Here is a 57382-nt window from a genome sequence, read left to right as displayed (position 1 = left end):
CGAGCGTCTGGATTTCACTGCCGGCGTGCGCGGCACCTATGAAGAAAAATCCGCGTGGGTAACGCGTGATGCGCCGGTCGGTGGCGCGGCAGTCACCGGTGCTGCCGCCACCGCGCGGCGCGGTCGTACCGGCGCTTACGATTCCGGCGATCTCAATCAGTACAGTTCCAGCCCTAGCGGATTGCTCAACCTCAGCTATCGCATCACTGACGATGTGCTCGGCTACGCGACGTTATCCCACGGCGAGAAATCCGGCGGCGTTAACCTCGCTGTCGGCTCTGCACCGACGGCGGGCGCCGATTCACTTTTGATTGGCACTGAGCGCGCCAACAACGCCGAACTCGGTTTCAAAAGCACCCTGTGGGATCACCGCCTGCAACTCAATGCCAACGTGTTCTGGACCCAGGTCAACGCCTACCAGACCAACGCCTACGACGACGTCAACCGCGTGCAATACCTGACCAACGCCGGTTCCGTGCGCTCGCGCGGCGTCGAGTTTGAAAGCACGATCGTCCCGCTGCGTGGCCTGACCCTGAACTTCAACGGTTCGTACAACGACGTCAGCTACCTCTCGTACAAAGATGCGCCGTGCCCGCCGGAAATCAGCCAGGCGCCAGGGGCTCCAGCCTCTTGCGACCTTAGCGGCCATCAAGTGGTCGGTGCTTCGAAATGGATCGGTAACGCCAACGGCGAATACAAATGGAATCTCGATAACGGCTTTGAACCGTACGTCACCGGCAGCTACGCCTTCCGCTCGAAAGCGGTGGGCACGGTCGAGGATTCCGATTACGGACAGATCCCGAGCTACGCAGTGGTCAACCTCTCCACCGGCCTGCGCGGCGACTTCAATCAGGGTCAGTGGGACATCTCGCTGTGGCTGAAAAACGCCTTCGACAAAACCTATTACACGACCCTGTGGACGGGCGGCAACGGCGGCTATGAAGGCCTGCTCGGGACTCCGCGCACCCTCGGCGTCACCGGTCGCTACGACTTCTGATTCGTCACTCAAGGAGCTGCATCATGTTGCGTATCAAAACGGCTTTTCCGCTGTTGTTGTCCGGCGCGGTGTTTAGCGCGGGCGCCTTCGCCGCACCGAGCGTTTACCCGACCGGTGTCACCCGTTACGACCCGGACAAAGCCTTCAATCAGTACGTAATTTTCAGCGGCGCTGACAAGCAGACGCACCTGATCGACATGAATGGCAACGAGGTCAAGAGCTGGCCGCAGGCCGGTTTCCCGTCCGCGATCATCGACCCGAAACTGGTCGGTGGCGAACGTGGCCACGTGCTGCTGCAACTGAGTGACAAGGACCCCGGCAAGCTCGGTTCTGCCGGTAATGGTCTGGGCAATCAGAGCGTTGGTGAACTGGACTGGAACGGCAAAGTGGTCTGGCAGTGGGGCGACAAGGCACCCGGTGGCGCGGCACAGCAGCATCATGATCAGCGCCGCTTGAGCAACGGCAACACCGTTGTTCTGGCGAACAGGGTGCACAAGGTCAAAGGCTTCAAAGTCCCCGAGGTGATTGACGATGCGATCTATGAAGTCAGTCCCGACGGTGCGGTGAAATGGCAATGGCTGGCCTCGGAACACCTCGACGAATTCGGCTTCACGCCCGCGCAATTGAAGCTGGTGCGGGCGAGTGAGGACGCCGACTACCTGCACATCAACAACCTCAGTGTGGTCGGGCCGAACAAGTGGTTCGATGCCGGCGACAAGCGTTTCAATCCGGACAATCTGTTGTTCGATTCACGCAACGCCAACTTCATCGCGATCATCGATAAAACCAGCGGCAAAGTGGTCTGGCGTCTGGGGCCGAACCTGCCATTGGCCAGCCCGAAAACCGCGCGGACCTTGCCGCGTCCCGTGGATCAGTTTGTCGGCCAGCATGACGCCCACATCATTCCTGCCGGACTGCCTGGCGCGGGCAATGTGCTGGTGTTCGATAACCAAGGCTCGGCGGGTTATCCCAATGTCACCCTTGGGCTGATTTCCGGTTCGCGGGTGTTGGAAATCGACCCGGTCAAAAATGAAATTGTCTGGCAGTACAGCGCGGCGAATTCGAAGCAGCCGGGGTGGGCGTTTTACAGCTCGTTCATCAGCAGCGCGCGACGTTTGCCCAACGGCAATACGTTGATCGACGAAGGCATGAACGGGCGGTTTTTCCAGGTCACGGCCGGCGGCGAAAATGTCTGGGAATACGTCAGCCCGTACCTCGGCAAGGCGCCGGGCAGCGACGCCATCAGCAACTGGGTGTATCGCGCGCTGCCTGTGAGTTATGACTGGGTGCCCGTCGGCACGCCACGTTCGGAAACGGCGGTGATTGCGCCTGCCATCGGTGTGCAACAGACCAACGCCAGCCGTTAGTTGATTTGGAATTAATGTTCGACTGATTGGCAATAAGTTATGAGTAACTCGAACAGTACTTATTGCAATTTAGTTAGTTGCTCATATGGACAGCAGGGGAATGTCGAACCATTCTCTGAGTCGTGAGTTTCCAGGAGGAAACTTGCTCTCATCGGAAGACACTTATCCCAACGATAAAGGAAGTCGCATCATGTCGAGCATTAATGGCACTTATCTGAATTCCAACTCTGGCGCCAAGCTGGTGATTACCGATGGTAATGATTCCAACGGCTCGTTCAGCGGAACATTGAGTCAGGGTGGCGTGAATTACGACATCCGTTATGGAAACTACCATTTCCAGAACAGTACCGGTAACCCGACCACCATTGCAGTACTTGCTCAGAATGGTAATAGCGGTTATCAGACATGGACACTGTTTTCGCCGGATCATAACTACGCAAAATTGCGCGCTGCCGGCTCCCGTACAAACTTCGATGGTGATGTGGTGACCCTGGGCGGGGAATTCGTCAAACAGTAGTCTTGTTTAAAAATTTAAAAGGCCGTTGCACGAAAGTGCTCCGGCCTTTTTTTATTCAGGAAAAATTATCATCAATTATCTACTTGGTATTAGTCGTCCTGCAAAACTGTGTCAGTCGTGGTTGATGCGTTGCATGAATACTTTTAATGCCTGAAAAGCATGCATTTTTTCACCTGTCGCTGCAGCCCACGTGGCACGTGGCTTTGGTGGAATTGATCAATTCATATATTCCATAAAAGACTATGCATAACGTTAAAGATTACTTTCGGAGATAAGCGCCAAGCCCAATGATTCACCCGTCGATCTGCCGTGGGGGATTCAACAAGCGGTTGATCGACAGTTTTTGTAGAGAACGCAAAAAGACCGCAGGGAGTGAATCAATGGGCAATGTCCAGACCGCCGCCAGCACAGAGCAATTGCTGTGGCGTCAGACGCCGAGTGGCGAGCTGGTCGATCTCGGCCGGCCGCATCGTGTGCCGCTGGGGCAGTTGCGTTTGCAGCGTGCACCGAAAGGCATCTTGAGCCGTCGCGAGGCGATTCTGCTTGGCTTGCTGGCGTTGTTGGCGCATGGCGCGGTGATCTACTGGATCAGCCAGAAGCCGACGCCGGTGCTGCCGATCGTGCCGCCGGAAATTCCGCCGATGACCATCGAGTTCTCGCGCCCGGCACCGCCGGCGCCACCGGTTGTCGAGCCGCCGCCACCTGCGCCAGTGGTTGAACCACCACCGCCAGTGGAAGACGAACTGGCGGTAAAACCACCGCCACCCAAACCGGTTCCGAAACCCAAACCGGTGGTTAAACAGGCACCCAAACCAGCACCGAAAGCGGTCGAGCAACCACCGGCGCCGCCACAACCGGCCGCTCCGGTTGCAGCACCAGCGCCACCTGCACCTCCCGCGCCGGCACCGGTAACCCCGGCTTCAGCGAATGCCGCGTACCTGAAAAACCCGGCACCGGAATATCCGTCGCTGGCCCAGCGTCGCGGTTGGGAAGGCACGGTGTTGCTGCGCGTACATGTGCTTGCCAGCGGTAAACCGGGCGAGATCCAGATTGCCAAAAGCAGTGGCCGGCAACAGCTCGACGACGCGGCACTCAACGCTGTGAAACGTTGGAGTTTCGTCCCGGCCAAGCAGGGTGATGTCGCCCAGGATGGCTGGGTCAGCGTGCCCATCGATTTCAAGATTCATTAAACCGAAACCAAATTCGCGCGAAACGTTTACACGAGGGAATCATCATGACGTTACTGGCATCTCCACTGGAATCCATCGAAAGCGCGGTGATCTGGCTGCTGGTGGTATTTTCCGTCGCCACCTGGGGCCTGGCATTGCTCAAGGCTGTGCAGTTCGGTCGTTTGAAGGCGCAGGATCGGCGCTTTCATAAACGCTTCTGGGCGGCGTCGAGTCTTGATTCCGCCGCTGAATTGAGCGAGACCCAACCCGGTGCAGCCGCGCGAGTAGCACAGGCCGGTTACGCGGCGATTCAGGTGGGCGAGGCGCCGCAGGCCAATGATTTGAGCCAGGCGATCAACCATCAGGATCGACTGGAGCGCGCTCTGCGTCAGCAGATTGTCCGCGAACGCCGTTCGCTGGAAACCGGTCTGGCCGTGGTTGCGAGTATCGGCAGCACCTCGCCGTTCATTGGTTTGTTCGGCACGGTGTGGGGAATCATGGAAGCGTTGAAAGGCATCAGCGCAGCGGGTTCGGCAAGCCTGGAAACAGTCGCCGGCCCCATCGGTGCGGCCTTGGTCGCGACCGGTGTCGGGATCGCCGTCGCGGTGCCGGCGGTGCTGGTTTACAACTACTTTTTGCGTCGGTTGAAACTGACGGCGGCGGATCTGGATGACTTCGCCCACGACTTTTACAGCCTGGCGCAGAAGAGTGCGTTCCGCGTGTTGATTCACCCGACCGCGCATAAGGTTGCAGCGCCGGGCAACGCGACAAAAGTGAAGGAGGCGTCCTGATATGGCCTTCTCCACGCAAGACAGTGACGAGGTGCTCAGCGAGATCAACGTGACACCGCTGGTGGATGTGATGCTGGTGCTGCTGGTGGTGTTTATCGTCACCGCACCGCTGCTGACCAACGCGATCCCGATCAACCTGCCGAAGACCGAAGCGGTGGCGCCGGTCGAACAGAAGGATCCGCTGGTGGTGAGCATCGACGGCGCCGGCAAGCTGTTTATCAACAAGGATGAGATTCAGCCGGACCTGCTGGAATTCAACCTCAAGTCGGCCAAGGCCAAGGACCCGGAAGTACGCGTGCAATTGCAGGCCGATGACGGGGTGAATTACGGCGAAGTGGCGCGAGCGATGGCTTCGATCGAGCGGGCGGGGATTACCAAGTTGTCGGTGATTACTGCGCGGTAACAGATTCAACGTTTTTCCGGGGCCGTCTCCTTGGCAGGGTGCGGCCCTTTTTTTATTGGTCAAACACCAACCCTGTAGGAGCTGCCGAAGGCTGCGATCTGTTGATTTTGATTTTTAAAAAACAAGATCAAAAGATCGCAGCCTTCGGCAGCTCCTGCATAGGGTTTTGTATATGCAATTCAGGTCTTAATAAATAGCTTCTTATTCCTTAACGAATATAAATCCCCTCCCTATACTTGTTCAGGAACAGACACGACGCAGGAGAGCTCCCCATGCGCAACGAATCAATCCGCTACCTGATTGTGCCGGGCTGGCAAGGATCGCCAGAAGATCATTGGCAAAGCCACTGGCAGAACAGCCTGCCAAACAGCGCGCGGGTCGAGCAGGCCGATTGGCTGACGCCGCGTCGCGAAGACTGGGTCGCGGCCCTGGCCGAGGCGATCGCCGCCGACAGTACGCCGGTGATCCTGATCGCCCACAGCCTCGGCTGCATCACCGTTGCTCACTGGGCTGCCACTGCGCCGTTGCAATATCTGCGTCAGGTGCGCGGCGCCTTGCTGGTCGCGCCGGCCGATGTCGAGCGCCCGGCCTGCGCACCCGCGCTGCGCAATTTCGCACCGATCCCGACTGATTTGCTGCCATTCCCGAGCCAAGTGGTCAGCTCCGACAACGATGCCGCGGTGAGTGCGCCGCGTGCCATGGAGCTGGCGCGCAACTGGGGCGCCGAGGCGGGAATTCTTGCCGGTGCCGGGCACATCAATGTGAAGTCCGGGCATCAGCGTTGGGAGCAGGGTTTTGCCTATCTCTATCGCCTGCAAAACCGTATGGAACACCACGCCCGCCGTCGCGCCTGATTTCTTTTTTCTTTGAACGCCCCCGTCTCCCGGCGGTTTTGGGCGGGAGTCTGCCATGAGTTTCGAAACTTTCGGTCAGCCATTGCTGACCTTTCCCGACGCTGAAAAAAGTCCCCTGAGCATTCGCGCCAAAGCGCTGGTGTTTGTCGACCCGCGCTCGCGTCAGTTGCGCGAGGAATTGGAGCAGTTAGCCCCGCGTTCGATTTCAGTATTGATTCGCGGTGAGACGGGGACGGGTAAAGAGCTGCTCGCCCGGCACATCCATCGCGCCAGTGATCGCAGCGGCTTATTCGTCTCGGTCAATTGCGGCGCCATCAGCCCGACTTACGCCGACGCCGAACTCTTCGGCTATGCCGCTGGCACCTACAGCGGTTCAGCCAGCAGTCGCGCCGGATGGTTCGGTTCGGCCAATGGCGGCACCTTGTACCTCGATGAAATCGGCGACTTGCCGCTGCCAATCCAGATCAAATTGCTCGCCGCGTTGGAGAACCACGAAGTCACCCGTGTCGGTGCACATCAGCCGAGTCCGGTCGACGTGCGTCTGGTCGCCGCCACCAGCATTGATCTGGCACAAGCGGTGGATGCCGGGAAATTCCACGAGCGGCTCTATCACTACCTCAGCGAAGGTCATCTCGAACTGCCGGCCTTGCGCGCGCGCACCGGCGATATTCTCTCGCTGGCAGAGTATTTTCTCGGCATCTACAGCCAGCGTCTGGATCTGCCGGTGCCGCTGATCAGCGAAGCGGCGCAGCACGTGCTCGAACAGCACAGCTGGCCGGGCAACACCCGCGAGCTGGAAAACGTCATTCACTTTGCCTTGCTGGTGAGTACCGGCGACGAGATTCTGCCGGAGCACCTGAATCTGCCGCCGCTACTGACCCAGATCGAGGCCCAGATCAACCACATCATCTCCACTGGCACCACAACCGACCAGGCCGCCCTCAAGCAACTGCTGAAAAACACCGGCCTCCTGTAGGAGCTGGCGAAGCCTGCGATCCTTTGATCTTGCTTTTCAACGTTTTAACTTGTTGAAAATCAAAAGATCGCAGCCTGCGGCAGCTCCTACATGTCTAGCCTGCGTGTATGAGCAAAATGGAATAACAACGTGAATAAACGTTATTGTCCGGGAATAAAAAATCCCGGTATTGTCCGACCCACGCCAGCGATATCACTTCACTGGCACACGTATTAATGCCGTCGTCGATGACGACCGTGATTTTCGATAAGGACACTGCATGAAAAAGGTTCTGTTGTTTACCGCATTGGCGGCTGCTCTGACTGCTTCCCTGGCCAATGCCGGCGAGAAACTGGTGGTTGCCGCGACCCCGGTTCCGCACGCTGAAATCCTCGAGCTGATCAAACCGACCCTGGCCAAAGAAGGCGTGGATCTGGAAATCAAAGTGTTCACCGACTACGTTCAGCCGAACGTACAAGTGGGCGAGAAACGTCTGGATGCCAACTACTTCCAGACCCTGCCGTACCTGAACAGCTTCAACCAGGGCAAATACAAGGACGACAAGTCCAAGTACCTGGTGACCGTGCAGGGCGTGCACGTTGAACCGTTCGGTGGCTACTCGAGCAAGTACAAGACCCTGGCAGAACTGCCGGACGGCGCCACCATCGCCATCCCGAACGAAGGCAGCAACAGCGGCCGCGCACTGATCCTGCTGCAGAAGGCTGGCCTGATCGAGCTGAAAGACCCGAAAAACGCTCTGGCAACGCCGAAAGACATCGCCAAGAACCCGCACAACTTCAAGTTCAAGGAACTGGAATCGGCGCTGCTGCCACGCGTTCTGAAGGAAGTTGATCTGGACATGATCAACACCAACTATGCGCTGGAAGCCAAGTTGAACCCGCAGAAAGATGCGCTGGTGATTGAAGGCGCTGACTCGCCATACGTGAACTTCCTGGTGGCCCGTGAGGACAACAAGAACAGCGACGCGATCCAGAAACTGGCCAAAGCCCTGACCAGCCCGGAAGTCAAAGCGTTCATCGAGAAGAAGTACAACGGCGCGGTACTGCCGGCGTTCTGATCTGACGCTTGAGTAAACCCCTTCAAGGTGTGAAAACGCCGATGGCCAGTGATGGTCATCGGCGTTTTTGTGTGTGCGTTGAAAAGCCCCTCACCCTAGCCCTCTCCCGGAGGGAGAGAGGACTGATCGGGGGATGCTGTAGAAGTACACCGACTTGAAAGATTTCTGCCGAATCCATAATCGACTCGATCTTTCAGGTCGATGTTTGACGCAAGACACCTCGGTCGGCTCCCTCTCCTAGAGGGAGAGGGGACTGATTGGGGGATGCTGTAGAGGTACGCCGATGTGAAAGATCTCTGCCGAATCCATAATCGACTCGATCTTTCAGGTCGATGTTTGACGTAAGACACCTCACCCCAGCCCTCTCCCTCCGGGAGAGGGCTGGGGTGAGGGGCTTTTGATTTACGCTGTGGCCTTCAACGCCCGGCGCAACGCCACCAACAATTTCACAATCTCCTGCGGATCCAGTCGCTGCGGCACTTTTACGTCCATGTTCTCTTCCTTGTTATGAGTTTGGCCAGGGGAGTCTGGCCAAAAGCTGTTCGTCCTTGGAGGGCTTTCGTGAAAAAAAGATCCGTCCTACAGCGCAAAGAAAAATAGCCTTCTTATTCCTTCCCGGCAAATCCACAGGTTAGTTTTTTGGGTGATATCAATATGCTTTAACGGTATTTAAATTCTGGTTTTTATACCTATAAAGTCGATGCTCGTCGGACAGCCATCCGCTGCCCATGGACTGCATCACCGCCGCTTACCGAGCGGCGTTCAGGACGTTTCATGACCTTCGATTACGCATTTATCCTCAGCACCCTGCCGGCGTTTCTCAAAGCCGTGGGCGTGACGCTGCAGGTCGGTTTTATCGCCATTGGCACCTCGTTGCTGGTGGCGCTGATCAACGCGACGATTCTGGTGTTCCGCACGCCTTACCTGCAAAAACTGGTCGGCCTGTATGTGGAACTGGCGCGCAACACACCACTGCTGATCCAGTTGTTTTTCGTCTACTTCGCCTTGCCGGCCGTGGGTATCCAGGTTTCCGGTTTCACCGCCGCGATCATCACCATGACCTTCCTCGGCGGCGCTTACCTCACCGAAGTGCTGCGCGCCGGCGTCGATGCGGTGCCGCAGGCGCAACTGGAATCCGGGCGCTCCATCGGCCTGTCCCACGGCCAGTTGCTGCGCTATGTGATCCTGCCGCAAGCGGGGATCCTCAGCCTGCCGTCGCTGTTCGCCAATTTCATTTTCCTGCTCAAGGAAACCACCGTGGTCTCGGCGGTGGCGGTGCCGGAAATTCTCTACACCACCAAAAGCTACATCGCGCTCTATTACAAAACCTACGAAATGCTCGCCGTGCTGACGCTGATCTGCGTGCTGTTGTTCTTGCCGCTGTCGCTGCTGCTCAGCCGTCTGGAAAGGAGGCTCCAGCATGGCCAGTTCGGGTCTTGAACTACTCTGGGTGTCCTTGCCGCAACTGGCGAAAGGCGCTGGGCAAACCCTGTCGATCTCGTTTCTGAGCATTGCCATCAGCACTGTCGGCGGCGTGCTTTACGGCGTGTTGCGCACGCTCAACGTGACGTGGCTGAACGCGATCCTGCGGGTGTATCTGGAGCTGTTCCGGGCGATCCCGGTGCTGGTCTGGTTGTACCTGCTGTTCTTCGGTCTGCCGATTTTCTTTGGTCTGAGCATTCCGAGTTTCTGGTGCGCGGTGCTGGTGCTGTCGCTGTGGGGCGCGAGTGAGGTCGGCGAAGTGGCGCGCGGTGCGCTGCATTCGTTGCCGCGCGGGCAGCGTGAAGCAGGCCTGTCGATTGGCCTGAACGCCGCGCAGCTCTACGGCTACGTGCTGCTGCCACAAGCGCTGAAACGCATGACGCCACCGACCATCAACGTCTATACGCGAATCATCAAGACCAGCTCGCTGGCGGTGCTGATTGGCGTGGTGGATGTGATCAAGGTCGGCCAGCAGATCATCGAACGCACCTACGAATCAGTGCTGATCTACGGCGTGCTGTTTCTGTTTTTCTTTTTCATCTGCTACCCGCTGTCGGCCGCCTCGCGCGTGCTGGAGCGGCGCTGGACGCAAGCATGAGCGCATTGATCGAATTTCACGGCTTCAACAAATTCTATGGCGAACAGCAGGTGCTCAACGGCATCGACCTGCAGGTGCAGAGTGGTGAAGTGATCGTCATCCTCGGCCCTAGCGGTTGCGGCAAAAGTACCTTGTTGCGTTGCCTCAATGGCCTGGAAGAGGCGCACAGCGGCAGCCTGAAATTTCTCGGCCGTGAGCTGCTCGGCAAGTCCACTGACTGGCGCGAGATCCGCCAGCAGATCGGCATGGTGTTCCAGAGTTATCACCTGTTCCCGCATATGAGCGTGCTCGACAATCTGCTGCTTGGCCCAGTCAAGGTGCAGAAGCGTCAACGCCGCGAAGCGCAGCAACAAGCCGAAGCCTTGCTCGAACGCGTGGGTCTGGCGGACAAGCGCGATGCCTTCCCGCGTCAGCTCTCCGGCGGCCAGCAGCAACGCATCGCCATCATCCGCTCGTTGTGCATGAACCCACGGGTGATGCTCTTCGACGAAGTCACCGCCGCCCTTGATCCGGAGATGGTCAAGGAAGTTTTGCAGGTCATTCAGGGCCTCGCTCGTGAGGGCATGACCCTGCTGATCGTCACCCATGAAATGGCCTTCGCCCGCGCGGTGGCCGACCGCATCGTGTTCATGGATGCCGGGCGCATCCTTGAGCAGAACCCGCCCGAGATTTTCTTTACGAACCCGCAAACCGCACGCGCGCAGCAGTTTCTGGAGAAGTTCTCCTTCGTTGCAACACTGCCAAAAACGAATCCGACAAAGGAACTGGAACTGCTATGAAAACTGCCGCTTTTTTACTGCCCCTGCTCAGCCTCGCCTTGCTTGCCGGTTGCAGCAAGACCGAAGAACCGCCAAAACCGAAAGTCGCCAGCGAAAGCACCGCGCCGGCCGGTTATCTGGACAAGATCAAGGCTCGCGACAAATTGATTGTCGGCGTCTTCACCGACAAGCCACCGTTCGGTTTTGTCGATGAGGCCGGGCGCTACGTCGGCTTTGATACTGATATCGGCCGGCGTTTCGCCAAGGATCTGCTCGGCGATGAAAACAAAGTCGAATTCGTCGCGGTTGAACCGGCGAGCCGCATCCCGTTCCTGCAAAGCGACAAGGTCGACCTGATCCTCGCCAACATGACCGTCACGCCTGAGCGCAAGGAAGCGGTGGAATTCACCAACCCGAATCTCAAGGTTGCGGTGCAGGCGTTGGTGCCGCAAAGCAGCTCGGTGAAAAGCCTGGATGATCTGGCGACCCGCACCACCATCGTCACCACGGGCACCACCGCTGATATCTGGCTGACCAAGAATCACCCGGACTGGAAACTGCTGAAGTTCGAGAAGAACTCTGAATCACTGCAAGCTCTCGCCAACGGGCGTGGCGATGCCTACGCGCAGGACAATCTGGTGCTGTTCAGCTGGGCCAAGCAGAACCCGGGCTATCGCGTGCTGGAAGACAAACTGGGTGCCGAAGCACCGATTGCGCCGGCGGTGAAGAAGGGCAATATCGAACTGCGTGACTGGGTGAATACCGAGTTGACCAAACTGGGCGAGGAGAAGTATCTGCTCAAGCTGTATGACCAATATGTGCGTAAAGAATTGAGCGATGACACCAAGCCTGAGAGCGTGATTGTCGAGGGTGGCAAGTGGCAGGGGTGATTGTCTGTCAGGTCGGTGGTGAGGCTCAAGGGCAATCCCTCACCCCAGCCCTCTCCCGGAGGGAGAGGGGGCCGACCGAGGTGTCTTGCATCAGACATCGACCTGACAAACAGAGTCGATTATGGATTCACAGAGTCATTTTCAGGTCGGCGTAATTCAACAGCATCTCCCAATCAGTCCCCTCTCCTGAAGGGAGAGGGAGCCGACCGAGGTGTCTTGCATCAGACATTGAACTGCGGAAACGAGTCGATTGTGGATTCACAGAAGCATTTTCACGTCGGCGTCACTCTTGAGCATCCCCCAATCAGTCCCCTCTCCCTCTGGGAGAGGGTTAGGGTGAGGGGCTTTTGCCTGGAACGCTCAATCCGGCCAGTTCCACGCCGGCTCATCCAGCACCCGCTGCCCGACAATACCGGTCTGCCCCAGGGTTTTCTCCAACACGATGCAATTGCACTCCGGGTCCTCCTGCAACGCCGAAATCAACCGCCGCGCATGGGACACCACCCACACCTGACATTGCTCAGACGCACGAATGATCAACCGCGCCAGTGCCGGCAACAGATCCGGATGCAGACTGGTTTCCGGCTCGTTCAGTACCATCAGCGATGGCGGTCTCGGCGTCAGCAACGCCGCGACGAGCAGCAGATAGCGCAACGTCCCGTCCGACAACTCCGCTGCCGATAGCGGCCGCAACAAACCTTCCTGATAGAACTCGATGGCAAAGCGTCCACCGGCCTGCGCTTCGATATGCACGCGTGCGCCAGGAAACGCATCGGTAATTGCCGCACGCATCGCGTCGCCATCACCAATCTCGATGATGGTCTGCAACGCCGCCGCCAGATCCCGGCCGTCGTGATGCAGCACTGGCGTGCGCGTACCCAGTTGCGGTTGACGCACCGGCGCGTCGGCGTCGCTGCGAAAGTGATCGTAGAAACGCCAGCGACGAATGAACTCGCGCATCTGGAACACTTCCGGCGAGCTGCGCAGGCTGCCGACCTGGTCGAACAGGCTGTCGAAGTTGGGCGTGTGTTGCGCCAGCACATCCCATTTGCGTTCGGCGCGTGCGCGGATCATCGGCCCGTCACGATCCACCAGCAGGCTGGCGGGACGGTAGAGCGCGCCGGCCCAGATGCATTCGCGCTTGATCTGCGGGTCGAGGCTGAAGCGCGAGGGAATGGGGCGCGAATGTTCGGGCACCATGAAGTGCCCGTTGGAGTCGGGCAGACCGAGGCTGATCGAGTAGCTGAAATCCTCCCCGGCGAACCCCAGGCGCAATCGCTTCACACCCTGACGCACCGTCGACTGAATCGGCACTTCGCCGTTGCGCATGCGCCGGCTGATGCTTTCCGGCCCGGCCCAGAACGTCGAATCCAGGCCACCCTCACGGGCCAGCGCATTGACTACGCCGCCCTGAGCGGTTTCCGCCAGCAGGCGCAAGGCCCGGTAAAGATTGGACTTGCCGCTGCCGTTGGGGCCGGTGATCAGGTTCAGCCGGCCGAGCGGGATCACCAATTTATTGATCGAGCGGTAATTGGCCACTGCCAGGGTGTTGAGCATGGAATTCCTTCTCTTCAGGCGCCCATTGTAGGAGCTGCCGCAGGCTGCGATCTTTTGATCTTCTAAAAAAACATCAAAAAATCGCAGCCTGCGGCAGCTCCTACGGGGAAATATTGTGATCGCGCAGGCGAAGGCGGAACCCTGTTCTAAGCTCACAGTCGTATCGTCACTTGCACGTTCGTACACAGGAAGGAGTCTGCATGGCGAGTCCCGGTTTGAAAACAGCGGTCATGCTGAGTCTGTTCACCTTGGTGACCGCCTGCGGCGAAAAAAAAGCCCCTGAGGAATATTTGCCCAGGGTCTTCGTACAGGAAGTGAAACCCGCGGATTACGCGGCTTCGGTGACATTGACCGGTGACGTGCAGGCGCGCGTGCAGACGGAGTTGTCGTTCCGTGTTGGCGGCAAGATCATCCAGCGTATGGTCGACGTCGGCGACCGCGTCACGGCCAGACAGGTGCTGGCCAAACTCGACCCTAAAGACTTGCAGACCAACGTCGATTCCGCCCAGGCCCAGGTTGTGGCCGAACAGGCGCGGGTGAAACAGAGCGCTGCGGCGTTCGTGCGCCAGCAGAAACTCCTGCCCAAGGGCTACACCAGCCAAAGCGAATACGACTCCGCCCAAGCGGCGTTGCGCAGCAGCCAGAGCGCCTTGAGTGCGGCGCAGGCGCAACTGGCGAACGCCAAGGATCAACTCAGTTACACCTCACTGATCGCTGACGCGCCGGGCGTCATCACCGAGCGTCAGGCCGAAGTCGGCCAGGTGGTGCAGGCCACCGCGCCGATCTTCAGTCTGGCCCGCGATGGCGACCGCGATGCGGTGTTCAACGTGTATGAATCGCTGCTCGCCGAGCGTCCTGCGGACAACAGGATCACCGTCAGCCTGCTCGACAATCCCGAGATCAAAACCACCGGCACCGTGCGCGAAATCACCCCGGCGGTGTCGGCGCAATCCGGCACCGTGCAAGTCAAAGTCACCCTCGACAAGCTGCCGCCGGGCATGCAACTCGGTTCGGTGGTCAGCGCCACGGCCAAAGGCTCGGGCAAGTCGGCGGTCGAGTTGCCGTGGTCAGCGCTGACGAAAAACATCAGCGATACGGCGGTGTGGATGGTCGATGACAAGGGCGAGGCGCAATTGCACAACGTCACGGTCGGCCGCTACCTGACCGGCAAAGTCATCATCAGCGAAGGCCTCAAGGGCGGCGAGAAAGTCATCGTCGCTGGTGGGCAGTTGTTGCATCCGGGCATGAAAGTCGAGATCGCCGAAAACACCTACAAGGATCTGCAGCCGGGAGTACAGCCATGAAGTCTCTGTGGCTGTTACCCGTTGCTGTGATGTTGGCTGCGTGTTCGAAGAAAGAACCGCCGCCCGAGCCGGTACGCCCGGTGCTGTCAGTCCAGGTCGAAGCGTTGAGCGAGGAAAACCTCGGGCGTTTCGCCGGCAGCATTCAGGCGCGCTATGAGAGCAACACCGGTTTCCGTGTGGGCGGGCGCATCGCTAGCCGTAACGTCGATGTGGGGGCCGAGGTCGAGAAAGGCACGTTGCTCGCCACCCTCGACCCTTCCGACCAGCAGAACCAATTGCGTTCGGCGCAAGGCGATCTGGCGAAAATCCAGGCGCAATTGATCAACGCACAAGCCAATGCGCGCCGCCAGCAGGCGCTGTTTGATCGCGGTGTCGGTGCACAGGCGCAACTGGACGTCGCCAACACCGATCTGAAAACCACACAGGCTTCGCTGGATCAGGCGCGCGCGGCGGTCAACCAGAGCAAGGACCAACTCGGCTACACCGAACTGCGCGCCGACCACCGTGCCGTGGTCACCGCGTGGAACGCCGAGGCCGGGCAGGTCGTCACGGCTGGCCAGCAAGTGGTGACGCTGGCGCAACCGGACATCAAGGAAGCGGTGATCGATCTGCCGGACACCCTGGTCGATCAGATCCCCAGTGATGTGGTGTTCTCGGTGGCCGCGCAACTCGACCCGAGCATCAACACCACCGCGATCATCCGCGAAATCGAACCGCAGGCGCAAAGTGCCACGCGCACCCGTCGTGCCCGTCTGACCCTGGCCGATACGCCGGACGGCTTTCGTCTCGGCACAGCGATCAGCGTGACCCTCAGCTCGGCGATCAAGCCGCGAATCGAATTGCCCGTGACGGCGCTGCAGGAGGTCGATGGCAAAGCGCGAATCTGGGTCATCGACACGCAAAACAAAACCGTCAGCCCCCGCGATGTCACCGTCGTCAGCCGTACCGACAGCAGCGTCGTACTGGCTGGCGGCGTAAAGAACGGCGAGCGTGTGGTCAGCGCCGGCGTCAACAGCCTCAAAGCCGGACAATCGGTAAAACTTGACGAGGACAGTCAATGAAAGGCTCTTTCAACCTCTCCGAATGGGCCCTCAAGCATCAGTCATTCGTCTGGTACCTGATGTTCGTTGCGTTACTGATGGGCGTCTTTTCGTACTTCAACCTGGGCCGCGAAGAAGATCCGTCGTTCACCATCAAAACCATGGTCATCCAGACCAAATGGCCGGGCGCGACTCAAGAGGAAACGCTCAAGCAGGTCACCGACCGCATCGAGAAAAAACTCGAAGAACTCGACTCCCTCGACTACGTGAAAAGCTACACGCGCCCCGGCGAATCAACGGTGTACGTGTACCTGCGCGACACCACCAGCGCCAAGGACATCCCGGAAATCTGGTACCAGGTGCGCAAGAAGATCGATGACATTCGCGGACAGTTTCCCCAGGGCATTCAGGGGCCGGGATTCAACGACGAGTTCGGTGACGTGTTCGGCTCGGTGTACGCGTTTACCGCCGATGGCCTGACCATGCGCCAACTGCGCGATTATGTGGAACAGGCCAGGGCCGAAATCCGCAACGTGCCAGGGCTGGGCAAGATCGAAATGGTCGGCCAGCAGGACGAAGTGATTTATCTGAATTTCTCCACACGCAAACTCGCTGCACTGGGCATCGATCAACGTCAGGTAGTGGAAAGCCTGCAATCGCAGAACGCCGTAACTCCGGCGGGGGTGATCGAGGCCGGTCCCGAGCGGATTTCCGTGCGCACCTCCGGGCAGTTTGCTTCGGAGAAGGATCTGGCCGAAGTCAACCTCAAGCTCAATGACCGCTTCTATCGACTGGCCGACATCGCCGAGATCAGCCGTGGTTACGTAGATCCGGCGACCCCGGAATTCCGCTTCGACGGCAAACCGGCCATCGGCCTGGCGATTGCCATGCAGAAGGGTGGCAACGTCCAGGAGTTCGGCAAGGCCTTGCATGCGCGCATCGACCAACTGACCGCGGACTTGCCGGTGGGCGTTGGCGTGCACACCGTTTCCGATCAGGCTGTCGTCGTTGAAGAGGCTGTTGGTGGTTTCACCAGCGCGCTGTTCGAAGCGGTGATTATCGTGCTGGTGGTGAGTTTTATCAGCCTCGGTGTGCGCGCCGGGCTGGTGGTGGCGTGCTCGATTCCGCTGGTGCTGGCGATGGTCTTTGTGTTCATGGAATACAGCGGCATCACTATGCAGCGGATTTCCCTCGGCGCATTGATCATCGCCCTCGGCCTGTTGGTGGATGACGCGATGATCACCGTGGAGATGATGGTCACGCGCCTGGAAATGGGCGAGAGCAAGGAGGAGGCCGCGACGTACGCCTACACCTCGACGGCGTTCCCGATGCTCACCGGGACGCTGGTGACAGTCGCCGGTTTCGTGCCGATCGGCCTCAACGCCAGTTCCGCCGGTGAGTACACCTACACGCTGTTTGCGGTGATTGCCGTGGCCATGATTGTGTCGTGGATTGTGGCGGTGTTCTTCGCGCCGGTGATCGGCGTGCACATTCTCAGCGCCAACGTGAAACCCCATGAAGCCGAGCCGGGCCGCGTCGGGCGCGCGTTCAATGGCGGTCTGTTGTGGGCGATGCGCAATCGCTGGTGGGCGATCGGTATCACCGTGCTGCTGTTTGCCCTGTCGATTTTTTGCATGCGCTTTGTGCAGAACCAGTTCTTTCCGGCATCGGACCGCCCGGAAATTCTCGTCGACCTGAACCTGCCGCAAAACGCCTCAATCGACGAAACCCGCAAAGCCGTCGACAAACTCGAAGCGACGCTCAAGGGTGACGCGGACATTGTGCGCTGGAGCACCTACATCGGTCAGGGCGCGATCCGTTTCTACCTGCCGCTCGACCAGCAATTGCAAAACCCGTACTACGCACAACTGGTGATCGTCAGCAAGGATTTCGAGGCCCGTGAGGCCTTGACCCAACGTCTGCGCGAGCGCCTGCACAAGGACTTCGTCGGCATCGGCAGTTACGTGCAAGCACTGGAAATGGGCCCGCCGGTGGGGCGTCCGATTCAGTACCGGGTCAGTGGCAAGGACATCGATCAGGTGCGCAGACACGCCATTGATCTCGCGACCGAACTGGACAAGAACTCGCACATCGGCGAGATCATCTACGACTGGAACGAGCCGGGCAAAGTCCTGCGCATCGACATCGCCCAGGACAAGGCGCGGCAACTCGGGCTGTCGTCCGAAGACGTGGCGAACCTGATGAACAGCATCGTCAGTGGCTCGCCGTTGACCCAGGTCGATGACGACATCTACCTGATCAACGTGGTCGGGCGCGCTGTGGATTCCGAACGTGGTACGCCGGAAACCCTGCAGAACCTGCAGATCGTCACGCCGAGCGGCACGTCGATTCCGCTGCTGGCGTTCGCCACCGTGCGTTATGAACTGGAGCAGCCGCTGGTGTGGCGTCGCGACCGTTTGCCGACCATCACCATCAAGGCCTCGGTGCGCGACGAGATCCAGCCGACCGATCTGGTGAAAATCCTCAAGCCGTCGATTGATGCCTTCGCTGAAAAACTCCCGGTCGGCTACAAAGTCGCCACTGGCGGTACGGTCGAGGAAAGCGGCAAGGCGCAGGGGCCGATCGCCAAGGTGTTGCCGTTGATGCTGTTTTTGATGGCGACGTTCCTGATGATCCAGTTGCACAGCGTGCAGAAGATGTTCCTCGTCGCGAGTGTCGCGCCGCTGGGGCTGATCGGCGTGGTACTGGCGTTGGTGCCGACCGGTACGCCGATGGGTTTCGTGGCGATTCTGGGGATTCTCGCGCTGATCGGCATCATCATCCGCAACTCGGTGATTCTGGTGACGCAGATCGATGAGTTCGAGAAGAAAGGTTATGCGCCGTGGGATGCGGTGGTCGAAGCGACCGAACATCGGCGCCGACCGATCCTGCTGACCGCAGCCGCAGCGAGCATGGGCATGATCCCGATTGCCCGGGAAGTGTTCTGGGGGCCGATGGCCTACGCGATGATTGGCGGGATTGTGGTGGCGACGCTGCTGACGTTGCTGTTCCTGCCGGCGCTGTATGTGGCCTGGTACAAGATTCGTGAGCCGAAAAAAGAGACGCAGTAAAAACGAGCGCTTCGCGCTCATCGCGAGCAGGCTCACTCCTACAGGGGAACGCATTCCAACTATAGAAGTGAGCCTGCTCGCGATGGCGTCTGAGCTGACTACATGGATTTACGCCAGACACTCGCCAACCAAGGCTGCTGCTCGCGCGGTAGCCCCGCCGGCCGATAGTAATGCTCAAGCTCGACAAAACCCGCTGCCGTCAACAACCCGCGCCACGCCTCAAGATCGTGATACGAGCCATAACGCGGCCCGTTCCAGCCTTCACGGTTATCTCCACGCGGATTGGAGCTGAACAACACGCCACCGGGTTTCAACGCACCATGCAGTTGCTTGAGCACCCTTGGCAATTCCTGCAACGGCACATGAAAAAGCACCGCGTTGGCGAAGATCCCGTCGAAGCGTTCAGTCGGCAGATCGAGCTTCAGAAAGTCCTGTTGGAGCACCTCGCAACCACTGTCCTCACGGGCCATTCGCGCAAACTCTGGCGAACCGTCGAGGCCGACTGCGATGTGGCCCATGCGCGTAAACGTTTGCAAATCGCGGCCCGGGCCGCAGCCGAAATCCAGAATCGTGAACGGCGCCACACCTTGAATATGCCGCAGCAACGCATCGATGTTCTGGCTGACATCGTGATTGCGGGTGCCTTCACGAAAGTCTTCGGCCACCGAGTTGTAGTGGCCGAGGGTGGTGGCGGTGATCTGTTCGAGATCGGTGGGGGTCTGCTTCATGGTCGGGATACGCGGGCAATTGGGATTTGCCGAATATACGCCATCGGGTTCGGGGCTGCTGCGCAGCCCATCGCGAGCAGGCTCACTCCTGCATTTGAAATGCGTTCCCCTGTAGGAGTGAGCCTGCTCGCGATAGCGGTTGTGAAGTTGCTACATGAGCCCGGCCCGGCTCAGCGCTTGTTCAACCCCCGCGCCAACCGATCCCCACCCAACTGAATCACCGCCACCAACGCCACCAGCAACACAATCACCGTCAGCATGATCTGGCTGTCAAAGCGCTGATAGCCGTAGCGATAGGCGATATCTCCCAACCCGCCAGCGCCAATCGCCCCGGCCATCGCCGACGAGTTGATCATCGTCACCAGCGTGATGGTGAACCCGCCGACAATCCCCGGCAGCGCCTCCGGCAACAGCACATGCCAGACAATGTGCCAACGCCGGCAGCCCATCGCCTGCGCCGCCTCGATCAAGCCATGATCAACCTCGCGCAGGCTCACTTCGGCAATCCGCGCAAAGAACGGTGTCGCGGCAATTGTCAGCGGCACAACAGCGGCCCAGACACCGTAGGTCGTTCCGACAATCAACCGGGTAAACGGAATCAGCGCGACCATCAGAATCAAAAACGGGATCGAGCGAAACAGGTTCACGAACGCGCCCAAGGCGCGGTTGAGTACCGGCGCTTCATAGATCCCGCCCTTGTCGCTGGTGACCAGAATCACCGCCATGGGAATCCCCACCAGCAGCGCTATCAGCGACGACACGCCGACCATCAAAAACGTGTCGATGAAACCCTGCAGCAAGCGATCAAACCACATAACCCAATACCTCCACGCGTTGCGCCCACGGTGCGGCGCGTTCGCGCAATTGCTCGGCTCCGAACGCTGAATCACTGACGGCCAGCAACAGTTGCCCCAACGCATGCCCCTGAATCCGTTCGACGCCGCCCTGTAGCAACTTTACCCGGCCACCGAGTGCAGCAAATAATGCCGCCAGATCCGGCTCATCACTGGCGCTGCCGGTGAATTGCAAGCGCAGCACCACAGCAGCGTCGGAGGAGGGCGGCTGCTTCTGCAAACGGCTTTGCAACTCCTCCGGCAGCGCGTGTTGCAGCGGTGCGAGCAAGGTCTGGCTGACCTCGTGCTGCGGATTGCCGAACACTTCCCACACCGGGCCTTGTTCGACGACGCGGCCGTGCTCAAGCACGACGACGCGGTCGCAGATTTCGCGGATCACTGCCATCTCATGAGTAATCAGAACGATGGTCAGACCCAGGCGTTTATTGATCTCGCGCAGCAGGCCGAGGATCGACTGGGTGGTCTCCGGGTCGAGCGCCGAAGTGGCCTCGTCGCAGAGCAAAATATCCGGGTCATGCACCAACGCCCGGGCAATACCGACACGCTGTTTCTGCCCTCCGGAGAGCTGCGCCGGATAAGCCTTGTGCTTTTCCTGCAGGCCAACCAGTTCGAGTAGTTCGCGAACCTTTTTTTCTCGTTGCTCTTTCGGCACGCCAGCGACTTTCAGCGGCAGTTCGACGTTCTGCCAAACAGTCTTGGCCGACATCAGATTGAAGTGCTGGAAGATCATGCCGATGCGTCGGCGCAGGGCGACAAGACGGTCTTCATCGAACTCGCCGATGTCGACCTGATCGATCAGCACGCGCCCCGAGGTCGGCTGTTCCAGACGATTGATCGTACGGATCAGCGATGACTTGCCAGCGCCGCTGCGGCCGATGATGCCGAACACTTCGCCGCGCTGGATCGCCAGATCGATGCCTTGCAACGCGGCGACCGGGCCTTGCCGACCGTTGTAGGTTTTGCCCAGACCGATGAAGCGTACGTGGGCACGATTCAGCTCGGGGTGCAGCTCGGTTTTTTCAGCATTGTGTGGCTCTGGAATATCCAGTCGCCGTTGGATCGCGGCCGTCATGCTCAGCTTTCCCAGCCGGCTTGATACAGCTTGCCGTGGGCCTTATCCAGTGCCGCGCGAACGACCGGCGAATGCTGGTAGATGTCGACGAATTTGACCAGGCGCGGATCGGTTTTGCTCTTCGGCTGGATGACGAACTGGATCACGTATTCCTTGTGATCGAGACCGTCGAACAGCAGCGCCGAACCGGCATCGAAAGTCTTCGCCAGACGAATGTAGGCCGGGTAGCCCTGGACCAGATCAGCGTCGTCGTAGGCACGTACCAGTTGCACGGCTTCGACTTGCAGAATCTTGATTTTTTTCGGATTGGCGACGATGTCATCTTCGGTGGCTTTGTAGCCGACGCCCGGTTTCAGCGTGATCAAACCGGCCTTGGCCAGCAGCTGCAAACCACGGCCACTGTTGATCGGGTCGTTGGCGATGGCGACGCTGGCGCCTTCTGGCAGCTCATCGAAGCTTTTGTATTTTTTCGAATAGAGGCCGACGTTATTGATGATCCCCGGGGCGAATGGCACCAGATCAAAACCCGACGCAGCCTTGGCGTTTTCGAGGAACGGGATGTGCTGGAAGTAGTTCACGTCGATGTCGCCGGCGGCGAGACTGACGTTCGGTGCGATCCAGTCGGTGAACTCCACCAGCTCGACTTTCAAGCCTTGTTTGGAAGCTTCTTCGACAGCGGCTTCCAGCGGAATGGCGAAGGCGGCGGTGGTGCCGATTTTCAACGGGGCGTCGGCGGCGAAGACGGCCGAGCTGAACAGGCCGAGGGCCAGGGCCAGTGCTTTGACTGGGTGGGACAGGTGTTTTTTGGTCATGATGGTTTTTCCAGTCAGTGCGTAAATTTTTGGTGTTTGTTATGGCCTCATCGCGAGCAGGCTCACTCCTGCATTTGGAATGCGTTCCCCTGTAGGAGTGAGCCTGCTCGCGATGCTTTTAGCGGCGAAACGAAGAGCCTGTGTGTTGCTCAGGCAGTTGCGCCGCACCGTGAAACAGCTTCTCGCGCAAGCTGCCCGCGTCATAAGCGGTCTTGTACGACCCACGCCGCTGCAGCTCCGGAACCACCAGCTCGATAAAATCGACATAGCTTTCCGGGGTAACAATCCGGGTCAGGTTGAAACCGTCGAGGCCGGTCTCGGCGATCCACGATTCCAGCTCATCCGCCACTTGCTCCGGCGAACCGACCACGGTGATGTAACGGCCACCGAGGGCGTGCTGGTCGAGCAATTTGCGCCGGGTCCAATCGTTGTTCTGCAGGTTCTTGGTCGCCGACTGAATGGCGTTGCTCTTCACGTACTGGATCGGTTCGTCGATTTCGTATTGGGAAAAGTCGATGCCGGTCGACGCGGAAAAATGCGCCACGCCGGCCTCGGCGCTGGCATAGCTCAGGTACTCGGCGTGTTTGGCCCATGCAGCTTCTTCAGTCGCGCCGACGATGACGTTGAGGCCCATGAACACCTTGATGTCCTCGGGGTTACGCCCCGCTTCAACGGCGCTGGCGCGGACCTTGTCGACCTGAACTTTGGTCGATGGTTTGTTCTGACCGCTGATGAATACGCATTCGGCATGGCGCCCGGCGAACAGCAAACCGCGATCAGAGCTGCCGGCCTGAAACAGCACTGGCGTGCGTTGTGGTGACGGTTCGCAGAGGTGATAACCCTCGACCTGATAGAACTCGCCCTTGTGCTCGACCTTGTGCACTTTTTCCGGGTTGGCGTAGATCCGTTGTTCGCGGTCGTTGAGTACGGCACCGTTTTCCCAACTGCCTTCCCAGAGCTTGTAGAGCACTTCCAGGTACTCATCGGCCTGGTCGTAGCGACGGTCATGTTCGACTTGCTCGCTGAGGCCCATGGCTTTTGCGGCGCTGTCCAGATAACCGGTGACGATGTTCCAGCCCACGCGTCCGCGACTCAGATGATCGAGCGTGGACATGCGGCGGGCGAACAGATACGGCGGCTCGTAGGTGAGGTTGGCGGTCAGGCCGAAGCCTAGATTTTTGGTCACCGCAGCCATGGCTGAAACCAGCAGCAGCGGGTCGTTGACCGGCAACTGGATCGACTCTTTCAGCGGCACATCGACTGAGTTCTGATAGACGTCGTACACGCCGACGATGTCGGCGATGAACAGGCCGTCGAAGAGTCCGCGCTCCAGCAATTGCGCCAGTTCAGTCCAGTATTCAATAGTGTTGTAGCGCGTCGAGGTGTCGCGCGGATGCGTCCACAAGCCATGGTTGATGTGGCCGATGCAGTTCATGTTGAACGCGTTGAGCAGGATCTTCTTTTTTGCAGCGCTCATCAGATCGTCCCTCGCAGCGGAGGGTTTTCATCGTTGAGGTAATAATTGCCCACGGCGTGATATTTCCAGCGCACTGGATCGTGCAAGGTGTGCACGCGGGCGTTGCGCCAGTGGCGGTCGAGCCCGTGTTCGATCAGCGTGGCCTGGCTGCCGGCCAATTCGAACAGCGTGCTGCCAGCGGCGAGGGAAATTTCGGTGCTGATCGCCCGGGCTTCAGCAACGGCAATCGAAGCCGCAGCGACGGTTTGTGCGTTGGTCTCGGCTTGCGCGGCGTCGAGGAATTCGCCAGCGCGCTCAAGCAAGGCTTCGGTGGCGTGCAGGCGAATGCTCAAGTGGCCGAAGCTCTTCAGCGTCAGTGGATCTTCGGTGGCTTTGTCGTTGCCGGAATCGATCCACGGCCGGGTCTTGCTGCGCACAAAGTGCAACGCGTCTTCGTAAGCGGCGCGGGCGATGCCGGTGTCGATGGCGGCGTGAAGGATCTGCGCCAACGGGCCAACGGTGGTTGGCCGTTCGAAAGCACTTTGAAACGGCAGCACGTCTTCAGCCTCTACGTAGACGTCTTCGAACACCACCGAACCGCTGCCGGTGGTGCGCTGACCGAAGCCGCTCCAGTCGTCGATTACGGTCAGGCCTTTGCTGTCGCGGGGGACGAAGGCCAGTTGCTGCACGCCGTTTTCATCGACAACCGAGGTCGGAATGCGCTGGGCGTAAATCGCGCCGGTCGCATAGAACTTGCGACCGTTGATGCGATAACCGTCGCCGTCGCGCTTGAGGCTGGTAATGCGGTCGTGGGCGGTTTTCGTGCCCAGTTCCGCCAAGGCATTGCCGAAGCGTTGGCCGGCGAGAACCTCGGCGTACAGCCGTTGTTTTTGTGCGTGGCTGCCATTCACCCGTAGCACTTCCAGTGCGTAAAAATGGTTCTGCGGGATTTGTCCGAGCGAGCCGTCAGCCTGAGCGATCAGCGCGATGACTTTGGCCAGGGTCACGTTGGACACGCCAGCGCCGCCGTATTCCTTCGGCACGCTGATGCCCCACAGGCCTGAGCGGGAAAATACATCGAGTTCCGGCAGTGGCAAGCGACGTTCACGGTCGCGCAGGGCGCTGTCGCGTTTGAAATCTTCGGCCAGATCGCTGGCGACGATCAGGGCTTGCTCATCGCTGGTGATGACCGCGACGTGATGGGAAAAAGTCATAGGTTTCTCCATTGCACTTGAGAAAGTGTGCGGTCGTCTCAGATCCAGGAATGGCGAGCAGGCAAAGTGCCGTTGAGGCGATAGGCGCCGACCGCGTGATATTTCCAGCGCACCGGGTCGTGCAGCGTGTGCACCCGGGCGTTGCGCCAGTGGCGGTCGAGGTTGAATTCGGCGAGGGTCGCGCGGCTGCCGGCCAGTTCGAAAAGCTTCTCGCTGGCGAGCAATGAGATTTCCGTGGTCAGCACTTTGGCCTCGGCCACGGCAATCGATGCACGGGCGGCAGATTCGGCGGTCAGCGGTGCGGCGTGCACCTGATCAAGAACTTTGCCGGCCTTGCGCAGCAGCGCTTCGGCGGCGTGCAGTTCGATTTTCAGTTTGCCGATGTCGGCGATCACATAGAGGTCATCACTGGCGCGATCAACTTTGGCGTCGATCCATGGCCGCGCGCGGGTTTTGACGAACTCGATGGCGTCATCGATGGCGCCACGGGCGATGCCGGCATCAATGGCCGCTTGAATCAGCTGCGACACCGCGCCTTGGGTGTTGGGGGTTTCGTTGATCTTCCAGTTGTCGACGACCAGGTTCGATTCGACGCGAACGTTGTTCAGCAAAATCGTGCCGCTGGCGGTGGTGCGCTGACCGAAACCCGACCAGTCATCAACAATGCGCAACCCCGGCGTGCCGCGACGGACGAAGGCCAGCACTTGCTTGCCGTCATCGTTGAGCGCCTTCACCGCGACCCAGTGCGCAAACAGCGCGCCGGTGGAATAGAACTTCTGGCCGTTGATCACGTAATCGTCGCCGTCGGCGGTGATCCGTGCTTTCAGTTCCAGGGTGTTTTTAGTGCCGCGCTCCGGACCGGCATTGCCGATGCGCCAGCCTTCCAGAACACTCTGGAACAGCTGCTGTTTCTGCGCCTCGGTGGCACTGCCGAGCACCAGATTGATGATGCCGAACTGGTTCTGCGGGATCTGTCCCAACGCCGGGTCGGCGGCGGAAATGATCGCGAACACCTCGGCCAATGTGACGAATGAAACCTGCGGGCCACCGTATTCGCGCGGTATGGCAATGCTGCCTAAGCCGCTGCGGGTGAACTGTTCGATTTCCGACCACGGCAACTTGCGCTGACGATCGCGTTTGGCGGCCTGCACGCGGGCGACTTGCGCCAGCTCATGGGCGGCCTTGATGGCTTGGGCGTCGTTGCGCAAGACTTGCGCGGGCAACAACAGTGGGGCGATGTCCAGATCCGACTGGACGTTTGCGTCTGCCAGACTGGACATCAGTGCCGCTCCTTGGCTGCACGCAATGCCCTGGCGATCTGCACTGGGGTGATTGTGTTCCGGACCATGCTACCTACCTCACATCTCATGAAAAACGCCGCAAAAGTGCGGCGAACGAAAGAATGTCCGGTGGTCCGGTTCATATACCCTAAGCGTGTATAAATATTAAATAAACTAACTTTTAGGAATATGCATAGAAGGGGTGATGGTCGGGTTGGTTAACAATGGGTATCGGTTTAAATGATCCTTTGTGGCGAGTGGGCTTTCACCCCGTTCCGCTGCGCAGCGGGCGCGAATCCTGCCACTCGGTAGAGTTGTAGATGCCGGGGTAGCTTCGCTGTCCAACGGGGCAAGCCCCCTCGCCACGGGGGATTGGTGTTTACTCAGTCGCGTGGCTCGGCGGCTTTGAGGCTGGGCCTCAGCGGCACCTTCAGGTAAGGGTTTACACAGCCGATCTTCAACGTACGCGGTGGCGCCCAGCGCGAGTTGTTGCCAACGCGGTCGATGACGCAGTACGTCACGTCGAGGCGCAGATCTTCCCCGGCTTCGACGATGACCGCCGGCGGCACCCAGACCTGAATCGGCAAGCCGACATCCGCAGCCGTGACCGGTATCAGGTCCATGCGCACATCGCCCCAGCGCAAGGTGATTTCATCGTCCTCGGCCATGTTTATGTAAGGCTCGATGGTCAGCGGTACGCCGCGTTTGATCTGGTTCGGATTAACCCCCTGACGGCGGATGGTGTCGGGGATCGTGACGGCTTGCAGTTGCTGGTTTTCATCACTGCACAGTGCCGATGGCTGGCCACCGGGACAATCGAGTTTGACTTGTACCCGGGTGGCTGCCGACAGCGCCTGACCCTGGCCAACCTGCATGACCCGGTAGTGGATGCGGGCAGTGCCGCTGGCAATGAAGCTTTCCGGCACTCGCAGGCTGACTGCGGCGCCGATATCCTCGACGGTCAGAACCTTTGATGCGACATAGCATTTGTTCCAGAACAGTTCGATCAGGTCCCCACAATCCATATCGGGATAGGGCGCCACGTCGACCGAAAGATGGGCAGCAGCGGCCAGATTGATGCCGGCTTTTTGCGCGGGCGCCAGGATTGGCGCTGCCAGTTCGGGGGTGTGCGAAGTGTGAGTCATCGATTTCTCTCCTTGAGCTTGCAACGAAGTCCGTTTCTGAAGAACAAAGGCGTGAATCAACAGGCAACACAGCCGAGAACTTTCATCAAGGTTGAATATGCGTTGATTAAACTAAGTAGCGCCGGTTGGCGACTAGATAAGAGTGTGCGGCAATGAGTGTCAATAGACGTACTTAGTTAATCCGTGAATTACGTATTAATCAGAAGTGTCCTACATTGACGAGGCCGAATGCCTAGGTCTATTAGCGAATAGAGCTACGAATCTCAGTGGTTTTCAGCCGTTTCGATAAGCCGCTATCAGCACCCAGCCTTTGGGTGGCGACAGTTTTACAGCACGGTTTATCTGTTGCAGGAGATATATATGTTCTGGATGGAACATGTTTGATTAGTATTTGCTCAAGCGGGTCGTTCAGGCGGGATAACGTAACTTCCATCCGTGGAAGTTGACGTTTGGTGCATCAAGATTCTCAAGCGTGATTCAGGAACTTGCTGAGAAACTGTTTAGTGCGTTCTTCTTTCGGGTTGGCAAACAACGCTTTGGCTTCACCCTGTTCAACGATCACACCCTTGTCGAAAAACACCACACGGTTGGCCACATCGCGGGCAAACCCCATTTCGTGGGTGACGATGACCATGGTGCGTTTTTCTTCGGCGAGACCACGAATGGTCGCCAGCACTTCACCCACCAGTTCCGGGTCGAGGGCCGAGGTCGGCTCGTCGAACAGGATCACTTCCGGCTCCATCGCCAGCGCCCGGGCAATCGCCACGCGCTGTTGCTGGCCGCCGGACAGACGACGCGGATAAGCGTCCTCCTTGCCCGCCAGACCGACTTTGGCCATGAGCTTCTTGCCCAGGGCAACGGCGGCGTCGCGCGGCATCTTCTTGACCACGATCGGGCCTTCGATGACGTTTTCCAGCGCAGTGCGGTGGGGGAACAGGTTGAAGTTCTGAAACACAAAGCCCACGTGCTGGCGCAGGTTGCGCACCAACGCTTGCTGCTGGTTCAGCGGGCGGCTGGTATCAATCTCGATATCGCCGACCTTGATCCGGCCGCTGGTGGGTTGTTCAAGAAAGTTAAGGCAACGCAGGAACGTCGTTTTCCCCGAACCGCTGGGGCCGATGATCGCGACGACTTCGCCTTCCTTGACCTCGAGGTCGATGCCGTTGAGCACGACCTGACCCTTGAATTGCTTGGTCAGTTTTTCCACGACAATCATCGTCAGGACTCCTGGTCGTGCCGATTGACCCGCTCTTCCAACTTGTTCTGGAAGTGCGAAAGCACTGTGGCCAGAATCCAGTAGATCAGCGCGGCGGCAAGATACATGGTGAAGACTTCGAAAGTCCGGGCGGTAATCAACTGTGCCTGACGGAACAGCTCCGGTACCTGAATGGTGGCGGCCAGTGCCGTGTCCTTGACCAGTGAAATGAAGCTGTTACCCAGCGGCGGCAAGGCCGTGCGCATTGCTTGCGGCAGAATGGCCCGGCGCAGGGTTTGCGCGCGGGTCATGCCGATGCTCGCAGCGGCTTCCCACTGGCCACGTTCGATCGAACCGATCGCGGCACGGAGGATTTCACAGGCGTACGCGGCCATGTTCAGCGAAAAGCCGATCAGTGCCGCCGGCAGCGGATCCAGTTCGAGACCCAATTGCGGTAAGCCGTAATAGATCACGAACAGTTGCACCAGCAATGGCGTGCCGCGAAAGAACGACACGTAGATGCGCGCCAGCCAGCTCACCGATTTGAAACGCGACAGGCGCATCAGTGCCAGGCCGAAGCCCAGCAGCAAACCGAAGAACATTCCGCCGAGGCTGAGGATTACCGTGTAATACGCGCCCTTGAGCAGGAAGGGCGCGGAGTCCAGTGCGAGTTGGAAAGCTTCTTCCATTATTGAGTGACGTCAGCGTTGAAGTACTTCTCGGACAGCTTCTTCAGGGTGCCGTCGGCACGCAGTTCGTCGAGGGCCTTGTTCACGGCGGCCAGCAGTTCAGGCTCGCCTTTGCGCAGGGCAACACCGGCTTCCTGACGGGAGAAAGCTTCACCGGCAGCGACGGTTTTCGGCGCTTTCTTGGCGTATTCCAGTGCGGCCAGACGGTCGATCAGAATGGCGTCGGTGCGGCCGTTGTTGAGGTCGGCGAACTTGGTCGGATCATCATCGTAGGTGCGCACGTCAGCGCCCGGCACGTTGGCGCGGACCCACTGCTCGTAGTTGGTGCCCAGGCCCACACCGACTTTCTTGCCGGACAGGTCATTGGCGGTCTTGATGTTCAGCGCCGCTTCTTTGCTCTTCAGCACCAGCGCCTGAATACCGGAAACGGTGTACGGCTCGGAGAAGTCATACTTCTTTTTGCGCTCGTCGGAGATGGTCACTTGATTGACTACGACGTCCAGACGCTTGGATTCCAGCGCCGCGAGAATACCGTCCCACTTGGTTGGCTGAACCTTGGCTTTGACGCCGAGTTTTTGTGCCAGCGCTTCGGAGAGTTCTACTTCGAAACCGGACAGTTTGCCGTCGGCATCGACGAAGCTGAACGGAGGATAAGTGCCTTCCAGGCCGACGTTGATAACGCCCTTGTCCTTGATCTGTTGCAGCTGCTCACCGGCTACTGCCTGGCCGATCAGACCGGCGCTCAGCGCCAGGCCCAGCGAACCCACCAGCAGATTGCGACGTAGTGCGGAAAAATTCATGACGAGCCCCTGTGTTTTCTTATGGAAGACGCTAAAGGAAAGTTGGCGAATGGGTGATTCGTGCGCCTGCGTTATCGTGCCCTAAAGCAGCTTATGCGTCTTGCGCGAAATTCGCCTGCGGCGAGACTATAAGATGTCTGTTTTAGACTTGAAAATACTTAATATTGAAAATGATATTCTTTATTGGAATATGAGGATCGTTCCCACGCTCTGCGTGGGAATGACTCTAGGGACGCTCCGCGTTCCAGCGCTCAAGGGGACGCGGAGCGTCCACGGCTGCATTCCCACGCAGAGCGTGGGAACGATCTCGCTACAGGAAATCCTTGTAAGCAAACAAAGCCGGCGCCCCACCGGTATGCAGGAAGATGATCGGCCCTTCATCAAAACGCTGACGCCCGATGCCATCGAGCAACCCCGCCATCGCCTTGCCGGTGTAAACCGGGTCCAGCAGTACCGCTTCCTGACTGGCCAGCAATTTCACTGCAGCCAACGTTCCGGCATTCGGTTCGCCATAGCGCGGGCCGAAATATTCATCCCACAACTCGACCTTGAAGCTGGCCGGCAGCTCGACGCCAAGCAGATCCGCCGTACGTTCGGCCAGCCCCTGCACCTTAGGCCGCTGATCTTCTTCACTGCGCGAAACCGTCACGCCGATCACCGGCAATCGCGGCAACACTTCGCTCAGCGCCAAGGCCAGACCGCTGTGCGTCCCGGCGCTGCCGGAGGCCAATACCACTGCAGCGAAATCGAGTCCGGTGTCCTTGATCTGCTCGGCCAGTTCCAGGCCGGCACGCACGTAGCCCAGAGCACCGAGCGCATTCGAGCCGCCGATCGGCACCAGATACGGCTTCTTGCCGTTACTGCGCAGCCGCACGGCGAGGGCGGCCAATTGTTCGTCAGCGTTGTCGAGGTTGTCGACCAGCTCGACCTTGGTGTCGAACAGATCCAGCAGCAGACGGTTGCCGTTGCCGGTGTAGTCGCTGTCGTCGGTGCCCAGGGGATTTTCCAGCAGGGCCACGCAGCCAAGACCGAGTTTGGCGGCGAGTGCGGCGGTCTGGCGAACGTGGTTCGATTGCAGCGCGCCGGCGGTGATCAGCGTGTCGGCGCCTTGCGCGAGGGCATCGGCGCCGAGGTATTCGAGTTTGCGCAACTTGTTGCCGCCCATGGCCAGAGGCGTCAGGTCATCGCGTTTGATGTACACCTCGCGGCCGAGCCAGGTGGACAGGCGTTCGAGTTTTTCCAGCGGCGTGGAGTGACCGAGCAGGTCGAGGCGGTTAAAGCGTTCCAGCTGTTGTTTGATCATGAGTCCGTACTGGCGGAGAAAGATGAAAGGACTATAGGCACGTGCTTTTGCAGGGGCAACCGTCAAGCGCTTATAGCCAAATCGACTGAGCCCAGCACTATCGGTTCTTAATTCGCCTTCGCGACCTTGCCGTAAAGTAGGCGCCGTTGACGCGGCCAGACAGTCCGGCCGCCCGTGAGGAGTCTTTACCGTGAGCGAGCGTTCCAGCCATTGGCAATTGCAGACCATCGTCAGTCAACTGCGCAGCGCGCGGGATCAGTGGCGGGCACAGAACGGCCGGGCCTCCGGCGAGCAGGGCGGTCGCGAGTTGCCCTCGCGGGCGGCGATGGCGGAGATTCTCGAGGCGCTCTGTGGTGCGTTGTTCCCGATGCGCCTGGGCCCGGTGGATCTGCGTGAAGAGAGTGAAGACTTTTACGTCGGCCACACGCTTGATGTCGCACTGAATGCCTTATTGGCACAGACTCGACTGGAGTTGCGTTACGTCGCCCGCCACAGCGCGCAGGCCGATACTGAAGTCGAGGCCCGTGCAATTCAGATCGTGCAGGATTTTGCCTTGGCCTTGCCGAGCCTGCGCACGCTGCTCGACACCGATGTGCTGGCGGCCTATCACGGTGATCCGGCGGCGCGCAGTGTCGATGAAGTGCTGCTGTGCTACCCGGGGATTCTGGCGGTGATTCACCATCGTCTGGCGCACCATTTGTATCGCGCCGGTTTGCCGTTGCTGGCGCGGATCAGTGCGGAAATCGCCCATTCGGCGACGGGCATCGATATTCACCCGGGGGCGCAGATCGGCCGTAGCTTCTTTATCGATCACGGTACCGGTGTGGTGATTGGTGAAACCGCGATCATTGGCGAGCGGGTGCGGATTTATCAGGCGGTGACGTTGGGCGCCAAACGCTTCCCGGCGGACGAAGACGGCCAGTTGCAGAAGGGCCATCCGCGTCATCCGATCGTGGAAGATGATGTGGTGATTTACGCCGGGGCGACGATTCTCGGACGCATCACCATCGGTAAGGGTTCGACCATTGGCGGCAACGTGTGGCTGACGCGCAGCGTGCCGGCGGGGTGCAATCTGACCCAGGCCAACTTGCAGCACGATGACGGCACGCAAAAGTAAGATCCCATGTAGGAGCTGCCGAAGGCTGCGATCTTTTGATCTACAAAAACCACAGCAAAAGATCGCAGCCTTCGGCAGCTCCTACAGGTATGGGCATAAGGCCATGTTGCTGTTGAACGAATTCCTCCAAACCCGCGTCATACACCTCCTTGGGCTACTGTAGGAAAACTACCGTCGAGCCCTGCGATTAGTCCTTACCACCCTATCCATGTTTAACTTGAACGTTCATTCAAGTTAAACCGGTGGTTCGCTGCCCGCTCACAACAGGAGGCTTGCCTTTGCTGAGTCCGATCATTTCAGCCACGATTCAACCCCTCGAGGTGCACGTTTCATGAGTGCATCGTCCACCCCCGCCAGCGGCCTGGTACGCATGAATCCGCCGGTGTTCTATTTCGCCGCGACGGTCATTCTGCTGTTTGGTCTCGTCGTCATTGCCATGCCGGAGCAGGCAGGTGCCTGGCTGCTGGAAGCGCAAAACTGGGCGGCCAACACGGTCGGCTGGTACTACATGCTCGCGATGACCCTGTATCTGGTCTTCGTGGTGGTCACCGCCTTATCCGGCTACGGCAAGATAAAACTCGGTGCCGACCACGACGAGCCCGAATTCAGTTACCTGTCCTGGGCCGGCATGCTGTTTGCCGCCGGGATCAGCATCACGCTGTTTTTCTTCTGCGTCTCTGAGCCGCTGACCCACATGCTCCAGCCGCCGCAAGGCGAGGCCGGCACGGCGGATGCGGCGCGTCAGGCCATGCAGATTCTGTTTCTGCACTGGGGCCTGCATGGCTGGGGCGTGTTCGCCTTTGTCGGCATGGCGCTGGCCTATTTCGCTTACCGCCACAACCTGCCGCTGGCCCTGCGCTCGGCGCTGTATCCGCTGATTGGCAAGCGCATCAACGGCCCGATCGGTTACGCGGTGGACGGCTTCGGCATCATTGCCACGGTGTTCGGTCTGGGTGCCGACATGGGCTTTGGGGTGCTGCACCTCAACTCCGGTCTCGACTACCTGTTCGGCATCGCTCACACCCAGTGGATTCAGGTCGGCCTGATCACGCTGATGATGGGCGCGGCAATCATTGTTGCGGTCTCCGGCGTCGATAAAGGCGTGCGGGTAATGTCCGACATCAACATGCTGCTGGCCTGTGCGCTGTTGCTGTTCGTGTTGTTCGCAGGTCCCACCCAGCATCTGCTCAACACCTTGATCCAGAACCTTGGCGACTACCTCGGCGCCTTGCCGATGAAGAGTTTTGACCTCTACGCCTACGACAAACCGAGCGACTGGCTCGGCGGCTGGACAGTGTTCTACTGGGCCTGGTGGATTGCATGGTCGCCGTTCGTGGGTTTGTTCATCGCACGGATTTCCCGTGGCCGCACCATCCGCGAATTCGTCTTCGGAGTGTTGCTGATTCCGCTCGGTTTCACCCTCGCGTGGATGTCGATCTTCGGCAACAGCGCGCTGGATCAAGTGCTCAACCACGGCATGAGCGCGCTGGGCATGTCGGCCATCGACAATCCGTCGATGAGCATTTACCTGCTGCTGGAAACCTATCCGTGGAGCAAAACCGTCATCGCCGTGACGGTGTTTATCAGCTTCGTGTTCTTCGTCACCTCGGCCGACTCCGGCACGGTGGTGCTCTCGACCCTGTCGGCCAAGGGCGGCAACCCCGATGAAGACGGGCCGAAGTGGCTGCGGGTGTTCTGGGGCGCGATGACCGCGCTGATCACCAGTGCGCTGCTGTTCTCCGGCAGCATCGATGCGCTGAAGTCAGCGGTAGTGCTGACCTCGTTGCCGTTCTCGTTGATCTTGCTGCTGATGATGTGGGGCCTGCACAAGGCGTTCTATCTGGAGTCGCAGAAGCAGATCGCGCAACTGCATTCGCTGGCCCCGGTTTCCGGTTCGCGACGAGGTACGGGTGGCTGGCGACAGCGCTTGAGTCAGGCTGTGCATTTCCCGTCGCGTGACGAGGTGTACCGTTTCATGGACACCACGGTGCGCCCGGCGATTGAAGAAGTGACGGCGGTGTTCGTCGAGAAAGGCCTGAACGTGGTCACCCAGCCGGATCCGGCGAATGACAGCGTCAGCCTCGAAATCGGCCACGGTGATGCGCATCCGTTCATCTACCAGGTGCAGATGCGCGGCTACTTTACGCCGTCGTTCGCCCGTGGCGGGATGGGCTCGAAGCAGCTCAACAATCGCCGCTACTACCGCGCCGAAGTGCATTTGAGCGAGGGCAGTCAGGACTACGATCTGGTCGGCTACACCAAAGAGCAGATCATCAACGACATCCTCGATCAGTACGAACGCCACATGCAGTTCCTGCATCTGGTGCGTTGATTGGCAGTTGGGCGCCGGGTCTGCTCAGGACTCGGCGCTCAACACCATGAACAACACCATCGCCGCCACCGGCACCCCGAACACCGCACTGCCAATGGCTAGTTCCGATCCCACGGACTGGCCGGCATGCACCACCCCCACCGCACCATTGATCACCGTCAACGCTAGCCACAGCGCGGCGAAGCTGTAGGCCATGGTCTGCCGGCTGAAACCAATACGCTCGCCGATATAGAGCATCAGCGCGAGCAGGACCAAGCCGAAGAAAATGATGATGGCGGTGTGCATGGCGAGCTCTGTCTGGTGGATGGGTATTGCCTGAAAGACCGCTATCGCGAGCAGGCTCACTCCTACAGTGGAGCGCTCTGTGGTCAACCCCGTTCCCTGTAGGAGTGAGCCTGCTCGCGATAGGGCCACCTCGGTAGTCTTTAAAGCATAGCCAATCCAGCCCCCGCCATATTCATCAGGTGCTTTCGCGTTCGATGACTTGGCATTGCAGCAGGTTCAGGCGTTGCACCTCGTCGCTTGGTAATACCCCGAGACTTTCCAAAACGCGCGTGGCGGCAAGCACGCCAATCTCCAGCGCCGGTGGTTTGATCGTGCTCAGGCTGGGCAAAAGCATCTCGGCGAAGGGGTAATCACCGAAGCCTAGAACGGCGCAGTCTTCGGGGATTTTAATACCTGCGCGTTGCCCGGCGAGCAAGCCGCCGGCGGCGAGGTTGTCGTTGGCGAAGATGATTGCATCGGGGCGCGGTGAGGCGTTCATCAGGGCATCCATCGCCTGTTTGCCGGCTTCGAACGGTGCGCGACCGGCATCGGGTGCGAACACCCAAGGCTCCCGGCCGGATTCGCGCAGGGTCGCGGCATAGCCGTCACGGCGCTCCAGTGCGCTGAGGTCTCCCGGCGCACTGTTCTGCACGAAGGCAATGCGTCGGTAGCCTTTTCCCAGCAGATATTTCGCCGCCGTCACGCCCACTTCAAAATGCGAAAAACCGATCTGCATCGGCTCGCGATCCGGTTGGTAATCCCACGTCTCGATCACCGGCACATCGGCCTCGGCAATCATCTTTTCCGTGCCCGCGCTGTGAAAATGACTGGTCAATACCAACGCCGCCGGCGACCAGCCAAGAAACGCACGCACGGCGTTTTCTTCTTGTTCAGTACTGAAGTAACTCGACGCCAGCAACAGTTGATAACCGTGACGACTGAGGGTATCGCTGAAGCCTTGAATGGTATTGGCGAAGATCGGCCCGGAGATGTTCGGAATCACCATGCCGACGATTTTTCCCCGTGCCGAGGCCAGCCCGCCGGCCACCAGATTCGGTACGTAACCCAACTCCGCCACCACTGCCGCAATCCGCTCGCGGCGTTCGGGCGAAACCTGTTCGGGCTGATTGAAATACCGCGACACGGTGATCGCTGACACCCCTGCCTCGCGGGCGACCGCATTGAGGGTCACGCGTCCGGCGCCACGGCGCTTGCGGGGCTTTTCTTCGCTCATGGTTCGATCCTTGTTAAAAACCAAATCGCATATAAAACTAATTTTTCAGTATTGGACGGTCTATGTGAGGTTGGCCAATATTAGCGATGTTAGCGCTAACAAAGCGCGTTGTCTGCTACTCGCTCGAGCGAATGCCCAAGACACCGATTCAGGCGCTGTCGTCGCAGAACGGCAGCGGATCAGGGCCAATTTCGAGCGGGCAGAACATGCACAACATTCCTGGGGCGACACATAAACTGGCGCAATCGATTCGCGCTGCTGGCTGGTTATTCACGGGGTTGGCGGCGCTGCCGTTGCCCAATGCATTCGCCGCTGAGAGCAGCGATCAGGAGCCAACGCTGAAGTCGGTAACCGTCACCGCGACCCGTCGCGAAGAGTCGCTGCAAAAAGTGCCGGTGGCGGTCTCGGTGATCGACGGCGAACAGCTTGAGCGCGACAACCGCAACGGCGTGGCGAGCATCGTCCAGCAAGTACCATCGCTGAACTTCCGCACTGGCGCTTCGAACAAGGACACCTCGTTGTTCGTGCGCGGCGTCGGCACCATTTCCACCTCGCCGGGCGTCGAGCCGACCGTGGCAACTGTGATCGACGGCGTGGTGTATGCGCGTCCGGGTCAGGCCACCATGGATCTGCTCGATCTGGAACGCGTCGAAGTGTTGCGCGGCCCGCAAGGCACCCTGTTCGGCAAGAACGCCTCGGCCGGTGTGCTCAACATCACCAGCAAGGCACCCACCGCCGAAACCCACGGTTACATCGATCAGTCGTACTACAGCGGCAACGAAAGCCGCACGCGTTTCGGCCTCGGCGGCAGCCTGATTCCGGACACATTGAAAGGCTCGATCAGCACGCTGTTCGGCAGCTACGACGGCAACGTCGACAACCAACACAACGGTCAGGAGGTCAACGGTTACAACCATCGCGGCGTGCGCGGCAAACTCGAATTCACCCCGAATGACGACGTCACCTTCACCCTGATCGCCGACTACATGCAGTCCCACGACGACGGCCCCAATGGCGTGGTCAGCAAGTCGCTGACCCCGGCCTTCGCCAATGCGCTGAGCCCGGCTTACGCCTCCAGCCACAACCGCGACATCAACACCGACACCCGCTCCCATGTCGAAGACACCAACAAAGGCTTGTCCGGCCAGCTCGACTGGCAATTGGGCGATTACACCCTGACGTCGATTACCGCGTGGCGTGGCTGGGACAACACCCAGTATCAGGACGGCGACCGTCTCGGCACGGTGACCGCAGCGTTCCCGGGCACGGCGGACAAGGGCGATCTGGCCTTCGATCAATACTCGCAAGAGCTGCGTCTGGCCTCGCCGAAGGGCGAATTTCTCGAATACGTCGGCGGCCTGTTCTACATGCACGGCAAGGACGAAGAGACCTATCAGCGCACGCTGACAACGACCACGCGCACCGATCGCGGCATCGCTGATTACAGCACCACCAGCGACAGTTATGCCGTGTTTGGCGAGAGCACGCTGAACTTCACGTCCGACTTTCGCGGCATCGCCGGCCTGCGCTACACCCACGATGATCTCGAATACGATCACCGCCGCGTTTCGACTTCGGCGACTACGGTCAGCGGCATTCAACCGGCCACCAGCAGCTCAGGCTCGGTCGACGAAGACGGCTGGTCCGGTCGTCTCGGTGTGCAGTACGACTTGAGCGATGCCGTCACCACTTACCTGACCTACTCGCGCGGCTACAAAGGCCCGGCCTACAACGTGTTCTTCAACATGCAGCCGCGCGACACCGAAGCGCTTAAGCCCGAGACGTCCAACACTTGGGAGGCGGGGATCAAAGCCACGTCGTGGAACAATCGCCTGACCACCAACCTCGCGGTGTTCCACAGCGAGTACGACAACTACCAGGCGAATTTCTTCGACACCGTCGCCGGCCAGGTTGTGACGCGTCTGATCAACGCCGGCAGCGTCAGCACCGAAGGCGTCGAGCTCGATTACGCCTTGCAGGCGACCCAGCAATTGAAACTGTCCGGCGCACTGGCTTACACCCGCGCCCGCATCGACGAATTCGCCTGCCCGGCGGGCGCGGCGGCGTCGTGCAACGTCAACGGCAAACCGCTGCCGTTCAGCCCGGACTGGAAAAGCTACGTGCGCGCTGACTACACCATCCCGCTGGATAACGGACTGGATATCGAACTCGGCACCGACTACAGCTGGCAGAGCGAAGTGCAGTACGACATCAGCCAGAACGTCGACACCAAACAGGGTGCTTACGGCATCTGGAACGCCAGCATCGCACTGGCCGATTACACCAACGGCTGGCGGGTCGCGCTGCTGGGCAAAAACCTGGCCGACAAATCCTATTCGCCGGTCCTCGCCAGCGGTGGCAACTACATCTACCGCGCCGTGCCACGGGATGACGAGCGCTACTTCGGCGTGCAACTGCGCAAGGATTTCTGAGATGAGCAGACAGTTGAAACTCGGCGCGTTCCTCATGGCCACCGGGCACCACGTGGCAGCGTGGCGACATCCGGATGTGCCGGCGAATGCGGGTCTGGATTTCGCCCATTACAAGCGGTTGGCGCAGATCGCCGAGGCAGCGAAGTTCGATGCGCTGTTTGTTGCCGACAGCGTCGCCGCGCCGACCCAGGACATCGCCAGCCGCATGGCGCGCTCGGATCACTTTGAACCGCTGACCTTGCTCTCGGCCCTCAGTGCCGTGACCGAGCACATCGGCCTGATCGCCACGGCGACCACCAGTTACAACGAGCCGTATCACGTGGCGCGCAAATTCGCTTCGCTCGATCACCTTTCCGGTGGGCGTGCGGGTTGGAATCTGGTGACTTCGGACAATGCTGCCGAGGCGCTTAATTTCGGGCGTGACGAACATATCGGCCATGCCGAACGCTACAGCCGAGCCCGCGAGTTTCATCAGGTGGTGACCGGGCTTTGGGACAGTTGGGAGGATGATGCCTTTATTCGCGACAAGGCCAGTGGGGCGTATTACGACCCTGCGAAGTTGCACGTACTGAATCACGTCGGCGAGCACTTTCGGGTCAAAGGCCCGCTGAACGTTGCGCGCTCGCCGCAGGGGCAACCGGTGATTGTCCAGGCCGGCTCTTCGGAAACCGGACGCGAATTAGCGGCGCAGACGGCTGAAGTGGTGTTCACCGCTCAGACCTCCTTAGCCAATGCACAGGCGTTTTACGCCGACCTCAAAGGACGTTTGCCCAAGTACGGTCGCAGCGCCGATTCGCTGAAAATCATGCCCGGGGTTTTTGTCGTGGTCGGCGGCACCGAAGCCGAGGCGCAGGAAAAATATGAAACGTTTCAGCAATTAGTCGAACCCGAGGTTGGCGTCGCCTTGCTTGGGCGTATGCTGGGCAACTTCGATTTATCGAAGTATCCGCTGGACGGCCCGTTGCCCGAATTGCCGCTGACGGAAAGCGGCCAGCAGAGCCGGCAGAAATTGCTGGCGGAATTGGCGGGGCGGGACAGCCTGAGCCTTGCTGAACTCGGTCGCAAGATTGCTGGCGGGCGAGGGCATTACAGCCTGGTCGGTACGCCTGAGCAGATTGCTGATCGTTTGCAGGAATGGTTCGAACAGGGCGCGGCGGACGGCTTCAACGTGCTGGTGCCGCACTTGCCGGGTGGGCTCGAAGACTTCGCCAACGGCGTGGTGCCGGAACTGCAACGGCGTGGGTTGTTCAGAACGGAATACGAGGGCCGCACGTTGCGCCAGAACCTTGGCCTCGCCCGACCCGGCAATAGATTTGTGTAACACCCTTCGCGAGCAAGCTCGCTCCCACAGGAGACTGCATTCCAATGTGGGAGCGAGCTTGCTCGCGATGAAGTCGACACCCATTTCAAGACAGACAAGAGAGGATTCGATGACTTACACCGCTGCCGAAAATCGCTATGACTCCATCCCTTACCGCCGCGTCGGGCGCAGCGGTCTGGTGTTGCCGGCGCTTTCGCTCGGCCTGTGGCACAACTTCGGTGACAGCACGCCGATCGACACCCAACGCGCCTTGCTGCGCACCGCGTTTGATCTGGGCATCAACCACTTCGACCTGGCCAACAACTACGGCCCGCCGTACGGCAGCGCCGAGACCAATTTCGGTCGTCTGCTGCGCGAAGACTTCCAGCAATACCGCGACGAACTGATCATCTCCAGCAAGGCCGGTTGGGACATGTGGCCCGGCCCTTACGGTCAGGGCGGCGGTTCGCGCAAATACGTGCTGGCCAGCCTCGACCAGAGCCTGCAACGCCTGGGGCTCGACTATGTGGATATCTTCTATTCGCACCGCTTCGACCCGGACACCCCGCTGGAAGAAACCGCCAGCGCACTCGCCACTGCCGTACAACAGGGCAAGGCGTTGTACATCGGTATCTCGTCTTATTCCGGGGTGAAAACCCGCGAGATCGCTGCGCTGCTCAAAGAGTGGAAAGTGCCGCTGCTGATTCATCAGCCGGCGTACAACCTGCTTAATCGTTGGGTGGAAAAAGACCTGCTCGACACCACCGATGAACTCGGTACTGGCGTGATCGCTTTCACGCCGCTGGCGCAAGGTCTGCTCACCGACAAATACCTTAACGGCGTACCGGCAGATGCGCGGGTCAATCGTCCGGGCGGTGGTTCGTTGCAGGCTTCGCACTTGTCCGAGGCCAACATTGCTCACGTGCGGGCGTTGAATGAAATCGCCAAGCGTCGTGGTCAGAGCCTGGCGCAGCTGGCGCTGGCGTGGACGCTGCGCGATCCGCGAGTGACATCGGCGCTGATTGGTGCGAGCCGGCCGGAGCAGATTATCGAGAACGTAGGGGCGTTGGAGAATTTGAGCTTCAGTGCTGAGGAGCTGGCGGAGATTGACCGGTTTGCGCAGGAAGGCGGGATCAATCTTTGGGAGAAGCCTTCGACGGCAGAATAAGCGACCCTCACCCCAGCCCTCCCGAAACGTCGGACCGCCCAGAGGGAGAGGGAGCCGACCGAGTTGTCTTGCGTCATACATCGACCTGAAATACCGAGTCGATTATGGATTCAGCAAAGCAATATCAGGTCGGCGTACCTCTAAAGCATCCCCCCATTCAGTCCCCTCTCCCTCCGGGAGAGGGTTAGGGTGAGGGGCTTTTGCTGTTCAGGGCTCAGCGAAAAAACGGCACATCTCCCAACACCGTCGCCCGCTGCATCACCCGTCGCGCCGGCCGATAGTCATCCACCGCGTAATGCTGCGTCACGCGGTTATCCCAGAACGCAATATCGTCCTGCTGCCAGCGCCAGCGAATGGTGAACTCCGGCCGTGTTGCATGGGCGAACAGAAACTTCAGAATCGCCTCGCTCTCGGTTTCCGACAGCTCATTGATCTTCGAGGTGAAGCCTTCGTTGACGAACAACGAGCGCCGGCCACTGACCGGGTGTGTACGAATCACCGGGTGCGACAGCGGTGGATTCTTGCGTCGGGCCTCTTCCCACTGCGCCAACGCTTCAGGCGTATTGCCGTAGCGCTCCAGCGGAAACGAGCGAGTGAAATCGTGAGTCGCGGTCAGCCCTTCGAGCAAGCCTTTGAGCGGCGCCGATAGCGCTTCGTACGCGGCAATGCCGCTGGCCCACAGGGTGTCGCCACCGAACTCCGGCAGCAACTTGGCGCTGAGCACCGCGCCCATCGCCGGGGTCGGCAGGAAGGTCACGTCGGTGTGCCAGATCGCGTTGTCGCGCACGTCGGTGACGGCGGTGTCGAGGATCAGCACTTCCGGTTGCTCCGGTACGTTCGGGTAGATCGGGTGAATGTGCAGGTCACCGAAATAGGCGGCGAAACGCGCCTGTTGCGGCGGTTCGATTGGCTGGTTACGGAAGAACAAAACCTGGTATTTGAGCAGTGCCTGCTCGATCGCGTCGCGGTGTTCCAGACTCAGCGGCTGGCTGATGTCGACGCCGCTGATCTGTGCGCCGAGGGCCGAGCTTAATGGGGTGATGTTCAGGCTGCTCATGGTCTTTCTCTTCGAATTCGGAGTGTCATGCTTTTGTGGGAGCGAGCCTGCTCGCGAATGCGGAGTGTCAGGCGACAGTGCAGTGACTGATCTGACGCTTTCGCGAGCAGGCTCGCTCCCACAGGGGAATTTTCACAAGACGATTTAGTGGGCCTGGCCGTGCCATGGCACCAGTTTGCGCTGCAGGGCGCGCAGGCCCATTTCCATGGCGAAGGCGATCAGAGCGATGACCAGAATCCCCAGCACCACCACGTCGGTGACCAGGAACTGCGCGGCCGACTGCACCATGAAGCCCAAGCCACTGGTGGCCGCGATCAGCTCCGCCGCGACCAATGTCGACCAACCCACCCCCAGACCAATGCGCACGCCAGTGAGAATGTCCGGCAGAGCGCTCGGCAAAATCACATGGCGAATCAGTTGTACGCGAGTCGCGCCCAACGACTGCGCCGCGCGCAATTTCGCTGGATCAACCGTACGCACGCCGGTGGCGGTAGCAATGGCAATCGGCGCGAAAATCGCCAGATAAATCAGCAGCACTTTCGACAACTCGCCGATGCCGCACCAGATCACGATCAGCGGCAAATAGGCCAGCGGTGGGATAGGGCGGTAGAACTCGATCAGCGGATCGAGCACGCCACGGGCAATGCGGTTGGCGCCGATGGCAATGCCCACCGGCACTGCGGTCAGGATCGCAAAACCGAGGCCCAGACCGATGCGACTCAGGCTTGCGCCGAGGTGCTGCCACAACGTCGAATCCATGTAGCCCGTGGTTGCCAGCAACCAGCCCTTCTGCAGCACGGCGGACGGTGGCGGCAGGAACAGCGGCTCGATCAAACCGGTGGCGGTCACCGCCCACCAGATCGCCAACAATGCGAACAGCGTCAGCAGGCTGATCCAGCGTGTGCTGAGGCTGCGGCGAACGGGTATCGCCGCCGGTGCGCTGGCGGGTTTTACCGCTGCCGAGGAAACGTCGTAACTGCTCATGCGCGCTCCTGCCGTTGCGAGAACACTTTGCTCAGCACGTGTTCGCGGGTTTCGATGAAACGCGGATCGGATTTGATCGCACGGGCGGACTCGCCAGCGGCGTAACGCTGACCGAAATCCAGATGCAGGCGCTCAACGATCTGCCCCGGATTCGGCGCGAGCAGAATCAGGTCAGTGGCGAGGAACACCGCTTCTTCAATGTCATGGGTAATCAGGAAAACCGGCTTGGCGGTACGTTGCCAGACTTGCAGCAACAACTCCTGCATCTGTTCGCGGGTGAACGCGTCGAGGGCGCCGAAAGGTTCATCCATCAGCAATACACGCGGGTCAGCGGCGAGGGCGCGGGCGAGACCGACACGTTGTTTCTGGCCACCGGACAGTTGCCAGATACGGCGACTTTCGAAACCGGATAGATCAACCAGTGCGAGCATTTCGCGGGCGATCTTTTCGCGTTTGTCCTTAGAGACACCGGCCAGCTCCAGACCGAATGCAACGTTGGCCAAAACGTCCTGCCAAGGCAGCAACGCGTCGTCCTGGAACACCACGCCACGTTCGGCGCTCGGGCCTTTGACCGGTACGCCGTCGAGGGTGATGCGCCCGGCGCTCGGTTCGACGAAACCGGCAATCAGGTTCAACAGCGAAGTCTTGCCACTGCCGGACGGGCCGAGGGCGACCAGCAATTGCTGAGGCCCGAGGGTCAGAGAAATATCCGCCAGCACCGGTGTCGGGCTGCCCGGGTACTGTGCGCTGATGCGCTCCAGCTGTAGCAAGGCCATCGCGGTTAACTCCCGATCAGTTGGTGATGTATTTGGCGCTGACGTACGGCGCGTAGTCCGGTAGAACGGCTTCGACCTTGCCCTGCTCCTTGAGGAACGCGGCGGTGTCGGTGATGGCTTTGGTGGTCGGCGCGCCGAGGGTGACAACCTGGTCAGCCGCCAGCGGGTAGACGTTGCCCTGCAGCAGCAATGGGATGTCGCTGGCCTTGGCACCGGAGAGTTTCACCAGTTTGTCGACGTTGGATTGATCGGCAAGCCAGGTTTTCGGGTCTTTGCGGTAGTCGGCGTAGGCGTCGAGGGTGACCTTGGCGAACGCGGTGACGATTTCCGGGTGCTTCTCGGCGAAGTCCTTGCGCACGATCCACGCATCAAAAGTCGGCGCGCCAAACTTGGCCAGCTCGCCGGAAGTGATCAGCACTTTGCCGTTTTCCTTGGCCACGCCCAACGCCGGATCCCACACGTAGGTGGCGTCGATGTCACCGCGTTTCCACGCGGCGATGATCGCTGGCGGCGCGAGGTTGAGCACGGTGACTTTCGATGGGTCGATGTTCCAGTGCTTGAGCGCGGCCAACAGGCTGTAGTGACCGGTGGACACGAACGGCACGGCGATTTTCTTGCCGATCAGATCCTGCGGGGTCTTGATGCCTGAGCCGTCGCGCGCAACCAGTGCTTCGGCGGCGCCGATCTGGGTGGCGATGAGGAAGGTTTCGACCGGGACTTTGCGGGTGATTGCGGCGGTCAGCGGGCTGGAACCGAGGTAGCCGATCTGCACGTCACCGGAAGCAATGGCGGCAATGATGTCGGCGCCATTGTCGAACTTGCGCCAGGCGATATCGGCCTTGGTGGCTTTTTCGTAAGCGCCGTCGGCCTGGGCGACTTTCGCCGGGTCAACGGTGGTTTGGTAGGCGACAGTGAGGTCGGCGGCCTGAGCCAGAAAACTTGCAGCAGCCAGAGAGGCCACGGCGAGCAGGCGAAGCGGGAAATTCAGTTTCATTGAAGAGCTCCATATCAGGCGACCGAGCGTCGGCGTGAAAGGAGACTAAATGATCTAAGAATCAGTAAATAAATAACTTTTTAGAATGAGCTTATGAGCGGAAAAATCTAAGAAGGGGCTCAGATCGTTCCCACGCTCTGCGTGGGAATGCAGCCGGTGACGCTCCGCGTCACCTGGACGCGGAGCGTCCCTTGAGGCGTTACCACGCGGAGCGTGGGAACGATCAAGTGTAGGAGCCGCCGAAGGCTGCGATCTTTTTTATCGACAGCGCTTAGTTACTGATTGCCAGAATGCTCGCCTGATACGACCCGACAAACACATCAAAATCCCCCACCTCGTTCTGCTCCAGCTCAGCCTGCGCTGCCAAAGAGGTACGCGCCAACTCCTCAAACTTCGCCTGCTCATCCGCCGCCAAAGGCTCGCTACGGAAAAACTCGGCATGCGCCTGGCTCTGACGCAGGGAGAACTGCGCAAAGCTTTCCTTGTGCTCGGCCATCGCCGCCAAAACTTGCGCAGACGGCGTCAGGGACGGGTCGCTGACCTTGGCCAGTTGCGCATCCAGCGCCTTGCTGTGGGCATCGCCGCCATGGCTCTGATCGAGCAGCGCTGCCAGTGGCGCGATTTGCTCCAGCAACTCGGCAGCCCAGGTCTTCATCTCCACCGATTCACCGTCACGCTGCAATTGCAGGCCCGGACGACGACCTTCCTTGACCACGCTGAGGAAGTTCGACGTCGCATTGCCGCACGAGGTGTTGGTCAGCAACGGGCTGTCGTTCAAGGCGCAATACAGCAGGAACGCGTCGAGGAAGCGCGACTCGGTCAGGTCAATGCCCATCGGCAGGAACGGGTTGATGTCCAGGCAACGCACTTCAACGTACTGAATGCCACGCGCCACCAGCGCCTGAATCGGCCGTTCGCCGGTGTAGGTCACGCGTTTCGGGCGGATGTTGGAGTAGTACTCGTTTTCGATCTGCAGGATGTTGGTGTTGAGCTGCACCCACTCACCATCCTTGTGCGTGCCGACTTCAACGTACGGCGCGTACGGCGTGGCCACGGCTTTGCGCAGGCTGTCGGTGTAGCTCGCCAGATCGTTGTAGCACGGCGTCAGACCGGCCTGGGCGTTGCTCTGGTAACCGAGGTCGCTCATGCGCAGGCTGGTGGCGTACGGCAGATACAAGGTGTCCGGGTCGAGCTGTTCCAGCTGATGCGAACGACCACGCAGGAATCCGGCGTCGAGCGCTGGCGAGGCACCGAACAGGTACATCAGCAGCCAGCTGTAGCGACGGAAATTGCGGATCAGCGCGATGTAGGAAAACGACTGAAAATCGCGATCAGTGCCGACAAAGCCTTCGGTTTCGCGCAGCAACGGCCAGAGCTGTTCCGGCAGGGAGAAGTTGTAGTGAATTCCGGCAATGCACTGCATGGTTTTGCCGTAACGCAGGGCCAGGCCCTTGCGATAGACGTACTTGAGCTGACCGATGTTGGAGGTGCCGTAATAGGCGATCGGGATGTCTTCCTCGGCCGGCAACGGGCACGGCATCGATGGACTCCACAGGTACTCGTTGCCGAGTTTGCTGTAGGCAAAACGATGAATCTTGTCCAGGCTCGCCAGCGTATCGGCCGGATCCGGCAGGGCGGGCGTGATGAATTCCAGCAGCGACTCGGAGTAGTCGGTGGTGATTTGTTCGTTGGTCAGCGCGGAACCCAAGGCTTCGGGGTGCGGCGTTTGCGCCAGGCGACCTTCACTGGTCACGCGCAGGCATTCACGTTCGATACCGTGCAGGCACTGCTCGAGCAGAGAGAGGTTAGCGCGCTCGCCGAGCAGAGCCAGGCGGCGGTTGAGAAGTTCGCTCAATTTGGATTCCTTCACGCGTCAGTCGCCCCAATATGGGGGTGGGCAGGACGGTCTACAAGGGTGAAGTTGAAACTGGCGTTTTCGCCTGGTTTTTCTAGCCGGTCATCCACACACATACCCTGTAGGAGCTGCCGAAGGCTGCGATCTTTTGATTTTGTTTTTCAATAGCAAGATCAAAAGATCGCAGCCTTCGGCAGCTCCTACAGGATTCATTGCGCCGAAATTAACTCAAAATGATGGCCGGTAGCTACAGGACAGCGAACGTGCCTTGTGCTTTTGCGACCAGTTTGTCGCCCTGCATCACGTCGGCTTCAACCACCAACGTGCGCCGGCCCGGGTGGATGACCCGCGCCGTGCACATGACCTCGCCGTCGGAAACGGCGCGGATATAGTTGATCTTGCACTCGATGGTCGCGCTCTGCTGATCGAAACCGTGGGTGCTGGAACAGGCCAGCCCCATGGCGATGTCGACCAGACTGAACAGCGCGCCACCGTGCAATTTGCCGCCGCGGTTGCGCAGTTCCGGTTCCAGCACCAGGGCGACTTGCGCCACCCCGGTTTCCAGGCTGTGCAGGCGGCAGCCCAACAGCTTGAAAAACGCGCTCTCGACGAGCCCGGCCGGAATCTCCATCAGCGTTTCTTCAATTGCTTGGCGTTGGCGAACAGCGAGGCCATCGCATTGTTCACCGGCGCGGCGGTCGCGGTTTCCTTGCGTGGCGCGTTGTTCGAAGGCTGGCGTTGGGCCGAGCCCGGACGCGAGCCACGGGCACCGTCGATTTTCTCGCCCGGGGTGTCGCCCATGCGCATCGACAGGCCAACGCGTTTGCGCGGAATATCGACTTCCATGACCTTCACTTTCACCACGTCGCCGGCCTTCACCGCTTCACGTGGATCCTTGATGAATTTCTCCGAGAGCGCCGAGATGTGCACCAGACCGTCCTGATGCACACCGATGTCGACGAAGGCACCGAACGCAGTCACGTTGGTGACGACGCCTTCAAGGATCATCCCCAGTTGCAAGTCTTTCAGATCTTCGACGCCTTCCTGGAACTCTGCAGTCTTGAACTCCGGACGCGGGTCGCGGCCCGGTTTTTCCAGTTCCTGGATGATGTCGGTCACGGTCGGCAGACCGAAGGTCTCGTCGGTGAATTTCTTCGGATCCAGACGCTTGAGGAACCCGGCATCGCCGATCAGCGAACGGATGTCGCGATCGGTTTCAGCGGCAATGCGCTGCACCAGCGGATAGGCTTCCGGGTGAACGGCCGACGAATCCAGCGGGTTGTCGCCGTTCATCACGCGCAAGAAACCGGCAGCCTGTTCGAAGGTTTTTTCGCCCAGACGTGCGACTTTCTTCAGTGCTGCACGGGTTTTGAACGCGCCATGCTCGTCGCGGTGCGCGACGATGTTTTGCGCCAGCGTCGCGTTGAGGCCGGAGATTCGTGCCAGCAGCGCTACCGAAGCAGTGTTCACGTCCACGCCGACGGCGTTCACGCAATCCTCTACGACTGCGTCCAGACCGCGCGCCAGTTTCAGCTGCGAGACGTCGTGCTGGTACTGGCCGACACCGATGGATTTCGGATCGATTTTCACCAACTCGGCGAGTGGATCCTGCAGACGGCGGGCGATGGAAACGGCGCCACGGATCGACACGTCGAGATCCGGGAATTCCTTGGCCGCCAGTTCCGACGCCGAGTACACCGATGCACCGGCTTCAGAGACCATGACTTTGGTCATCTTCATCGCTGGATATTTTTTGATCAGTTCGATTGCCAGTTTGTCGGTCTCGCGGCTGGCGGTGCCGTTGCCGATGGCGATCAGGTCAACCGAGTGCTTGGCGCACAGGGCGGCCAGAATGGCGATGGTCTGATCCCACTTGTTGTGCGGCACGTGCGGGTAAACCGTGGCGTGATCGAGCAGTTTGCCGGTCGAGTCGACCACAGCAACCTTGCAGCCAGTACGCAGGCCCGGGTCGAGACCCAGGGTTGCGCGCGGGCCAGCCGGGGCGGCCAGCAGCAAGTCGTGCAGGTTGTGGGCGAACACGTTGATCGCTTCGGTTTCGGCGCCGTCGCGCAGTTCGCCGAGCAGGTCGGTTTCCAGGTGCGTGTAGAGCTTGACCTTCCACGTCCAGCGCACCACTTCGCCGAGCCATTTGTCGGCCGGGCGGTTCTGGTTCTGGATGTTGAATTGCTGGCCGATCATGCCTTCGCATGGGTGCATGGTGCCCGGCAGCTCGTCGCCGACTTTCAGCGCGGAGCTGAGAATGCCTTCGTTGCGGCCACGGAAAATGGCAAGCGCGCGGTGCGACGGCATGCTTTTCAGCGGTTCGTCGTGTTCGAAGTAGTCGCGGAACTTGGCGCCTTCTTCTTCCTTGCCAGCGATGACGCGAGCACTGAGGGTCGCTTCCTGCTTCAGGTAGTTGCGCAGTTTTTCCAGCAGGCTGGCGTCTTCGGCGAAACGTTCCATGAGGATGTATTTCGCGCCTTCCAGCGCAGCTTTCACATCGGCCACGCCTTTTTCGGCGTCAACGAAGCGTGCGGCTTCGGTTTCCGGGGCCAGGTTCGGGTCGTTGAACAGGCCGTCGGCCAAGTCGCCGAGGCCGGCTTCCAGGGCGATCTGGCCCTTGGTGCGGCGCTTCTGCTTGTACGGCAGGTACAAGTCTTCGAGGCGGGTCTTGGTGTCGGCAAGTTTGATGTCGCGCTCGAGGGCAGGGGTGAGTTTGCCTTGCTCTTCGATGCTGGCGAGGATGCTGATGCGCCGTTCGTCGAGTTCTCGCAGGTAGCGCAGACGTTCTTCCAGATGACGCAACTGGGTGTCATCGAGGCTGCCGGTGACTTCTTTCCGGTAACGGGCGATGAAGGGAACGGTAGAGCCTTCATCGAGTAGCGCGACGGCCGCTTCGACCTGTTGTGGGCGTACACCGAGTTCCTCGGCAATGCGGCTGTTGATGCTGTCCATAAAACCACCTGACATATTGTGAAAGCAGGCTCTCAGGCACGCAAATAAAGGCCCGGAGTCTGGTTGGGCGGCTAGAAAATTGCCGCTGCCTGGGTCAAAAGGCAGCCCATTGACCCGTGAAATCGAACAATTACTGCAAAATTCCGGGAAAAAGTGCCGGCCATTTACGGTAACGATTCAGACGTTGCCTGGCACAAAACGCCGCGCATTATAACCAGCGTTCTGTCATTCGGGGGCGTTGCAGTCTGTAGGCATAAACCCCGGTTTTCTGGCAGTGAAGGAAAAATCTGCTAACAATGCACACGGTGCGTATAACGGCAGCTACGCCATAATGCGCGCCGAGCTAAAAGGAGCATCCAATGAGCAGCACTGCACAAACTGCTGAAGGCGAAAAAATTCTCATCGTTGACGACGATCCGGGCCTTAGCAGCCTGCTGGAACGTTTTTTCGTCAGCAAGGGCTACCGTGCCCGTACCGTACCGAACACCGAACAGATGGATCGTCTGCTGTCGCGTGAAGTTTTCAATCTGGTCGTCCTCGACCTGATGCTGCCCGGCGAAGACGGTCTGACCGCTTGCCGCCGCTTGCGTGGCGCGAACAATCAGATCCCGATCATCATGCTCACCGCCAAAGGCGATGAGTTGAGCCGTATCAAGGGCCTGGAACTGGGCGCCGACGACTATCTGGCCAAGCCGTTCAACCCGGACGAGCTGATGGCCCGGGTCAAAGCCGTCCTGCGTCGTCAGGCTGCACCGGTGCCGGGCGCGCCGGGCAGCGAAGACGAAAACGTCACCTTTGGTGATTACGTGTTGTCGCTGGCCACTCGCGAACTGAAACGCGGCGACGAAGTGCACATGCTCACCACCGGTGAGTTTGCGGTACTCAAGGCCCTGGTGATGAACGCGCGTCAGCCGCTGACCCGCGACAAACTGATGAACCTGGCCCGTGGCCGCGAGTGGGATGCCCTCGAGCGTTCCATCGATGTGCAGATTTCCCGTCTGCGCCGCATGATCGAGCCGGATCCGTCAAAACCGCGCTATATCCAGACCGTCTGGGGCGTGGGCTACGTGTTCGTACCCGATGGTGCCGCCACCAAGTGATCGGTGATTTGTAGGAGCGGGTCTGCAGGTTTTGGTCGAATGGCCATGCCCGCAGACTCGCAATCCGCAATATGCGAGCATTGCTCGCTCCTGCAAGTGTGTAGCGGTTAAAGATGAAAACCCCCGTCTGGTTCCCCCAAAGCTTTTTCTCTCGCACCCTCTGGCTGGTGCTCATCGTCGTGCTGTTTTCCAAGGCGCTGACCCTGGTTTATCTGTTGATGAACGAAGACGTGCTGGTGGACCGCCAATACAGCCACGGCGTCGCCCTGACGCTGCGTGCCTATTGGGCGGCCGACGAAGAAAACCGCGCGAAGATCGCCGATGCTGCGACCCTGATCCGGGTGGTCGGTGCCGGTGTGCCGGAAGGCGAACAGCATTGGCCGTACAGCGAAATCTACCAGCGCCAGATGCAGGCGGAGCTTGGCGCCGACACCGAAGTGCGTTTGCGCATGCACTCACCGCCGGCGTTGTGGGTTCGTGCGCCGAGCCTGGGTGATGGCTGGCTGAAAGTGCCGCTGTATCCGCATCCGTTGCGTGGCCAGAAAATCTGGAACGTACTGGGCTGGTTCCTCGCCATCGGCTTGCTGTCGACGGCGTCGGCGTGGATTTTCGTCAGTCAGCTAAACCAGCCATTGAAGCGTCTGGTCTATGCCGCGCGGCAACTCGGCCAGGGCCGCAGTGTGCGTCTGCCGATCAGCGATACGCCGAGCGAGATGACCGAGGTTTACCGTGCCTTCAACCAGATGGCCGAAGACGTCGAGCAGGCCGGACGCGAGCGTGAGTTGATGCTGGCCGGCGTGTCCCATGACTTGCGCACACCGTTGACGCGCTTGCGATTATCGCTGGAGCTTATGGGCGACCACACCGATCTGACTGACGACATGGTGCGTGACATCGAGGACATGGACGCGATTCTCGACCAGTTCCTTGCGTTCATTCGTGATGGTCGTGACGAGTCGGTGGAAGAGGTCGATCTCAGCGATCTGGTGCGTGAAGTCGCCGCGCCGTACAACCAGAACGAAGAGAAAGTGCGCTTGCGCCTTGAGCCGATCCAGCCGTTTCCGCTGCGTCGGGTATCGATGAAACGCCTGCTCAATAACCTGATTGGCAACGCCTTGAACCATGCCGGCGGTAACGTTGAAGTCGCGGCGTATGTGTCCGGTGACGTCAGCGCGCCGTATGTGGTGTTGAGCGTGATGGACCGGGGGGCGGGGATTGATCCTTCGGAGCTTGAGGCGATTTTCAACCCGTTTACACGAGGCGATCGTGCACGGGGCGGGAAGGGTACTGGCTTGGGTTTGGCGATCGTGAAGCGGATTGCTTCGATGCACGGCGGCAATGTTGAATTGCGTAACCGGTCCGGGGGAGGGCTGGAGGCGCGGGTGAGATTGCCGCTGGGGTTGATGTTACCAAGAGACGCCGTCTAACCCCCTAAAGCCCCTCATCGGAACGCCGCCCGCCCAGCCCTCTCCCGGAGGGAGAGGGAGCTGACCGAGGTGTCTGGGGTCATACGTCGACCTGAAAGACTGGGGCGATTGTGGATTCGGCACAGCAGGATCAGGTCGGCGTATCTCTTCTGCATCCCCCAATCAGTCCCCTCTCCCTTTGGGAGAGGGTTAGGGTGAGGGGTTTCTTGCTCTTCGCTCTAGCCCTTGCCTTTGGTGCGGGTCATATTCGGCCCGCCATTCTTCTCAAGATGCTCAATGATGATCCCCGCCACGTTCTTCCCTGTGGTGGTCTCGATCCCTTCCAGCCCCGGCGACGAGTTCACTTCCATCACCAACGGCCCGTGATTGGAGCGCAGGATATCCACACCCGCCACCGCCAAGCCCATGACTTTGGCGGCGCGCAATGCGGTCATGCGTTCTTCCGGGGTGATCTTGATCAGGCTGGCGCTGCCGCCGCGATGCAGATTTGATCGGAACTCGCCCGGTTTGGCCTGACGTTTCATGGCGGCGATGACTTTGTCGCCGACCACGAAGCAGCGAATATCCGCGCCGCCCGCTTCCTTGATGTATTCCTGAACCATGATGTTCTGCTTCAGGCCCATGAACGCCTCGATCACCGATTCGGCTGCCGTCGCGGTTTCGCACAACACCACACCGATGCCTTGGGTGCCTTCCAGCACTTTGATCACCAGCGGTGCGCCGTTGACCATGTCGATCAGGTCGGGAATGTCGTCGGGCGAGTGGGCAAACCCGGTCACCGGCAGACCAATGCCTCGACGCGACAGCAGTTGCAGCGAGCGCAATTTGTCTCGCGAACGGGCAATCGCCACCGATTCGTTGAGCGGGAACACCCCCATCATTTCGAACTGGCGCAACACCGCGCAGCCGTAGAACGTCACCGACGCGCCGATCCGCGGAATCACCGCATCAAAGCCTTCCAGCGGTTTGCCGCGATAGTGAATCTGCGGCTTGTGGCTGGCGATGTTCATGTAGGCGCGCAAAGTGTCGATCACTACCATTTCATGCCCGCGCTCGGTTCCGGCTTCGACCAGACGGCGGGTGGAATACAGACGCGGGTTCCGCGACAGCACAGCGATCTTCATGCAACACCTGTGGATGTGGTAGATACCGGGAACACCGGCTTGTCTTGTACATATTTGATGCCCGGATTGACCACCAACTGGCCATCGATCAGGGCTTTGGAACCGAGCAACAGGCGATAACGCATGGACTTGCGGCAGGCGAGGGTGAACTCGACCGGCCAGACCCGATCACCGAGGGCCAGGGTGGTGCTGATCACGTAGCGCACCTGCGCATGACCGTTGGAGCTTTTAATGGTTTTGCGCGTCACCAGTGGTGCTTCACAACGCCGATGACGCAACTGCACCACCGTGCCCAGGTGCGCGGTGAAGCGCACCCACTTCTCGCCGTCGCGTTCGAACGGTTCGATGTCGGTGGCATGCAGGCTCGAGGTGCTGGCACCGGTGTCGATTTTCGCCCGCAGGCCCGCTACTCCCAAATCCGGAAGCGCCACCCACTCGCGCAGACCGACAACGGTCAAATGGTCAAATGTCTTCAATGGAAAAAACCAACGATTAACGCTTCCAGGCTTCAGGTGAAACCTGGGCCAACGCTTTGAATGCAGGTCTGGCGAACCAGTAGCCTTGCATCAGAAATATTCCACAGTCCGCCAGGAAGTCCCGTTCACCGGCGCTCTCGATGCCTTCGGCAATGACTGTAACGTCCAACTCTGCACAGATTGTGACAATCCCCCGGACGATCGCCTGACGAACACGGTCTTGATCGACATTGCGGATCAGCGCCATGTCGAGTTTGATCAGATCCGGTTGGAAATCAGCCAGCAGATTGAGCCCCGAATAACCGGCACCGAAATCGTCGATGGCGGTCTTGAAGCCGAATTCGCGGTATTCACGCAGAATATTGGTCAAATGGCGATAGTTATCTACGTGCTCGCTTTCCAGCGTTTCGAAAATCAGTCGATTGATCGGGAAATTGTGTTTTTTTGCCGCCTCCAACGTACTGCGAATGCATAACTCTGGACGATAGACGGCATTGGGCATGAAGTTGATCGACAAATGTGTCGGCATATTTAGATTAGCCGCGCCTTCGATGGCGCGGGTCCGGCAGAGCTGGTCGAAACGGTAGCGATTATCTTCTGTAACCTGATCCAACACGGTGAACGCGCCTTCACCGGCCACACCACGGACGAGCGCCTCGTGGGCAAAAACCGACTGATCGCGCAGATCGACGATCGGTTGGTAGGCGAAGGAAAACTCGAAGCCCAGCGGCTCGCTTTGCTGGCAGCCCTGGCAACCGGCCTTGGGTGAAGTTAATGAAGATGGAAATTTAGTCACTCGATCACTCCATGTCGATGAACCGGCCAAGATCACAGTTTATCTGGACGACCGAGTTCTTGCGCCCGACAGAATCGGTAGTACAGTTCCGACTACTGGCCGAACGAGGAATTCAAATGGCACAAAAAAGCGACGAGGACGACAAGGTCCGTCTCGACAAGTGGCTATGGGCTGCGCGTTTCTACAAAACCCGCGCGTTGGCCAAAGCGGCGATCGAGAGTGGCAAGGTGCATTGTCGAGGCGAGCGCTGCAAGCCTGGTAAAGAGCCACGTATTGGCGATGAGTTCGAAATTCGAATGGGGTTCGAAGTGCGTACGGTGAAGGTCGAGGCGTTGTCGATCGTGCGCCGCGGCGCACCGGAGGCGCAGACGTTGTACGCGGAGACCGAGGCGAGTGTTGCCAAACGTGAAGCGGCTGCGGCAATGCGCAAGGCGGGCGCGCTGGGCGTTACCACGGATGGCAAACCGAGCAAAAAACAGCGGCGGGATTTGTTCAAGTTTCGAGGCGGCAGTAACGACGAATAATCGCGTTGTTGGTGCTGGCCTCTTCGCGAGCAAGCTCGCTCCCACAGGAGATTGCATTCCAATGTGGGAGCGAGCCTGCTCGCGAATCGAGGGCGCAGCCCTCGCCGAAGACAGCTCGGTATCAGGCGCTACGCACCACACTCATCCGCGCAACCAGCGGCAACTTGCCCAGTAACGCAAAGATCGGCGCCGTCACCTTCAGCCAGAAGTTCGAGGCGTGATAAGCAAACGGCGTGTAATAACCCCAGCCCAACGCCCACACCGCCAGCAACACGCCACCGATGTAATCGTCCTGACCCCAGTGCGCCCCCGCTACCAGCCGCGGCAACATGAACAACACTGCCAGGCCCCACACGGTCAAAAACTGTCCGACTGTGCGGCTGAACACGCCCATGAACAGTGCCCAGATCAGCAGCACCGAAGCATGGTCACCGGGAAAGCTCTGGCCGGAACGGTCCTTCAGCTCCCAGGTTTTTTCCAGATTCGGGAAGTAATCGCTGATGTGCACGGCGCCTTCCAGCACCATCGACGGACTGCTGTGCTGCCAATCCATGTAGTCGGCGAATTTGGAAAACAGTGCGCGAATCACCACCATCAACAACAGAATCGACAGAAACCCGAAAAAAGCCCGGCGCACATCAATCGCCTTGAACACCCAGTCGCCCTTGATCAGCAGCGTCAGCAGAATCAAGCCGACGACGATGTCGAACGGACGCAGACTTGCAATTGCCCAGATGTGGAGCCATATGGGGTTGCTGGCCAGTGGTGCATTGAGCGAGCGGAACAGCCACTCGTCGAAAATCACACACAGCGAGTTGCCCGTAGGCCATAACCAGAAAGCCAGTAGCGCTAATGGCACTACGTTGCACAGAACCAGCCGGCCGAGGTTCCACCTTGATTGGAACAAACCCGGATTGTTCATAAAATGCCTCCAATGGCTGAACAGTCAGCACCAAAAAGTGTGCCGAGAAGCGCAAATTTTCACGTCTTGTAACCATTTTGTCACCACATTCAGATACCCAGACCTATGACCGACCTACCGGATACCGATTTCACTCAACGCTTCATCTTCGATGACAGCGACACTCGCGGCGAACTGGTGGCGCTTGAGCGCAGCTATGCCGAGGTTCTTGCCAAGCACCCGTACCCGGAGCCGGTTGCGCAATTGCTGGGCGAGTTGATGGCGGCTGCCTCTTTGCTGGTTGGCACCCTGAAGTTCGACGGACTGCTGATTCTGCAGGCGCGTTCCGAAGGACCGATCCCGATGCTGATGATCGAGTGCTCCAGCGAGCGCGACATCCGTGGTCTGGCGCGTTATCACGCGGATCAGATCGCGCCGGACGCGACCCTCGCCGACCTTATGCCGAACGGCGTTCTGGCCTTGACCATCGACCCCACGGTTGGCCAGCGCTACCAGGGCATTGTCGATCTCGACGGCGAAACGTTGTCCGACTGTTTCACCAATTATTTCGTCATGTCGCAGCAGGTCGGCACGCGCTTCAAGCTCTACGCCGATGGCCGTCGCGCCCGTGGTCTGCTGCTCCAGCAATTGCCGGCGGACCGTTTGAAGGACGAAGAAGATCGCGCCGCCAGCTGGCAGCACATCACCGCACTGGCCAGCACGCTGACTGCCGATGAACTGCTCAGCCTGGACAACGAAACCGTCCTGCATCGCCTTTACCACGAAGAGCAGGTGCGTCTGTTCGATGTGCAGAATCTGCGCTTCCGTTGCAGTTGCTCGCGGGAACGCTCGGGCAATGCGCTGGTCAGTCTGGGTCTGGAAGATGCGCAAGCCTTGGTTGCCGAACAGGGTGGCACCGTCGAGATCGATTGCCAGTTCTGCAACGAGCGATACCTTTTCGATGCAGCCGATATCGCTCAATTATTCGCCGGTGCAGGTGTCGACACGCCATCCGATACCCGGCACTAAAACGGTTCAGCGCAGGTAAATTCACTGCTCAAACGCGCAATTACGCCGTTACGACGGGAGGGCCCTACTCTTTTTGGGCTTTTCTGGCATAATCCGGCCCACTTTTTTCGCGGTAGTAGTGCACGACTTTCTACTAAAAAACGATTTTAGCACACAAG

At 59.5% G+C, this 57382-nt stretch carries 51 protein-coding genes (1 of these 51 running past the window's edge); 25 read left to right on the top strand and 26 right to left on the bottom strand.

What is annotated here, in order from left to right; all coding sequences use genetic code 11:
- From ACIPIZ_RS08010 to ACIPIZ_RS07950, 13 genes are all read left to right on the top strand, one after another.
- On the top strand, window positions 1–997 hold the 3' portion of the coding sequence (locus tag ACIPIZ_RS08010) for a TonB-dependent receptor (RefSeq protein ID WP_064389021.1). The gene continues 1364 nt to the left of window position 1, outside the view; only the last 997 of its 2361 coding nucleotides appear in the window; its start codon lies off the left edge, out of view; its stop codon occupies window positions 995–997.
- A gap of 23 nt (window positions 998–1020) precedes the next feature.
- Window positions 1021–2364 (top strand): aryl-sulfate sulfotransferase, encoded by a 1344-nt coding sequence (locus ACIPIZ_RS08005; protein ID WP_122855609.1) that lies wholly within the window; start codon window positions 1021–1023, stop codon window positions 2362–2364.
- A 190-nt stretch (window positions 2365–2554) separates the two neighbouring features.
- Entirely contained in the window at window positions 2555–2881 is a 327-nt protein-coding gene (locus tag ACIPIZ_RS08000) for a hypothetical protein (RefSeq protein WP_064389019.1), read from the top strand.
- A 380-nt stretch (window positions 2882–3261) separates the two neighbouring features.
- Window positions 3262–4071 (top strand): energy transducer TonB, encoded by an 810-nt coding sequence (locus ACIPIZ_RS07995; protein ID WP_105708577.1) that lies wholly within the window; start codon window positions 3262–3264, stop codon window positions 4069–4071.
- A gap of 44 nt (window positions 4072–4115) precedes the next feature.
- Window positions 4116–4841: a MotA/TolQ/ExbB proton channel family protein gene (locus tag ACIPIZ_RS07990; RefSeq protein ID WP_064389017.1), complete on the top strand. Its 726-nt coding sequence runs from the start codon at window positions 4116–4118 to the stop codon at window positions 4839–4841.
- Between the two features lies 1 nt (window position 4842).
- A complete protein-coding gene (locus tag ACIPIZ_RS07985; protein ID WP_003220570.1) occupies window positions 4843–5244 on the top strand; it encodes a biopolymer transporter ExbD in 402 nt (133 codons plus the stop codon).
- A 272-nt stretch (window positions 5245–5516) separates the two neighbouring features.
- On the top strand, window positions 5517–6098 hold the full coding sequence (locus ACIPIZ_RS07980; RefSeq protein ID WP_064389015.1) for an alpha/beta hydrolase: 582 nt from the start codon (window positions 5517–5519) through the stop codon (window positions 6096–6098).
- Window positions 6099–6153: 55 nt separating this feature from the next.
- Window positions 6154–7074, top strand: coding sequence for a sigma 54-interacting transcriptional regulator (locus ACIPIZ_RS07975; protein ID WP_122661172.1), 921 nt, complete (start codon window positions 6154–6156; stop codon window positions 7072–7074).
- A gap of 259 nt (window positions 7075–7333) precedes the next feature.
- Window positions 7334–8131 carry a MetQ/NlpA family ABC transporter substrate-binding protein gene (locus tag ACIPIZ_RS07970; RefSeq protein ID WP_007918708.1) on the top strand — a complete coding sequence of 266 codons (798 nt, stop codon included), beginning with the start codon at window positions 7334–7336 and terminating at the stop codon, window positions 8129–8131.
- 774 nt (window positions 8132–8905) lie between these two features.
- Window positions 8906–9571: an amino acid ABC transporter permease gene (locus ACIPIZ_RS07965; RefSeq protein WP_064389013.1), complete on the top strand. Its 666-nt coding sequence runs from the start codon at window positions 8906–8908 to the stop codon at window positions 9569–9571.
- The gene (locus ACIPIZ_RS07960; RefSeq protein WP_053116496.1) at window positions 9552–10211 is read left to right on the top strand and encodes an amino acid ABC transporter permease; all 660 of its coding nucleotides are present in this window, start codon (window positions 9552–9554) and stop codon (window positions 10209–10211) included. Before ACIPIZ_RS07965 ends, ACIPIZ_RS07960 begins: the two co-directional genes overlap by 20 nt.
- Window positions 10208–10990 carry an amino acid ABC transporter ATP-binding protein gene (locus ACIPIZ_RS07955; RefSeq protein WP_064389011.1) on the top strand — a complete coding sequence of 261 codons (783 nt, stop codon included), beginning with the start codon at window positions 10208–10210 and terminating at the stop codon, window positions 10988–10990. The genes ACIPIZ_RS07960 and ACIPIZ_RS07955 overlap by 4 nt, the downstream gene beginning before the upstream one ends.
- On the top strand, window positions 10987–11859 hold the full coding sequence (locus ACIPIZ_RS07950; RefSeq protein ID WP_122661170.1) for a transporter substrate-binding domain-containing protein: 873 nt from the start codon (window positions 10987–10989) through the stop codon (window positions 11857–11859). The genes ACIPIZ_RS07955 and ACIPIZ_RS07950 overlap by 4 nt, the downstream gene beginning before the upstream one ends.
- Window positions 11860–12219: 360 nt before the next feature.
- Here ACIPIZ_RS07950 and ACIPIZ_RS07945 read toward each other — a convergent pair whose 3' ends face one another.
- A complete protein-coding gene (locus ACIPIZ_RS07945; RefSeq protein ID WP_401164863.1) occupies window positions 12220–13416 on the bottom strand; it encodes an AAA family ATPase in 1197 nt (398 codons plus the stop codon).
- Window positions 13417–13616: 200 nt separating this feature from the next.
- On the opposite strand from ACIPIZ_RS07945, the gene ACIPIZ_RS07940 reads away from it, so the two are divergent.
- The 3 genes from ACIPIZ_RS07940 to ACIPIZ_RS07930 are packed head-to-tail and all read left to right on the top strand — an operon-like array spanning window position 13617 to window position 18831.
- Complete coding sequence (locus tag ACIPIZ_RS07940; protein ID WP_064389009.1) at window positions 13617–14720, top strand: efflux RND transporter periplasmic adaptor subunit; 1104 nt, start codon at window positions 13617–13619, stop codon at window positions 14718–14720.
- The gene (locus ACIPIZ_RS07935) at window positions 14717–15781 is read left to right on the top strand and encodes an efflux RND transporter periplasmic adaptor subunit (protein WP_253480926.1); all 1065 of its coding nucleotides are present in this window, start codon (window positions 14717–14719) and stop codon (window positions 15779–15781) included. The genes ACIPIZ_RS07940 and ACIPIZ_RS07935 overlap by 4 nt, the downstream gene beginning before the upstream one ends.
- Window positions 15778–18831 carry an efflux RND transporter permease subunit gene (locus ACIPIZ_RS07930; protein WP_401164861.1) on the top strand — a complete coding sequence of 1018 codons (3054 nt, stop codon included), beginning with the start codon at window positions 15778–15780 and terminating at the stop codon, window positions 18829–18831. Before ACIPIZ_RS07935 ends, ACIPIZ_RS07930 begins: the two co-directional genes overlap by 4 nt.
- A gap of 98 nt (window positions 18832–18929) precedes the next feature.
- On the opposite strand, the gene ACIPIZ_RS07925 is transcribed toward ACIPIZ_RS07930, so the two are convergent.
- The 12 genes from ACIPIZ_RS07925 to ACIPIZ_RS07870 form a co-directional block, all read right to left on the bottom strand.
- Window positions 18930–19559, bottom strand: coding sequence for a class I SAM-dependent methyltransferase (locus ACIPIZ_RS07925; RefSeq protein WP_401164859.1), 630 nt, complete (start codon window positions 19557–19559; stop codon window positions 18930–18932).
- 170 nt (window positions 19560–19729) lie between these two features.
- Complete coding sequence (locus ACIPIZ_RS07920; protein WP_034151854.1) at window positions 19730–20374, bottom strand: methionine ABC transporter permease; 645 nt, start codon at window positions 20372–20374, stop codon at window positions 19730–19732.
- Window positions 20364–21485: a methionine ABC transporter ATP-binding protein gene (locus ACIPIZ_RS07915; protein ID WP_105708566.1), complete on the bottom strand. Its 1122-nt coding sequence runs from the start codon at window positions 21483–21485 to the stop codon at window positions 20364–20366. The genes ACIPIZ_RS07920 and ACIPIZ_RS07915 overlap by 11 nt, the downstream gene beginning before the upstream one ends.
- Window positions 21486–21487: 2 nt before the next feature.
- The gene (locus ACIPIZ_RS07910) at window positions 21488–22297 is read right to left on the bottom strand and encodes a MetQ/NlpA family ABC transporter substrate-binding protein (protein WP_105708564.1); all 810 of its coding nucleotides are present in this window, start codon (window positions 22295–22297) and stop codon (window positions 21488–21490) included.
- Between the two features lie 118 nt (window positions 22298–22415).
- Window positions 22416–23774, bottom strand: a complete 1359-nt coding sequence (locus tag ACIPIZ_RS07905) for an LLM class flavin-dependent oxidoreductase (protein WP_105708562.1) — start codon at window positions 23772–23774, stop codon at window positions 22416–22418.
- Window positions 23774–24967, bottom strand: a complete 1194-nt coding sequence (locus ACIPIZ_RS07900) for an SfnB family sulfur acquisition oxidoreductase (protein ID WP_105708560.1) — start codon at window positions 24965–24967, stop codon at window positions 23774–23776. Before ACIPIZ_RS07900 ends, ACIPIZ_RS07905 begins: the two co-directional genes overlap by 1 nt.
- Before the next feature lie 38 nt (window positions 24968–25005).
- Window positions 25006–26247, bottom strand: coding sequence for an SfnB family sulfur acquisition oxidoreductase (locus ACIPIZ_RS07895; protein WP_064389002.1), 1242 nt, complete (start codon window positions 26245–26247; stop codon window positions 25006–25008).
- A 383-nt stretch (window positions 26248–26630) separates the two neighbouring features.
- Window positions 26631–27392, bottom strand: coding sequence for a hypothetical protein (locus ACIPIZ_RS07890; RefSeq protein WP_105708558.1), 762 nt, complete (start codon window positions 27390–27392; stop codon window positions 26631–26633).
- 466 nt (window positions 27393–27858) lie between these two features.
- On the bottom strand, window positions 27859–28608 hold the full coding sequence (gene tcyN / locus ACIPIZ_RS07885; protein ID WP_064389000.1) for an L-cystine ABC transporter ATP-binding protein TcyN: 750 nt from the start codon (window positions 28606–28608) through the stop codon (window positions 27859–27861).
- Between the two features lie 2 nt (window positions 28609–28610).
- Window positions 28611–29276, bottom strand: a complete 666-nt coding sequence (tcyL, locus tag ACIPIZ_RS07880; protein WP_064388999.1) for a cystine ABC transporter permease — start codon at window positions 29274–29276, stop codon at window positions 28611–28613.
- Entirely contained in the window at window positions 29276–30076 is an 801-nt protein-coding gene (gene tcyJ / locus ACIPIZ_RS07875; RefSeq protein WP_064388998.1) for a cystine ABC transporter substrate-binding protein, read from the bottom strand. Before tcyJ ends, tcyL begins: the two co-directional genes overlap by 1 nt.
- Before the next feature lie 310 nt (window positions 30077–30386).
- Window positions 30387–31379, bottom strand: a complete 993-nt coding sequence (locus ACIPIZ_RS07870; RefSeq protein ID WP_064388997.1) for a D-cysteine desulfhydrase — start codon at window positions 31377–31379, stop codon at window positions 30387–30389.
- Between the two features lie 190 nt (window positions 31380–31569).
- Between ACIPIZ_RS07870 and epsC the strand changes: the two genes are divergently transcribed.
- Complete coding sequence (epsC, locus tag ACIPIZ_RS07865) at window positions 31570–32496, top strand: serine O-acetyltransferase EpsC (RefSeq protein WP_064388996.1); 927 nt, start codon at window positions 31570–31572, stop codon at window positions 32494–32496.
- A gap of 370 nt (window positions 32497–32866) precedes the next feature.
- Window positions 32867–34828, top strand: a complete 1962-nt coding sequence (gene betT, locus ACIPIZ_RS07860) for a choline transporter BetT (RefSeq protein WP_163030199.1) — start codon at window positions 32867–32869, stop codon at window positions 34826–34828.
- A 24-nt stretch (window positions 34829–34852) separates the two neighbouring features.
- On the opposite strand, the gene ACIPIZ_RS07855 is transcribed toward betT, so the two are convergent.
- Entirely contained in the window at window positions 34853–35113 is a 261-nt protein-coding gene (locus ACIPIZ_RS07855; RefSeq protein WP_122661165.1) for a hypothetical protein, read from the bottom strand.
- A gap of 175 nt (window positions 35114–35288) precedes the next feature.
- Window positions 35289–36326, bottom strand: coding sequence for a LacI family DNA-binding transcriptional regulator (locus tag ACIPIZ_RS07850; RefSeq protein ID WP_401164855.1), 1038 nt, complete (start codon window positions 36324–36326; stop codon window positions 35289–35291).
- Between the two features lie 206 nt (window positions 36327–36532).
- Here ACIPIZ_RS07850 and ACIPIZ_RS07845 point away from each other — a divergent pair, with 206 nt between their 5' ends.
- The 3 genes from ACIPIZ_RS07845 (at window position 36533) to mgrA (ending at window position 41226) form a co-directional block, all read left to right on the top strand.
- Entirely contained in the window at window positions 36533–38758 is a 2226-nt protein-coding gene (locus tag ACIPIZ_RS07845; RefSeq protein ID WP_401164940.1) for a TonB-dependent receptor, read from the top strand.
- 1 nt (window position 38759) lies between these two features.
- Window positions 38760–40079, top strand: coding sequence for an LLM class flavin-dependent oxidoreductase (locus ACIPIZ_RS07840; protein ID WP_401164853.1), 1320 nt, complete (start codon window positions 38760–38762; stop codon window positions 40077–40079).
- A gap of 109 nt (window positions 40080–40188) precedes the next feature.
- The gene (gene mgrA / locus ACIPIZ_RS07835; RefSeq protein WP_253480894.1) at window positions 40189–41226 is read left to right on the top strand and encodes an L-glyceraldehyde 3-phosphate reductase; all 1038 of its coding nucleotides are present in this window, start codon (window positions 40189–40191) and stop codon (window positions 41224–41226) included.
- A 214-nt stretch (window positions 41227–41440) separates the two neighbouring features.
- Here mgrA and tauD read toward each other — a convergent pair whose 3' ends face one another.
- From tauD to ACIPIZ_RS07800, 7 genes are all read right to left on the bottom strand, one after another.
- Entirely contained in the window at window positions 41441–42283 is an 843-nt protein-coding gene (gene tauD, locus ACIPIZ_RS07830) for a taurine dioxygenase (RefSeq protein WP_038359808.1), read from the bottom strand.
- Between the two features lie 144 nt (window positions 42284–42427).
- Entirely contained in the window at window positions 42428–43267 is an 840-nt protein-coding gene (gene tauC / locus ACIPIZ_RS07825; RefSeq protein WP_064388990.1) for a taurine ABC transporter permease TauC, read from the bottom strand.
- A complete protein-coding gene (gene tauB / locus ACIPIZ_RS07820) occupies window positions 43264–44043 on the bottom strand; it encodes a taurine ABC transporter ATP-binding subunit (RefSeq protein WP_064388989.1) in 780 nt (259 codons plus the stop codon). The genes tauC and tauB overlap by 4 nt, the downstream gene beginning before the upstream one ends.
- A gap of 16 nt (window positions 44044–44059) precedes the next feature.
- The gene (gene tauA, locus ACIPIZ_RS07815) at window positions 44060–45037 is read right to left on the bottom strand and encodes a taurine ABC transporter substrate-binding protein (RefSeq protein WP_105708546.1); all 978 of its coding nucleotides are present in this window, start codon (window positions 45035–45037) and stop codon (window positions 44060–44062) included.
- A 271-nt stretch (window positions 45038–45308) separates the two neighbouring features.
- Window positions 45309–46892: a glutamate--cysteine ligase gene (gshA, locus tag ACIPIZ_RS07810; protein WP_064388987.1), complete on the bottom strand. Its 1584-nt coding sequence runs from the start codon at window positions 46890–46892 to the stop codon at window positions 45309–45311.
- Window positions 46893–47139: 247 nt separating this feature from the next.
- Window positions 47140–47523, bottom strand: coding sequence for a PaaI family thioesterase (locus tag ACIPIZ_RS07805; RefSeq protein WP_053116527.1), 384 nt, complete (start codon window positions 47521–47523; stop codon window positions 47140–47142).
- On the bottom strand, window positions 47523–49847 hold the full coding sequence (locus ACIPIZ_RS07800; protein WP_064388986.1) for a Tex family protein: 2325 nt from the start codon (window positions 49845–49847) through the stop codon (window positions 47523–47525). Before ACIPIZ_RS07800 ends, ACIPIZ_RS07805 begins: the two co-directional genes overlap by 1 nt.
- A 359-nt stretch (window positions 49848–50206) precedes the next feature.
- Here ACIPIZ_RS07800 and ompR point away from each other — a divergent pair, with 359 nt between their 5' ends.
- Window positions 50207–50947 carry a two-component system response regulator OmpR gene (gene ompR / locus ACIPIZ_RS07795; protein WP_064388985.1) on the top strand — a complete coding sequence of 247 codons (741 nt, stop codon included), beginning with the start codon at window positions 50207–50209 and terminating at the stop codon, window positions 50945–50947.
- Between the two features lie 113 nt (window positions 50948–51060).
- On the top strand, window positions 51061–52374 hold the full coding sequence (locus ACIPIZ_RS07790) for an ATP-binding protein (RefSeq protein WP_064388984.1): 1314 nt from the start codon (window positions 51061–51063) through the stop codon (window positions 52372–52374).
- A 218-nt stretch (window positions 52375–52592) separates the two neighbouring features.
- Here ACIPIZ_RS07790 and rimK read toward each other — a convergent pair whose 3' ends face one another.
- From rimK to ACIPIZ_RS07775, 3 genes are read right to left on the bottom strand one after another with little or no spacing between them, the layout of a single operon-like run.
- Window positions 52593–53498: a 30S ribosomal protein S6--L-glutamate ligase gene (rimK, locus tag ACIPIZ_RS07785; protein ID WP_007949201.1), complete on the bottom strand. Its 906-nt coding sequence runs from the start codon at window positions 53496–53498 to the stop codon at window positions 52593–52595.
- A complete protein-coding gene (locus ACIPIZ_RS07780) occupies window positions 53495–53956 on the bottom strand; it encodes an ATP-dependent zinc protease (RefSeq protein ID WP_401164939.1) in 462 nt (153 codons plus the stop codon). The genes rimK and ACIPIZ_RS07780 overlap by 4 nt, the downstream gene beginning before the upstream one ends.
- Before the next feature lie 34 nt (window positions 53957–53990).
- A complete protein-coding gene (locus tag ACIPIZ_RS07775) occupies window positions 53991–54770 on the bottom strand; it encodes an EAL domain-containing protein (RefSeq protein ID WP_064388983.1) in 780 nt (259 codons plus the stop codon).
- 116 nt (window positions 54771–54886) lie between these two features.
- Here ACIPIZ_RS07775 and ACIPIZ_RS07770 point away from each other — a divergent pair, with 116 nt between their 5' ends.
- On the top strand, window positions 54887–55294 hold the full coding sequence (locus ACIPIZ_RS07770; protein ID WP_401164848.1) for an RNA-binding S4 domain-containing protein: 408 nt from the start codon (window positions 54887–54889) through the stop codon (window positions 55292–55294).
- 121 nt (window positions 55295–55415) lie between these two features.
- Here the strand turns inward: ACIPIZ_RS07770 and ACIPIZ_RS07765 are convergent, their stop codons facing one another.
- Window positions 55416–56216 (bottom strand): phosphatase PAP2 family protein, encoded by an 801-nt coding sequence (locus ACIPIZ_RS07765; RefSeq protein WP_064388981.1) that lies wholly within the window; start codon window positions 56214–56216, stop codon window positions 55416–55418.
- A gap of 105 nt (window positions 56217–56321) precedes the next feature.
- Between ACIPIZ_RS07765 and hslO the strand changes: the two genes are divergently transcribed.
- Complete coding sequence (gene hslO / locus ACIPIZ_RS07760) at window positions 56322–57224, top strand: Hsp33 family molecular chaperone HslO (protein ID WP_064388980.1); 903 nt, start codon at window positions 56322–56324, stop codon at window positions 57222–57224.
- Window positions 57225–57382: the final 158 nt, after the last annotated feature.

The organism is Pseudomonas sp. NPDC087690, from assembly GCF_044743175.1.
Classification (GTDB): Bacteria; Pseudomonadota; Gammaproteobacteria; order Pseudomonadales; family Pseudomonadaceae; genus Aquipseudomonas.
This window is presented reverse-complemented; position numbering and strand designations above follow the sequence as displayed.

Excerpts from the sequence above, each read along its gene's own strand:
- ACIPIZ_RS07765 (WP_064388981.1), bottom strand. The coding sequence starts at position 56,216 with ATGAACAATCCGGGTTTGTTCCAATCAAGGTGGAACCTCGGCCGGCTG.
- ACIPIZ_RS07940 (WP_064389009.1), top strand. The coding sequence starts at position 13,617 with ATGGCGAGTCCCGGTTTGAAAACAGCGGTCATGCTGAGTCTGTTCACC.
- ACIPIZ_RS07840 (WP_401164853.1), top strand. The coding sequence starts at position 38,760 with ATGAGCAGACAGTTGAAACTCGGCGCGTTCCTCATGGCCACCGGGCAC.
- mgrA (WP_253480894.1), top strand. The coding sequence starts at position 40,189 with ATGACTTACACCGCTGCCGAAAATCGCTATGACTCCATCCCTTACCGC.
- ompR (WP_064388985.1), top strand. The coding sequence starts at position 50,207 with ATGAGCAGCACTGCACAAACTGCTGAAGGCGAAAAAATTCTCATCGTT.
- ACIPIZ_RS07850 (WP_401164855.1), bottom strand. The coding sequence starts at position 36,326 with ATGAGCGAAGAAAAGCCCCGCAAGCGCCGTGGCGCCGGACGCGTGACC.
- rimK (WP_007949201.1), bottom strand. The coding sequence starts at position 53,498 with ATGAAGATCGCTGTGCTGTCGCGGAACCCGCGTCTGTATTCCACCCGC.
- ACIPIZ_RS07990 (WP_064389017.1), top strand. The coding sequence starts at position 4,116 with ATGACGTTACTGGCATCTCCACTGGAATCCATCGAAAGCGCGGTGATC.
- ACIPIZ_RS07960 (WP_053116496.1), top strand. The coding sequence starts at position 9,552 with ATGGCCAGTTCGGGTCTTGAACTACTCTGGGTGTCCTTGCCGCAACTG.
- ACIPIZ_RS07895 (WP_064389002.1), bottom strand. The coding sequence starts at position 26,247 with ATGTCCAGTCTGGCAGACGCAAACGTCCAGTCGGATCTGGACATCGCC.
- ACIPIZ_RS07925 (WP_401164859.1), bottom strand. The coding sequence starts at position 19,559 with ATGAAGCAGACCCCCACCGATCTCGAACAGATCACCGCCACCACCCTC.
- ACIPIZ_RS07770 (WP_401164848.1), top strand. The coding sequence starts at position 54,887 with ATGGCACAAAAAAGCGACGAGGACGACAAGGTCCGTCTCGACAAGTGG.
- ACIPIZ_RS07905 (WP_105708562.1), bottom strand. The coding sequence starts at position 23,774 with ATGAGCGCTGCAAAAAAGAAGATCCTGCTCAACGCGTTCAACATGAAC.
- ACIPIZ_RS07930 (WP_401164861.1), top strand. The coding sequence starts at position 15,778 with ATGAAAGGCTCTTTCAACCTCTCCGAATGGGCCCTCAAGCATCAGTCA.
- betT (WP_163030199.1), top strand. The coding sequence starts at position 32,867 with ATGAATCCGCCGGTGTTCTATTTCGCCGCGACGGTCATTCTGCTGTTT.
- ACIPIZ_RS07950 (WP_122661170.1), top strand. The coding sequence starts at position 10,987 with ATGAAAACTGCCGCTTTTTTACTGCCCCTGCTCAGCCTCGCCTTGCTT.
- tauA (WP_105708546.1), bottom strand. The coding sequence starts at position 45,037 with ATGAAACTGAATTTCCCGCTTCGCCTGCTCGCCGTGGCCTCTCTGGCT.
- ACIPIZ_RS07970 (WP_007918708.1), top strand. The coding sequence starts at position 7,334 with ATGAAAAAGGTTCTGTTGTTTACCGCATTGGCGGCTGCTCTGACTGCT.
- ACIPIZ_RS07790 (WP_064388984.1), top strand. The coding sequence starts at position 51,061 with ATGAAAACCCCCGTCTGGTTCCCCCAAAGCTTTTTCTCTCGCACCCTC.
- ACIPIZ_RS07975 (WP_122661172.1), top strand. The coding sequence starts at position 6,154 with ATGAGTTTCGAAACTTTCGGTCAGCCATTGCTGACCTTTCCCGACGCT.
- ACIPIZ_RS07980 (WP_064389015.1), top strand. The coding sequence starts at position 5,517 with ATGCGCAACGAATCAATCCGCTACCTGATTGTGCCGGGCTGGCAAGGA.
- ACIPIZ_RS08005 (WP_122855609.1), top strand. The coding sequence starts at position 1,021 with ATGTTGCGTATCAAAACGGCTTTTCCGCTGTTGTTGTCCGGCGCGGTG.
- ACIPIZ_RS07845 (WP_401164940.1), top strand. The coding sequence starts at position 36,533 with ATGCACAACATTCCTGGGGCGACACATAAACTGGCGCAATCGATTCGC.
- ACIPIZ_RS07915 (WP_105708566.1), bottom strand. The coding sequence starts at position 21,485 with ATGACGGCCGCGATCCAACGGCGACTGGATATTCCAGAGCCACACAAT.
- ACIPIZ_RS07920 (WP_034151854.1), bottom strand. The coding sequence starts at position 20,374 with ATGTGGTTTGATCGCTTGCTGCAGGGTTTCATCGACACGTTTTTGATG.
- ACIPIZ_RS07855 (WP_122661165.1), bottom strand. The coding sequence starts at position 35,113 with ATGCACACCGCCATCATCATTTTCTTCGGCTTGGTCCTGCTCGCGCTG.
- tauB (WP_064388989.1), bottom strand. The coding sequence starts at position 44,043 with ATGGCCTTGCTACAGCTGGAGCGCATCAGCGCACAGTACCCGGGCAGC.
- ACIPIZ_RS07870 (WP_064388997.1), bottom strand. The coding sequence starts at position 31,379 with ATGATCAAACAACAGCTGGAACGCTTTAACCGCCTCGACCTGCTCGGT.
- ACIPIZ_RS07945 (WP_401164863.1), bottom strand. The coding sequence starts at position 13,416 with ATGCTCAACACCCTGGCAGTGGCCAATTACCGCTCGATCAATAAATTG.
- ACIPIZ_RS07995 (WP_105708577.1), top strand. The coding sequence starts at position 3,262 with ATGGGCAATGTCCAGACCGCCGCCAGCACAGAGCAATTGCTGTGGCGT.
- tcyN (WP_064389000.1), bottom strand. The coding sequence starts at position 28,608 with ATGATTGTCGTGGAAAAACTGACCAAGCAATTCAAGGGTCAGGTCGTG.
- ACIPIZ_RS08000 (WP_064389019.1), top strand. The coding sequence starts at position 2,555 with ATGTCGAGCATTAATGGCACTTATCTGAATTCCAACTCTGGCGCCAAG.
- ACIPIZ_RS07985 (WP_003220570.1), top strand. The coding sequence starts at position 4,843 with ATGGCCTTCTCCACGCAAGACAGTGACGAGGTGCTCAGCGAGATCAAC.
- ACIPIZ_RS07805 (WP_053116527.1), bottom strand. The coding sequence starts at position 47,523 with ATGGAGATTCCGGCCGGGCTCGTCGAGAGCGCGTTTTTCAAGCTGTTG.
- ACIPIZ_RS07900 (WP_105708560.1), bottom strand. The coding sequence starts at position 24,967 with ATGACTTTTTCCCATCACGTCGCGGTCATCACCAGCGATGAGCAAGCC.
- tauC (WP_064388990.1), bottom strand. The coding sequence starts at position 43,267 with ATGAGCAGTTACGACGTTTCCTCGGCAGCGGTAAAACCCGCCAGCGCA.
- ACIPIZ_RS07935 (WP_253480926.1), top strand. The coding sequence starts at position 14,717 with ATGAAGTCTCTGTGGCTGTTACCCGTTGCTGTGATGTTGGCTGCGTGT.
- tcyJ (WP_064388998.1), bottom strand. The coding sequence starts at position 30,076 with ATGAATTTTTCCGCACTACGTCGCAATCTGCTGGTGGGTTCGCTGGGC.
- ACIPIZ_RS07890 (WP_105708558.1), bottom strand. The coding sequence starts at position 27,392 with ATGACTCACACTTCGCACACCCCCGAACTGGCAGCGCCAATCCTGGCG.
- tauD (WP_038359808.1), bottom strand. The coding sequence starts at position 42,283 with ATGAGCAGCCTGAACATCACCCCATTAAGCTCGGCCCTCGGCGCACAG.
- hslO (WP_064388980.1), top strand. The coding sequence starts at position 56,322 with ATGACCGACCTACCGGATACCGATTTCACTCAACGCTTCATCTTCGAT.
- tcyL (WP_064388999.1), bottom strand. The coding sequence starts at position 29,276 with ATGGAAGAAGCTTTCCAACTCGCACTGGACTCCGCGCCCTTCCTGCTC.
- ACIPIZ_RS07910 (WP_105708564.1), bottom strand. The coding sequence starts at position 22,297 with ATGACCAAAAAACACCTGTCCCACCCAGTCAAAGCACTGGCCCTGGCC.
- ACIPIZ_RS07965 (WP_064389013.1), top strand. The coding sequence starts at position 8,906 with ATGACCTTCGATTACGCATTTATCCTCAGCACCCTGCCGGCGTTTCTC.
- ACIPIZ_RS07800 (WP_064388986.1), bottom strand. The coding sequence starts at position 49,847 with ATGGACAGCATCAACAGCCGCATTGCCGAGGAACTCGGTGTACGCCCA.
- ACIPIZ_RS07955 (WP_064389011.1), top strand. The coding sequence starts at position 10,208 with ATGAGCGCATTGATCGAATTTCACGGCTTCAACAAATTCTATGGCGAA.